Origin of the sequence: Solirubrobacter deserti, from assembly GCF_027587175.1 — a bacterium.
Lineage (GTDB): Bacteria > Actinomycetota > Thermoleophilia > Solirubrobacterales > Solirubrobacteraceae > Solirubrobacter > Solirubrobacter deserti.
The window spans coordinates 54,284-111,184 of sequence record NZ_JAPCID010000016.1 but is presented as its reverse complement, the minus strand read 5'-3'; the positions used below and the strand labels follow the sequence as shown (position 1 = coordinate 111,184).

The 56,901-nt window shown below is 73.0% G+C and carries 50 protein-coding genes and 1 pseudogene (2 of these 51 only partly in view); 26 read left to right on the top strand and 25 right to left on the bottom strand.

Annotation, left to right across the window (positions count from 1 at the left end):
• Positions 1 to 243, bottom strand: the 5' end (the start) of a protein-coding gene (locus OJ962_RS13520) for an RNA polymerase sigma factor (RefSeq protein WP_202958531.1). 273 nt of this gene lie to the left of the window's left edge; the window shows 243 of its 516 coding nt (coding positions 1–243); it begins with the start codon at positions 241 to 243; the stop codon falls past the left edge of the window.
• Between the two features lie 37 nt (positions 244 to 280).
• The gene (locus OJ962_RS13515; protein ID WP_202958530.1) at positions 281 to 796 is read right to left on the bottom strand and encodes a hypothetical protein; all 516 of its coding nucleotides are present in this window, start codon (positions 794 to 796) and stop codon (positions 281 to 283) included.
• Between the two features lie 49 nt (positions 797 to 845).
• Here OJ962_RS13515 and OJ962_RS13510 point away from each other — a divergent pair, with 49 nt between their 5' ends.
• Positions 846 to 1,187, top strand: a complete 342-nt coding sequence (locus OJ962_RS13510; RefSeq protein ID WP_202958529.1) for a VOC family protein — start codon at positions 846 to 848, stop codon at positions 1,185 to 1,187.
• Here OJ962_RS13510 and OJ962_RS13505 read toward each other — a convergent pair.
• Positions 1,181 to 2,014, bottom strand: coding sequence for a cyclase family protein (locus OJ962_RS13505; RefSeq protein ID WP_202958528.1), 834 nt, complete (start codon positions 2,012 to 2,014; stop codon positions 1,181 to 1,183). The genes OJ962_RS13510 and OJ962_RS13505 overlap by 7 nt on opposite strands.
• Before the next feature lie 127 nt (positions 2,015 to 2,141).
• Here OJ962_RS13505 and OJ962_RS13500 point away from each other — a divergent pair, with 127 nt between their 5' ends.
• Together OJ962_RS13500 and OJ962_RS13495 are read left to right on the top strand one after the other, a co-directional pair.
• Positions 2,142 to 3,248, top strand: coding sequence for an HtaA domain-containing protein (locus OJ962_RS13500; protein ID WP_202958527.1), 1,107 nt, complete (start codon positions 2,142 to 2,144; stop codon positions 3,246 to 3,248).
• A 146-nt stretch (positions 3,249 to 3,394) separates the two neighbouring features.
• A complete protein-coding gene (locus OJ962_RS13495; protein ID WP_202958526.1) occupies positions 3,395 to 5,695 on the top strand; it encodes a PASTA domain-containing protein in 2,301 nt (766 codons plus the stop codon).
• Here OJ962_RS13495 and OJ962_RS13490 read toward each other — a convergent pair.
• On the bottom strand, positions 5,692 to 6,066 hold the full coding sequence (locus tag OJ962_RS13490) for an arsenate reductase family protein (protein WP_202958525.1): 375 nt from the start codon (positions 6,064 to 6,066) through the stop codon (positions 5,692 to 5,694). The two genes, OJ962_RS13495 and OJ962_RS13490, sit on opposite strands and share 4 nt — an antisense overlap.
• A 133-nt stretch (positions 6,067 to 6,199) precedes the next feature.
• On the opposite strand from OJ962_RS13490, the gene OJ962_RS13485 reads away from it, so the two are divergent.
• The 3 genes from OJ962_RS13485 (at position 6,200) to OJ962_RS13475 (ending at position 13,483) form a co-directional block, all read left to right on the top strand.
• Positions 6,200 to 7,699: a S8 family peptidase gene (locus tag OJ962_RS13485; RefSeq protein ID WP_202958524.1), complete on the top strand. Its 1,500-nt coding sequence runs from the start codon at positions 6,200 to 6,202 to the stop codon at positions 7,697 to 7,699.
• A 61-nt stretch (positions 7,700 to 7,760) separates the two neighbouring features.
• Positions 7,761 to 8,231, top strand: a complete 471-nt coding sequence (locus tag OJ962_RS13480; protein ID WP_202958523.1) for a hypothetical protein — start codon at positions 7,761 to 7,763, stop codon at positions 8,229 to 8,231.
• 113 nt (positions 8,232 to 8,344) lie between these two features.
• A complete protein-coding gene (locus OJ962_RS13475) occupies positions 8,345 to 13,483 on the top strand; it encodes a hypothetical protein (protein ID WP_270006396.1) in 5,139 nt (1,712 codons plus the stop codon).
• 97 nt (positions 13,484 to 13,580) lie between these two features.
• Here the strand turns inward: OJ962_RS13475 and glgP are convergent, their stop codons facing one another.
• Both glgP and OJ962_RS13465 read right to left on the bottom strand, forming a co-directional pair.
• Complete coding sequence (glgP, locus tag OJ962_RS13470) at positions 13,581 to 15,710, bottom strand: alpha-glucan family phosphorylase (protein ID WP_202958521.1); 2,130 nt, start codon at positions 15,708 to 15,710, stop codon at positions 13,581 to 13,583.
• A 207-nt stretch (positions 15,711 to 15,917) separates the two neighbouring features.
• On the bottom strand, positions 15,918 to 16,409 hold the full coding sequence (locus OJ962_RS13465) for a methylated-DNA--[protein]-cysteine S-methyltransferase (protein WP_202958520.1): 492 nt from the start codon (positions 16,407 to 16,409) through the stop codon (positions 15,918 to 15,920).
• Positions 16,410 to 16,514: 105 nt separating this feature from the next.
• On the opposite strand from OJ962_RS13465, the gene infA reads away from it, so the two are divergent.
• Complete coding sequence (infA, locus tag OJ962_RS13460) at positions 16,515 to 16,733, top strand: translation initiation factor IF-1 (RefSeq protein WP_028061634.1); 219 nt, start codon at positions 16,515 to 16,517, stop codon at positions 16,731 to 16,733.
• A 15-nt stretch (positions 16,734 to 16,748) separates the two neighbouring features.
• On the opposite strand, the gene OJ962_RS13455 is transcribed toward infA, so the two are convergent.
• Together OJ962_RS13455 and OJ962_RS13450 are read right to left on the bottom strand one after the other, a co-directional pair.
• The gene (locus tag OJ962_RS13455) at positions 16,749 to 17,165 is read right to left on the bottom strand and encodes a hypothetical protein (protein ID WP_270006394.1); all 417 of its coding nucleotides are present in this window, start codon (positions 17,163 to 17,165) and stop codon (positions 16,749 to 16,751) included.
• Positions 17,166 to 17,241: 76 nt separating this feature from the next.
• Entirely contained in the window at positions 17,242 to 18,219 is a 978-nt protein-coding gene (locus OJ962_RS13450; protein ID WP_202958518.1) for a LacI family DNA-binding transcriptional regulator, read from the bottom strand.
• Positions 18,220 to 18,228: 9 nt separating this feature from the next.
• Between OJ962_RS13450 and OJ962_RS13445 the strand changes: the two genes are divergently transcribed.
• Both OJ962_RS13445 and OJ962_RS13440 read left to right on the top strand, forming a co-directional pair.
• A complete protein-coding gene (locus tag OJ962_RS13445) occupies positions 18,229 to 18,849 on the top strand; it encodes a class I SAM-dependent methyltransferase (RefSeq protein ID WP_202958517.1) in 621 nt (206 codons plus the stop codon).
• A gap of 66 nt (positions 18,850 to 18,915) precedes the next feature.
• Entirely contained in the window at positions 18,916 to 19,680 is a 765-nt protein-coding gene (locus OJ962_RS13440) for an isocitrate lyase/PEP mutase family protein (RefSeq protein WP_202958516.1), read from the top strand.
• Here OJ962_RS13440 and OJ962_RS13435 read toward each other — a convergent pair.
• Together OJ962_RS13435 and OJ962_RS34420 are read right to left on the bottom strand one after the other, a co-directional pair.
• Positions 19,677 to 20,234, bottom strand: coding sequence for a helix-turn-helix domain-containing protein (locus tag OJ962_RS13435; protein ID WP_202958515.1), 558 nt, complete (start codon positions 20,232 to 20,234; stop codon positions 19,677 to 19,679). The two genes, OJ962_RS13440 and OJ962_RS13435, sit on opposite strands and share 4 nt — an antisense overlap.
• 409 nt (positions 20,235 to 20,643) lie before the next feature.
• Positions 20,644 to 20,832, bottom strand: a pseudogene (locus tag OJ962_RS34420) (ATP-binding cassette domain-containing protein); the annotation flags it as partial.
• Positions 20,833 to 20,912: 80 nt separating this feature from the next.
• Here OJ962_RS34420 and OJ962_RS13425 point away from each other — a divergent pair.
• Complete coding sequence (locus OJ962_RS13425) at positions 20,913 to 22,106, top strand: M20/M25/M40 family metallo-hydrolase (RefSeq protein WP_202958513.1); 1,194 nt, start codon at positions 20,913 to 20,915, stop codon at positions 22,104 to 22,106.
• A 40-nt stretch (positions 22,107 to 22,146) separates the two neighbouring features.
• Here OJ962_RS13425 and OJ962_RS13420 read toward each other — a convergent pair whose 3' ends face one another.
• Positions 22,147 to 23,964, bottom strand: a complete 1,818-nt coding sequence (locus OJ962_RS13420) for a M3 family oligoendopeptidase (RefSeq protein WP_202958512.1) — start codon at positions 23,962 to 23,964, stop codon at positions 22,147 to 22,149.
• 10 nt (positions 23,965 to 23,974) lie between these two features.
• Positions 23,975 to 24,562, bottom strand: coding sequence for a TetR/AcrR family transcriptional regulator (locus tag OJ962_RS13415; RefSeq protein ID WP_202958511.1), 588 nt, complete (start codon positions 24,560 to 24,562; stop codon positions 23,975 to 23,977).
• A gap of 94 nt (positions 24,563 to 24,656) precedes the next feature.
• Here OJ962_RS13415 and OJ962_RS13410 point away from each other — a divergent pair, with 94 nt between their 5' ends.
• A complete protein-coding gene (locus tag OJ962_RS13410; protein ID WP_202958510.1) occupies positions 24,657 to 26,096 on the top strand; it encodes an MFS transporter in 1,440 nt (479 codons plus the stop codon).
• On the opposite strand, the gene OJ962_RS13405 is transcribed toward OJ962_RS13410, so the two are convergent.
• The 7 genes from OJ962_RS13405 to msrB form a co-directional block, all read right to left on the bottom strand.
• Positions 26,030 to 26,830: a phosphotransferase gene (locus OJ962_RS13405; RefSeq protein ID WP_202958509.1), complete on the bottom strand. Its 801-nt coding sequence runs from the start codon at positions 26,828 to 26,830 to the stop codon at positions 26,030 to 26,032. The genes OJ962_RS13410 and OJ962_RS13405 overlap by 67 nt on opposite strands.
• An 8-nt stretch (positions 26,831 to 26,838) precedes the next feature.
• Positions 26,839 to 27,192 carry a DoxX family protein gene (locus tag OJ962_RS13400; RefSeq protein ID WP_202958508.1) on the bottom strand — a complete coding sequence of 118 codons (354 nt, stop codon included), beginning with the start codon at positions 27,190 to 27,192 and terminating at the stop codon, positions 26,839 to 26,841.
• An 11-nt stretch (positions 27,193 to 27,203) separates the two neighbouring features.
• The gene (locus OJ962_RS13395; RefSeq protein WP_202958507.1) at positions 27,204 to 29,288 is read right to left on the bottom strand and encodes a WD40/YVTN/BNR-like repeat-containing protein; all 2,085 of its coding nucleotides are present in this window, start codon (positions 29,286 to 29,288) and stop codon (positions 27,204 to 27,206) included.
• Between the two features lie 140 nt (positions 29,289 to 29,428).
• Entirely contained in the window at positions 29,429 to 30,829 is a 1,401-nt protein-coding gene (locus OJ962_RS13390; protein WP_202958506.1) for a metallophosphoesterase family protein, read from the bottom strand.
• A complete protein-coding gene (locus tag OJ962_RS13385; RefSeq protein WP_202958505.1) occupies positions 30,826 to 33,231 on the bottom strand; it encodes an ABC transporter permease in 2,406 nt (801 codons plus the stop codon). Before OJ962_RS13385 ends, OJ962_RS13390 begins: the two co-directional genes overlap by 4 nt.
• A 37-nt stretch (positions 33,232 to 33,268) precedes the next feature.
• Positions 33,269 to 33,937: an ABC transporter ATP-binding protein gene (locus tag OJ962_RS13380; RefSeq protein WP_202958504.1), complete on the bottom strand. Its 669-nt coding sequence runs from the start codon at positions 33,935 to 33,937 to the stop codon at positions 33,269 to 33,271.
• A 47-nt stretch (positions 33,938 to 33,984) separates the two neighbouring features.
• Positions 33,985 to 34,383: a peptide-methionine (R)-S-oxide reductase MsrB gene (msrB, locus tag OJ962_RS13375; RefSeq protein WP_202958503.1), complete on the bottom strand. Its 399-nt coding sequence runs from the start codon at positions 34,381 to 34,383 to the stop codon at positions 33,985 to 33,987.
• Between the two features lie 211 nt (positions 34,384 to 34,594).
• On the opposite strand from msrB, the gene OJ962_RS13370 reads away from it, so the two are divergent.
• The 13 genes from OJ962_RS13370 to OJ962_RS13310 all read left to right on the top strand — a co-directional run bounded on the left by OJ962_RS13370 (position 34,595) and on the right by OJ962_RS13310 (position 50,870).
• Positions 34,595 to 34,984, top strand: a complete 390-nt coding sequence (locus OJ962_RS13370) for a hypothetical protein (RefSeq protein ID WP_202958502.1) — start codon at positions 34,595 to 34,597, stop codon at positions 34,982 to 34,984.
• Positions 34,985 to 35,187: 203 nt separating this feature from the next.
• Positions 35,188 to 37,158: a transketolase gene (gene tkt, locus OJ962_RS13365; RefSeq protein ID WP_270006393.1), complete on the top strand. Its 1,971-nt coding sequence runs from the start codon at positions 35,188 to 35,190 to the stop codon at positions 37,156 to 37,158.
• Positions 37,159 to 37,317: 159 nt separating this feature from the next.
• A complete protein-coding gene (locus tag OJ962_RS13360) occupies positions 37,318 to 39,351 on the top strand; it encodes an endonuclease/exonuclease/phosphatase family protein (RefSeq protein WP_202958501.1) in 2,034 nt (677 codons plus the stop codon).
• A gap of 98 nt (positions 39,352 to 39,449) precedes the next feature.
• Positions 39,450 to 41,003 (top strand): hypothetical protein, encoded by a 1,554-nt coding sequence (locus OJ962_RS13355; RefSeq protein WP_202958500.1) that lies wholly within the window; start codon positions 39,450 to 39,452, stop codon positions 41,001 to 41,003.
• Entirely contained in the window at positions 41,004 to 41,915 is a 912-nt protein-coding gene (gene gnd / locus OJ962_RS13350; protein ID WP_202958499.1) for a phosphogluconate dehydrogenase (NAD(+)-dependent, decarboxylating), read from the top strand.
• Between the two features lies 1 nt (position 41,916).
• On the top strand, positions 41,917 to 43,461 hold the full coding sequence (zwf, locus tag OJ962_RS13345) for a glucose-6-phosphate dehydrogenase (protein ID WP_202958498.1): 1,545 nt from the start codon (positions 41,917 to 41,919) through the stop codon (positions 43,459 to 43,461).
• The gene (locus OJ962_RS13340) at positions 43,461 to 44,510 is read left to right on the top strand and encodes a glucose-6-phosphate dehydrogenase assembly protein OpcA (protein WP_202958497.1); all 1,050 of its coding nucleotides are present in this window, start codon (positions 43,461 to 43,463) and stop codon (positions 44,508 to 44,510) included. Before zwf ends, OJ962_RS13340 begins: the two co-directional genes overlap by 1 nt.
• The gene (pgl, locus tag OJ962_RS13335) at positions 44,510 to 45,196 is read left to right on the top strand and encodes a 6-phosphogluconolactonase (protein WP_202958496.1); all 687 of its coding nucleotides are present in this window, start codon (positions 44,510 to 44,512) and stop codon (positions 45,194 to 45,196) included. Before OJ962_RS13340 ends, pgl begins: the two co-directional genes overlap by 1 nt.
• Positions 45,193 to 46,194, top strand: coding sequence for an ROK family protein (locus OJ962_RS13330; protein WP_202958495.1), 1,002 nt, complete (start codon positions 45,193 to 45,195; stop codon positions 46,192 to 46,194). The genes pgl and OJ962_RS13330 overlap by 4 nt, the downstream gene beginning before the upstream one ends.
• A 1-nt stretch (position 46,195) precedes the next feature.
• Complete coding sequence (gene rpiB / locus OJ962_RS13325; RefSeq protein ID WP_202958494.1) at positions 46,196 to 46,657, top strand: ribose 5-phosphate isomerase B; 462 nt, start codon at positions 46,196 to 46,198, stop codon at positions 46,655 to 46,657.
• Positions 46,658 to 46,668: 11 nt separating this feature from the next.
• Positions 46,669 to 46,839 (top strand): DUF1059 domain-containing protein, encoded by a 171-nt coding sequence (locus OJ962_RS13320; RefSeq protein WP_202958493.1) that lies wholly within the window; start codon positions 46,669 to 46,671, stop codon positions 46,837 to 46,839.
• Positions 46,836 to 47,450: a GNAT family N-acetyltransferase gene (locus OJ962_RS13315; RefSeq protein WP_202958492.1), complete on the top strand. Its 615-nt coding sequence runs from the start codon at positions 46,836 to 46,838 to the stop codon at positions 47,448 to 47,450. The genes OJ962_RS13320 and OJ962_RS13315 overlap by 4 nt, the downstream gene beginning before the upstream one ends.
• Before the next feature lie 60 nt (positions 47,451 to 47,510).
• The gene (locus OJ962_RS13310) at positions 47,511 to 50,870 is read left to right on the top strand and encodes a PQQ-dependent sugar dehydrogenase (protein WP_270006392.1); all 3,360 of its coding nucleotides are present in this window, start codon (positions 47,511 to 47,513) and stop codon (positions 50,868 to 50,870) included.
• On the opposite strand, the gene OJ962_RS13305 is transcribed toward OJ962_RS13310, so the two are convergent.
• Positions 50,824 to 51,783 (bottom strand): DMT family transporter, encoded by a 960-nt coding sequence (locus OJ962_RS13305; RefSeq protein WP_238932665.1) that lies wholly within the window; start codon positions 51,781 to 51,783, stop codon positions 50,824 to 50,826. The genes OJ962_RS13310 and OJ962_RS13305 overlap by 47 nt on opposite strands.
• Here OJ962_RS13305 and OJ962_RS13300 point away from each other — a divergent pair.
• Entirely contained in the window at positions 51,782 to 53,134 is a 1,353-nt protein-coding gene (locus OJ962_RS13300) for an aminotransferase-like domain-containing protein (RefSeq protein WP_202958489.1), read from the top strand. The genes OJ962_RS13305 and OJ962_RS13300 overlap by 2 nt on opposite strands.
• Here OJ962_RS13300 and OJ962_RS13295 read toward each other — a convergent pair.
• The 4 genes from OJ962_RS13295 to OJ962_RS13280 form a co-directional block, all read right to left on the bottom strand.
• Positions 53,131 to 54,027 (bottom strand): YihY/virulence factor BrkB family protein, encoded by an 897-nt coding sequence (locus OJ962_RS13295; protein ID WP_202958488.1) that lies wholly within the window; start codon positions 54,025 to 54,027, stop codon positions 53,131 to 53,133. The two genes, OJ962_RS13300 and OJ962_RS13295, sit on opposite strands and share 4 nt — an antisense overlap.
• A 142-nt stretch (positions 54,028 to 54,169) precedes the next feature.
• A complete protein-coding gene (locus tag OJ962_RS13290; RefSeq protein ID WP_202958487.1) occupies positions 54,170 to 54,832 on the bottom strand; it encodes a DUF899 domain-containing protein in 663 nt (220 codons plus the stop codon).
• Positions 54,822 to 55,256, bottom strand: coding sequence for an SRPBCC family protein (locus OJ962_RS13285; protein ID WP_202958486.1), 435 nt, complete (start codon positions 55,254 to 55,256; stop codon positions 54,822 to 54,824). The genes OJ962_RS13290 and OJ962_RS13285 overlap by 11 nt, the downstream gene beginning before the upstream one ends.
• The gene (locus OJ962_RS13280) at positions 55,253 to 55,564 is read right to left on the bottom strand and encodes an ArsR/SmtB family transcription factor (protein ID WP_202958485.1); all 312 of its coding nucleotides are present in this window, start codon (positions 55,562 to 55,564) and stop codon (positions 55,253 to 55,255) included. The genes OJ962_RS13285 and OJ962_RS13280 overlap by 4 nt, the downstream gene beginning before the upstream one ends.
• Positions 55,565 to 55,627: 63 nt before the next feature.
• Between OJ962_RS13280 and OJ962_RS13275 the strand changes: the two genes are divergently transcribed.
• Positions 55,628 to 56,503 (top strand): Rieske 2Fe-2S domain-containing protein, encoded by an 876-nt coding sequence (locus OJ962_RS13275; RefSeq protein WP_202958484.1) that lies wholly within the window; start codon positions 55,628 to 55,630, stop codon positions 56,501 to 56,503.
• Here OJ962_RS13275 and OJ962_RS13270 read toward each other — a convergent pair.
• Positions 56,500 to 56,901, bottom strand: partial view of an aldehyde dehydrogenase family protein gene (locus OJ962_RS13270; protein ID WP_202958483.1) — the final stretch only. The gene runs 951 nt beyond the window's last position; only the last 402 of its 1,353 coding nucleotides appear in the window; the start codon falls outside the window, past its right edge; it ends in the stop codon at positions 56,500 to 56,502. The genes OJ962_RS13275 and OJ962_RS13270 overlap by 4 nt on opposite strands.

Below are 56,901 nucleotides of genomic sequence, written 5' to 3'. Positions count from 1 at the left end.
CCGTGCGCGGTTGCGCACCACGTTCCCCGCCACCGCGTACAGCCACGGCAGCGCGTCGGCGGGCAGCTCCCGCCGCCGGCGCCAGGCGACCAGGAAGGTCTCGGCGAGCACGTCGTCGGCCTCGTCGGCGCTAAGACGCCGACGCGCATACGCGAGCACCGCGGGCCCGTGGACCTCGTAGAGCGCCGCGAACCGCTCGCGTTCACCGGCCGGTTGCGGCAGAGCGCGGATCACCGGGTTCATGCCCGTATCTGTCCGGACCCGCGCCGCGCTTACCGGCTCATTCGATCTCGGTGCTCAGCTCGGTCTCGGCGAAGCGGAAGTTCATCACCTGCCAGCGGCCCTCCTCGTCGCGGATCTGGGTCTTGAAGTACACGGGCTCGCCGCTGGTGCCGTCCATCGTGTAGGTGAAGACGGCGATCGTGCCGTTCTCGGTGCTGGAGTTGATGGCCTTGCCGTCGGGTGACTTCCTGGCCTTGGTGACCAGCGGCGCGACCTGGTCGACGAGCTCGGTCGTCTGCTGCTCGTTCGTGGCCGCGCGGAACGACGGGCCCGTGAGCGAGTAGACCTTCGCGCCGTCGCCGGCCTGGACCGCGGTGACGAGCTCGTCGGAGACCTTCTGCGCGTCCTCGGTGGATTCGTTGACGAGCAGGAACAGGCCCGCGATGAGCGCGATGAACGACACCACGACCACGCTCACCACGATCAGGATGATCCGGCCCGTGCGCCGCTTGGGCGGCTGCTGCGGCGGCGGCGGGTACATGGGCGCGGGGGCCGGCTCGGGCGCGCTGGACATGTCGTGACCGTACCGATGACTTTCCACCCGTGCGCCCGTCAAACGCACCATGATCACCGCTCTCTACGCGGGCGTCCCGGTGTCCGACCTGGACGCGAGCCTCGACTGGTACACGCGCTTCTTCGGCCGCGCTCCCGACCTGCGCGTCGGCGACGAGATCCTGTGGGACATCGGCCCGGGCGCGATCCTGTTCATCGAGCCCAACCCGGAGCAGGCGGGCGCGGGGCGGGTGACGCTCGGCGTGACCGGGCTCGACGCGCTGCTGGAGCGGATGCGTGCGGCCGGCCTCGAGCACGAGCCGGTCGCGACGTACTCGAACGGGGTCCGCCACGTCTGCGTGCCGGACCCCGACGGGAACGCGCTCGCGCTCGCCGAGTCCCCGGATCAGTAGGTCGCGAGCACGCGCGCGGGGCCGCCCGAGCCCTCCTGCCACGGGATCACGCCGACGACGGCGGTGGCGCCGACGGCCGGGAGCTTGTCCAGGTTGTTCAGGCACTCGATGCCGTAGTTGTCGGCACCGAGCCACTTCGAGTGCGCGACGAACACCGGGGCGGGACCGTGGTCGAGGCTGAGCGTGTCGACGCCGATCGCGGACGCGCGGCGGCCCTCGAGCAGCGCCTCGACCGCGTCCTCGCTGAAGCCGGGGAAGTGGAAGACGTTGCCGGGGTCGCGGCCGGTGAAGGCGGGCGTCCCGAGCTTGGCCGCCCAGCCCGAGTTCATGGCCACGAGCGCGCGGTCGGGGATGCGCCCGTGCTTGCGCTCCCACTTGCGCAGGTCGTCGGGCGTGACCTGGGCGTCGGGATCGCGCCGCGCCTTGGCGGTGATGTCGACGACGACGATCGGCACGACGAGCTCCGCGGGCTTGAGCTGCGTGACGAAGCGCCCGCCCTGGACGAAGTGCCCAGGCGCGTCCATGTGCGTGCTGGTGTGCTCGCCGAACGTCCACTCCTGCGCGTAGTAGCCGTCGCCCGGCAGCTGGGCGATCGTGCGCCGCGTGGCCTGCGGCGGCGTGTAGACGGGAAAGTCGGTCGTGAACTCGTGGGTGAGGTCGACGACCCGCCCGCGGTTGCGTCCCGGCTTGGGCTTCGGGGCCTGCGCGAGCGCGTCACCCGGCAGCAGCGCGGCCAGCGCGGCCGCACCGGTCCCGGCCAGCAATCCACGGCGGCTGACCGTCGCCCCGCTCTCCCGAACGGCCTCGATCGTTCCCGGCAAGCACATGCGCACCCTCCCTCGAAGACTCGCGTGAACGGCGAACGGTACACCGGGCCCGAGGCGACGTGCGCAAGCTCAGTTGACGCTTCGTGTTAGGGTGCCCTAACTCGCTCCCCGACCAAGGATTCGACTGATGGAAGGAACGGGTCGTCCGCGCTGGGGCGCGGCGCTCGCGCTGGCCGTGCTCGCTGTGCTGCTGTCGTCCCCGCAGGCGTCGGCCGAGCCCGTCACGTTCGGCGGCGGGACCGTCGACTGGGGCTTCGCCAACCGCTGGCGCTGCTACGTCGTCGGCAACGTCGCGCGCGGGCAGATCGAGGTCTCCGGCGGCGTCGAGAAGGTCGCGGGCACGCCGGCCACCGGGCCGTTGTGCACGGGGCGCAACGCGGGCTCGGAGGTGCTGCGCTTCCCGATCCGCGGCGGGTCCTACGACGCCGGGAAGCTGTCGCTCTCGCTGCGCGGCACGGTGCGCTTCTGGGGCCACGACCACCACCGGCCGGGGAACACGACGCCGCAGCTCGACACCCGCTTCACGAACCTGCGGATCGTCGCCGAAGGCGCCACCGGCACGCTGATGGCCGACACGACCGGCGCGACGCTCGAGAACCCGACGCCGATCACGCGCACGAACGTGCCGGTCGTGCGGATCGACCTCACGGCCCGCGACGCGACCCCGATCGACGGCGGCCTTGGTTGGAGCACGCTGCCGACCGCGCTCACCGCCGAGGGCGCGCAGGTGTTCGGCAGCTACCCGGAGGGCGAGCCGTTCGACCCGCTCACGATCGCCGCGCGCTTCGGGACCCCGCAGACCGACCCGGACTCGGCCGACCCCGCGCCGACCCCGACCCCCACGCCGAGCACGCCGGCCGCCCCCGCGCCGACGCCGGAGCCGGCAGCCGCACGGGTCGCCACCGTGGCGGCCGGCAAGCCGCGCCTGTCGAGCCGGCGCGTCGCGACGCTCGCGACGGTCGCGTGCCCGGCGGGCGCCGCCGCGGGCTGCTCGGTGCGCGTGCCCAAGACGCTGCGGCTGACGATCGCCGGCAAGCGCTACGCGGCCACGCTGTCGACGAAGACGCGGCTGGGCGCCGGGCGGGCCGGGACGGTCAAGCTCAAGCTCGGCTCCGCGGCGGCCAAGCGCCTGCGCGGACGCAGCACGAAGGTCAAGCTCGAGGTCACCACGACGATCGCCGGGAAGGCGACGAGCTCCACCGTCACGGTGACCCTGCAGGGGCGTACGCGATGAGTGGTGGCTGGCACCTCCCTTGATCGCGCTCGGGCCGGCCTCCGCCGCCCTTTGAGGCGCGCGGAGGCAGCGCCCGATCGGGTCCGCGCCCCAACTTCGATCGGAGGACCTCAAGTTGGGCCGGTCCGGGCCGATCCCCGGGCGGCATGCACGACACCAGGATCTCCTCGCCCGCGGTCGGCGAGCTCGAATGCCCGAAGTGCGGCACGGTCGCGGTCAACCGCGACTTCTGCGCCTGCGGTGAGTACCTGGGCTGGGAGCTGACGTTCGGCGACGGGGAGGAGCCCGTCGCCGCGCCCGCGACCTACCGTGCTCCGGCGCCCGCCGAGCCGCGCCGCGCGACGCTGTTGACGCTGCGCGATCCCGCGCGCCAGGACGACCCGAACGCGGCGGTCGCGGTGGGCGTCGTGCCGGGCGGGCACGTGTCCGTGCTGGCCACGGTCCGCAACCAGGGCGAGATCGTCGACACCTATGACCTGCGCGTCGACGGCCTGCCCGAGGGCTGGGCGACGATCTCGGCGCCGACCGTCTTCCTGAATCCGTGGGGCTCCGCCGGCGACTTCCAGCGCGAGCTGCAGATCACGCTGCACCCGCCGCGCGTGTCCGCCTCCGAGGCGCGCGCGTGGCCGGTGATGGTCGTCGCGCGCTCGCGCTCGCTCGGCACCGACGTGGCCTGGGCGCCCGCGACGCTCCACGTCGCGCCGTTCGAGGCCACGGCGATGCGCGTCGGCCCGGAGCGCCGCCGCGGGCGCCGGCACGCCGCGTTCGACGTCGCCGTCACCAACCACGGCAACAGCCCGCTGGAGATCACGATCGGCGCGCGCGACACCGAGGCGCGGTGCCCGGTGACCGTGTACCCGGAGCGGGTGCTGATCCCGGTCGGCGCGACCGCGGCCGGGATCGTGCGCGTCCACGTCCCCCGCCCGCTGCTGTGCGGCCGGCCCGTCGACCACCACATCGACGTGACCCACCGCGCGAGCGGCGCCGATGCCGACCCGGTCCCGCAGCGCGTGACGTTCCGCCAGCGGCCGTGGCTGCCCTGGTGGGTCCCGCCGGCCGTCGCGCTGGTCGCCGCGTTCGCGCTCGTCCTGGTGCTGCTCCAGCGCGACACCGACGTGCCCAAGCTCACGGGCGACACGCGGGCGGAGGCGCACGTGATCCTCGAGAAGCACGGTCTGCAGCTCGGCCGCACGCGCTACGCGACCGGCCCCAAGGACGTCCCGCTCGGCACGGTCATCGCCCAGCAGCCCGCGGGCGGCGCCGAGATGGAGCGCGGCGAAGAGGTGCACATCACGCTCGCGGCGCCGCCCGAGAAGGCCGCGGTCCCGCCCGTGAACGGCATGCCGCTCGCCCGGGCCGCCGACGCGCTCACCGACGCCGGCTTCGTGTACGACCCGCAGCCGTCGAGCGCGGGCAACGACTGGGTGGTCATCCGCCAGGACCCCACGCCCGGCACCAAGCGCGAGGTCGGCACGAAGGTCACGCTCGCCGTCGAGGACCGCACGCCCCAGGCCACTCCGACGCCGGTCCCGACCGTTCCCGCCGCGCCGGCACCCCAGGCCGAGCCGTCGCCGGCACCGGATGCGGGTGCGGCCAAGACCAAGGCGGGGTCCGCCAGGAAGGCCGAAGCGAAGGTGAAGGCCGCCGCGAGCGCCGCGCTGCCGGCGAGCCTCGTGTTCGCCGGGTCGACCAGCGGCCAGCTGTATCGCTCGACCGGCGCGAGGACGACCCGGCTGACCGCCGCCAAGTACCGGCTCGAGACGCCGACCAAGACCGACGACGGGTACGCGGCGGTGCACGTCGAGGACGGCGCGCGTCGGCTCGTGCGGATCTCCAGCGACGGCAAGACGGTCGAGCCGCTCGTGCACGGACGCATCCACCGGCCGCACTACTCCGCGCACCGCGGGCTGCTGGCGTTCGTCGCGCGTGACGCCAAGCGCGGCCCCGCCGACGCCGGCCGGCTCTGCGTGCTCGACCCGCAGGACGCGGGCGAGCCGACGTGCGCGCGTGGGCGTCCGGTCGGGCGGCCCGTCTGGTCGCCGGACGGGCGCTCGGTCCTCGCGCTCGGCGGCCGCTACCACGAGCTGGTCGTGTACACCGCGCGCGGCGGGGACGCGCAGCGCTGGCGCAAGCCGGTGTCGGCGTACCGCGCCGCGCACATCCAGTCGGCGGCGTGGGTCGGCGACGACCGCGTCGCGGTGCTCGTCGCCGACCGCCCCGGTGCGCCCGCGCACGTGCGCCTGCTCGCGCGCGCCGCCGACGGCCGGTTCACGGTCCTCAAGGACTTCCCGCGGCTGACGGGCTTCGAGCTCGCCGCCCACGGACACCGTCTGGCGCTGCGGCGCGGCACGCGCGCGGCCGACGACGGCAAGGTCGACCTCCTCGACCTCAAGCGCGAACGCCCGCGCGTGCGGACGCTCGCCCACGGCGTCAACCCGGCGTTCTAGGCCACCTTGCCGGCCGCGGCCCAGTCCGCCGCCCGGGAGCGCGGGCGGCCGATCATGACCGCCGTCCCATCGTCGAGGATGGGGCGCTGCAGCAGCGACGGGTGCTCGAGCAGCGTCGCCACGACCTGGTCGACGTCCCAGCCGTCCGCGTCGAGCCCGAGGTCCTTGTACTTCTTGTCGCGCCGGATCAGCGCGTCGACCGGGTCCCCCTGCAGGCGCTCCGCGAGCGAGCGCAGCTCGGCCTCGTCCAGGCGCTCCGCGACGAGCAGGTACTTGCGGATCCTCACCTCGTGCCCGGCCTCCTGCAGCGCATCCAGCGCGTGGACGGACGTCGGGCAGTGCGGGTTGTGGAGAAGGGTCAGCTCGGGCACGTGAAGATCGTAGGTCCGCGCACGGACACTGTCTTGTGCCGGGGCGCGTCGTCCGCTTAACCTGCGTCCCGGGAGCGGGACGGTTTGACGTCCTGAACAGTCAGGGGCCAAAGGGAGGCCGAAGTTGAGGTCAGTGGCACTGGCGCTGCTCGGGGCAGCGCTCGTGGTCGTTCCGTCGAGCGCGTACGCGCAGGAGCCGATCGACGGGCAGTACATCGTCGTGCTCAAGGACAACGCGAGCACCACGACCGTCAAGAAGAAGGCGCGCGACCGCGGGGGGCAGATCCAGCGCGAGAGCTTCGGTCGCGTGCTCAACGGATTCGCCGCCGAGCTCGACGGCAAGGCGCTCGCGGCCGTCAAGCAGGACCCGGCCGTCGCGTTCGTGGAGCAGGACCAGGTGATCAGTGTCGGCGCGACGCAGGCGAACGCGACGTGGGGGCTCGACCGCCTCGACCAGCGCGATCTGCCGCTCAGCACGACCTACACCTACGGCAACACCGGCCAGAACGTGAAGGCGTTCATCATCGACACCGGCATCCGGCTCACCCACGGCGACTTCGGCGGGCGCGCGACGAGCGGCTACGACGCCGTCGACGGCGGCAGCGCCGATGACTGCAACGGCCACGGCACGCACGTCGCGGGCACGGTCGGCGGCAGCACGTACGGCGTCGCGAAGAACGTGTCGCTGGTCGCGGTGCGCGTGCTCGACTGCAACGGCGACGGCACCACGTCCGGCGTGATCGCGGGCGTGAACTGGGTGACCAGCAATCGGGGCAGCGGGCCGGCGGTCGCCAACATGAGCCTCGGCGGCGGCATCTCCAACGCGCTCGACACCGCCGTTCGCAACTCGATCAACGCCGGCGTGACGTACGCGCTCGCGGCCGGCAACGAGAACGCCAACGCGTGCAATTCGTCGCCGGCGCGCACGGCCGAGGCGATCACGGTCGGCGCGACGACGCGCACCGACGCTCGCGCCTCGTTCTCCAACTACGGCAGCTGCGTCGACGTCTTCGCCCCAGGCAGCGGCATCACGTCCGCCTGGCACACGTCCAACACGGCGACGAGCACGATCAGCGGCACGTCGATGGCCTCGCCGCACGTCGCGGGTGCGGCCGCCGTCTTCCTGCAGGGCAACCCCACGGCGAGCCCCGCGGAGGTCGCGAGCGCGCTGATCGGCGCCGCGACGACCGGCAAGGTCTCCAGCCCGGGGACCGGCTCGCCGAACCGGCTGCTGCACGTCGCCGCGTCCGGCGGCGGCACGACGCCCACGCCCACGCCGACCCCGAGCCCGACGCCGACTCCCACTCCCACGCCGACGCCCGCGCCGTGCGGGAACCAGACCGCGACGGGCTCGCTCGCGCGCGCCGGCGCGTCCGTGATCGTCCCGAACGGCACCTACTACCAGTCGACGGTCGCCGGCACGCACCGCGCGTGCCTGACCGGCCCGGCGGGCACCGACTTCGACGTGTCGCTGCTCAAGTGGAACGGCTCCGGCTGGACGCAGGTCGCGGTGTCGGACTCGCCGCAGTCGGTGGAGGAGATCCGCTACTCCGGAACGCCCGGGTACTACTACTGGCGCGTCTCCTCCTACAGCGGCAGCGGCGCCTTCACGCTGACGTGGCAGCGGCCATGACGCACTGAACTGCGCATGAGGCGCGTCGGCGAGCCCGGACCTTGTCCTACGCTAGTGGGATATGGAGGGTTCAGTCGGCGCGCCTCCGCAGCGCGTATGTCCCAAGTGCGCTCGGATCTCGTGGGCGACCGGTCCGCAGTGCCCGTACTGCACGGCGAACTTCCGTCGCAGCGGGGGCGTGGCGCCGTGGATGCTCGTGGTGACGGCGCTCGTCGTGCTGGCCGGCGTCGGCCTGATGTTCTACATCACCGTCCAGGAGGTCGACGACCGCGTGAACTCGGTCCGCGGCGAGATCGACCGCAACTTCCAGCAGCTGCAGACCGACGTGCGCCGTGAGCTGGACGCACGCATCCCGGCCGGCGGCGTGGGCGCGGTGCCGACGCCGACGGTGACGCCGCTGCCGACCGAGACCCCGACGCCCGCACCCACCACCGAGGGCGAGCTCCCGCCGGAGCCGACGATCGAGGGCGAGACGACCCCCGACGCTTCGGTCACCCCGACGCCGACCGAACCCGAGATCATCGAACCCTGAGCGCGCCCACGCCGTGAATGCGGCGTGAACATCCCGTAAGTGGCCGTTGCCGCGGACCGCTGGGTCCGGTGGACTCTTCGCCGGTCCCCATCCACGGAGGGAATATGCGGTCGTTGTTCGGCGCCGTCATCGCGGCGCTCCTGATCCTGGCCTCACCGGCGCAGGCGGCGAAACCGCCCGCCTACGACACGTTCGAGCTCGTCAGCCGGTCCGGACCACCGCCCGGTCCGACGTCCGGCAGCCAGACGCCGGAGATCGCCGACGTCACGCCCGACGGCATGCGGCTGTTCACCACGCTCGGCGAGCGTGGCTTCAGCGCCTGGGACCTCAGCGACCCGGCCAAGCCGAAGTTCCAGCGCACGATCGGCATCGGCAACGGCGCCTACGTCACCTCGGTCAACGTCACGCCGGACGGGCGTCACCTGCTCGTCACCCAGAAGGCCAGCGGCACGCTGCAGGTCTCGCGCCTGTCGGTGTTCGACGCGCGCACGCTGGCGCCGCTGGTCACGTGGCCGCTCGCGGGCCAGCCCGACGGCGTCGCGATCTCCCCCGACGGCCAGTGGGCGCTGATCGCCATCGAGAACGAGCCCGCCGGCGTCCAGGGCGAGCTCGCGCGCGTGAGGCTGGAAGGAACCGACCCGGCGGACTGGGAGATCAACGGGATCGCGATCGACGCGACCGACCCCGCGCTGGCGAACCCGAACGACCTCCAGCCCGAGTTCATCGACATCCGGCCCGACAACACGGCCGTCGTCACGCTGCAGGAGAACAACGCGGTCGCGGTCGTCGACATCCCGGGCAACGCGATCACCGACATCTGGAGCGCCGGGCGCACCGACAACCAGCTCTCGGACCGCAACCGGACGCCCAACCGGATCGCGTTCACCGACCCGCTCACGGACCGCCAGGACGCCACGCTCGGCGCGCCGCGCGAGCCGGACGCCATCGGCTTGTTGCCCGGCGGCGAGCACGTGATCCTCGCCAACGAGGGCGAGGCCGGCCTGGGCGGGCGCTCGTTCACGATCCACGCCCTCGACGGCACGCTCGTGTACGACTCCAAGGAGCGCGTCGAGAAGTACCTCGCCGACCGCGGCCTGTATCCCGACGACCGCAGCACGTCGCACGGCGCCGAGTTCGAGGGCGTCGATGTCGGCACCTACGGGCGCACGACCGTCGCCGCGATCGGCGCCGAGCGCGGCGACGCGGTCGTGTTCGTCGACGTCACGGACCCCACGCAGCCCAAGCTCATGCAGGCGCTCCCGAGCGGCGGCGAGCCCGAGGGCATCCTCGCCGTCCCGCAGCGCAACCTGTTGCTCACCGTCGACGCGGGCAACCCGCGCGGCTTCACCGTCTTCCGCGCCGCGATGCGCCGCGACCTTCCGGACGGCCGCCGTCAGATCGCCGCCGCCGACGAGCCGCTCTACCGGCTCCACGGTCTGACCGCGGTCGACAGCACGCGCCTCGCGGTGCTGCACGGCGGCTCGCCGGGCGGCAACGCCGGCCCGGGCGCGATCCTCGAGGTCGCGCTGCGCCGCACCGGCGGCGAGGCGACCGGTGTCAAGACCACGCCGATCACGCTCGACGGTGCGCCCGTGAACCTCGACTACGGCGGAGACCTCGCCCGTGACCCGCGCACCGGCGGCTGGTGGGTCGCGTCGCCGCAGGGAGTGTTGCGCGTCGCCCCCGACGGGACGGCGGAGAAGGTCCACGACGCCGTGGCCACCGGGCTCGCGGTCACGCGCGACGGCGGCACGGTGTTCTTGGAGGCGCCGGAGCTCGCGTTGATCGCCTACGACGTCGCGGCGCGCACGACGCGCACGTTCGTCCGCCCGACCTCGCTCGCGCGGATCCTCGACCTCGCAACGGCGCCAGACGGCGCGCTCGTGGCGTTGACGGGTGAGGGCGACTTCTCCGAGCCGCGGATGTTCGACCGCAGCGTCTGGCGCGTGCCGGTCGCGGGTCTGGCGGACGGCGCGACGCTCGAGCCGCAGGTCGTGACCACCATCGGCGATCAGCCGCTGTTCGCCGACTTCGGGCTCGGCGACCAGACGCTCGCCGTGACGCCGTCAGGCGACGTGTGGGTGACGGGCGAGACGTCCATCCTGCGCAACCTCGGACGCCTGCTCCCGCCGGCGCGCCCAGGCGCCCCGGCCTCCGGGGCGATGCCGTCCGACCGCGGGCACGGCATCGGCCGGCAGGCGCGCGACATGGTCACGGGCCTGCTGGGTGACGGCCCGCGCGTGTACGCCACGGGCGACTACTTCAACACCTCCGGACTCTCGGGGCTGGTGCGCGACACGGGTTCGGTCGCGGTGGTGGACCCGCTCGTCGGGGCGCTGGCCGACGGCTGGCCGCGCGTGGACGGCACGGTCACCGCGATCGTCTCCGACGGCGCGGGCGGCGTGTACCTCTCCGGCTCGTTCACGCGCGTGGGCGAGACCGCCCGCGCCGGGCTGGCGCACATCCGTGCGGACGGCACGGTCTCCGGCTGGGCCCCGGCGGTCACCGGTGCGATCAGCGCGCTGGCGGTGCGCGGCGGCACGGTCTACCTGGGCGGTGCGTCCGGCGTCATCGCCGTGGGCGCGGACGGCGCGCCGGTCGCGGGCTTCACGCCCGTCGCCGTCACGGGCGGCGTGGTGCAGGCGCTCACGGTCGACGGCGACCGCCTGTACGTGGGCGGCCAGTTCACCCGCGCCGGCGACGCCACGCACACGCGCCTGGCGCGCGCCGACGCCGTTACGGGCGCCGTCGACCACACGTGGGCCCCGACCGCCGCCGGCGCCCTGATCGACGAGCTCGTCGTCTCCGGCACGCGGCTGTTCGTCGCCGGCAACGTCACGACGGTCAACGGCACGGCCCGCCGCGCGCTGGCCGCGATCCGCACCGACGACGCCGGCACGCTGGACACGGCGTTCATCCCCACGGTCGCCGCGAACTCGATCGTGCGCGGGCTCGCCGTCGGCGACGGCGTGGTCTACGTCTCCACCGCCACGACGGTCGCGGGCCTCGCCGGACCCGTCTACGCCGTGGACGCCACCACGGGCGCGACGGTTCCCGGCTTCGGCGTGCCGAGCGCGTCCACGGGCACGTCCGGCGGCCCGCTGCTGCTGGCCGGCGCGACGCTGTGGCACGCGTCCCCGGCGGGCCGGCTGACGGCGCTGGACGCGGATACCGGCCAGCTGCGCGGCGCCTATGCGACGGTCTCGGCTACGCAGCAGCCGCTGACGCTGGGCGGCCTCGCCGCTGCGGGCTCACGCGTCGTCGTCGGCGGCTCGTTCGACATGGCCGGGATCGCGACGCACGCGTTCGCGTTCGATGCCCGGACGGGCGAGATCGACCGCGGGTTCGCGCTCGCGGGCGTCGCCCCGCGGCTGCTCGCGCCGGCGGGCGGCTGGCTGTACTTCGTCGCGCAGGACGGGTCGGCGCTGCGCCGCGCCGACCCAGAGGACGGCGGCATCGACGAGAGCTTCGCACTCGAGGTCGCGGGCTCGATTCACGCACTCGCGGCCCGGGGCGACCAGCTGCTGGTCGGCGGTGAGTTCACGTTCCTGGACGGCGTCGGGCGCCTCAACCTCGCCGCGCTGGACGCGCGCACGGGCCGCGTGCAGCCCGGGCTCGTGGCCGAGACCGACGGGCGCGTGCTGCGTGTGTTCTCCGCGGGCGACCGCGTGTACGCCGTCTCGCGTGTGGCCGTCGACGAGGCCTACCGGCTCGAGCTCAGGGCCTATGACCGTGACGGTGCCGCGGTGCCCGGCTTCGAGGGCGAGCTGCCCGCGGGCTGGGACGCGGTCGACGTGCTGCGCGCGGACGCGGACGGCGCGCTGCTCGTGGCCGGCGGTGCCCTCAACGGCCGGTCCGGCGCTGTGGTGCGGCTCGACGCCGCCACCGGCAGGCGCTTGTCCGGGTTCGCGGTCACCACCGACGGCCACGTGACCGCGGTCGAGCGCCACGGCGGCGCGGTGTTCGTGGCCGGCCGCTTCACCAGCGTCGGCGGCGTCGAGCGGCGTGGCCTGGCGGCGGTCGACGCGGCCACGGGCGCAACGCTCGCGGGCTGGGACGCGCAGGCCGACGGCAACGCCTTCGCGCTGTACTCGCACGGCCCGAAGCTGTGGATCGGCGGCTGGTTCGTCCACCTCGGCGGCACCGCGACGGGCGCGCTCGGGTACGTGCAGGCCGAGGCGCCGGTGAACGTGGAGCCGCCCGCGATCGGCGCAACGGCGCGCGTGGGCGAGACGGTGAGCTGCTCCACGGGCACGTGGCGCAACTTCCCGGCATCGTACGTCTACTCGTGGTCCGTCGACGGGGCGTCCGTCCCGGGCGTGGCGACGGCGACCTACACGATCCCGGAGAGCGCGGCGGGCAAGGCACTCACGTGCTCGGTGACCGCCACCAACGACGCGGGGGCGGGCGAGCCGGCGGTGAGCGCGCCGGTGACCGTGCCGCTCCCGGCGCCGATCAACACGGCCGCGCCCGCGATCTCCGGTACGGCCAAGCGCGGCGAGGCGCTCACCTGCTCGACGGGCGAGTGGACGCGCACGCCGACGGCGTACGCGCGCCGGTGGCTGCGCGGCGGCGTGGCGATCGGCGGGGCGACGGGCGAGACGCACGTCGCGACGGCGGAGGACGTCGGGCGTGCGCTCACGTGCCAGGTGGTCGCGACCAACGCGGGTGGCGACAGCGCGCCGGCGGCGAGCGCGGCGGTGACGGTGCTGGCGCGCGAGCCCGAGGCGATCACGGCGCCGAGCGTGGCGGGCACGGCGGCCGCTGGCGCGGAGCTGCGGTGCGAGCCCGGCACGTGGAGCGACGACCCGACCGGCTTCGCCTACGTGTGGCTGGTCGAGGGCGCCGAGGCGGCGACGGGCGCGACCTGGACGGTGCCCGCGGGCAGCTCCGGCCGCACCGTGCGCTGCGGTGTGGTCGCGTCCAACGCGACCGGCTCGAGCGCGCAGGCGCTGAGCGCGCCGGTCACGGTGGCGTACACGCCGGGCGACAGGATCGTGCTGCCGGCGCCGACGACTCGCAAGCCCGTGCGGGCCAAGCTCGGCAAGGTCAGCGCGGGCCGGGTCAGTGTGGAGGTCACCTGCCCGGACGAGGGCGAGCGCTGCCGCGGGCGGATCGAGCTCAAGCAGGGCGCGCGTGTGGTGGGCCGTGCGACCTACAACGTGCGCGCCGGTGAAGCGCGCGTGGTGAAGGTCAAGGTGCCCAAGAGCGCCCGCAACAAGAAGCTCAAGCTGGTGCTGCGGGCGAGCTAGGACGCGGTGCGGGGGCGCTTCGGCCGGAGCGCCCCCGCGCTTGCGGCGCGCGAGTTGAGGTCGGATGATCGAGGTGGGGTGGAGGGAATGCCCGCCTTCACTTCCCGTAGACCTTCTTCTCGTAGTCCTCGAGCATGCGCCCGGCGCCGAACTCCGGGCCGAGCGTGCGCAGCGAGCGCCGGATCCGGGTCACCCAGTTCTTGGGGATGCCGTCTTCGCCGGCCGTGTAGAACTCGGGCGCGACCTCTTCCTCCAGCAGCCGGAAGAGCTCGTGCGCGTGGCGCGCGTCCTGGGCGCCGTGATCGGGGTCGACGTCGCCCGGCAGCGCCCAGCCGTTGTCGCCGTCGTAGCCCTCCGCCCACCAGCCGTCGAGCACCGACAGCTGCAGGCCGCCGTTCATCACGTTCTTCATGCCGGACGTGCCGGACGCCTCCAGCGGCGGGCGCGGGAGGTTGATCCAGACGTCGCAGCCGCGGACCAGATGGGCGGCCATGCGCAGGTCGTAGTCGTCCAGGTAGGCGACGCGGCCCGCGAAGCCCGGCGCGTGCTTCATCGAGAACAGGCCCTGGACGAGCGACTTGCCGGCGTCGTCGCGCGGGTGCGCCTTGCCCGCGAGCAGCACCTGGATCGGGCGGTCGCTGCCGACGACGCGGATCGCGCGCTCGACGTCCTGCAGCAGCAGGTTCAGGCGCTTGTAGGTCGCGAGGCGGCGGGCGAAGCCGACCGTCAGCACGTCCGGGTCGAACGCGGCCGCGGCTTCGGCGTACGGGCGCGACTCGTCCCGTGCCAGCCGGTCCACGACGGCGCGATGGCGCACGTACTCGATCAGCTCGGCGCGCTGCTGGGTGCGGACGGCCCACAGCTCCTGGGCCGGGATGTCCTCCACGGGCGCCCAGGTGGCGGGGTCGGTCGCGCGGTCGAGCCAGTCCTCCCCGAGATGCTGGTTCAGCAGCGCCCACATCGGGCGGCCGAGCCACGTGGGGATGTGGACGCCGTTGGTGACGTGGGTGATCGGCACGTCGTCGACGGCCTTGTCCGGCCACATCGCGTTCCACATCTCGCGCGCGACCTCGCCGTGGCGGCGGGCGACGCCGTTGGCGGCGCGGCTCGTGCGCAGCGCGAACTGGGTCACGCCGAACGGCTCGGCCTCCTCCTCGGGGTTGGTGCGTCCGAGGCGGATGACCTCCGAGGCGTTGACGCCGAGCGTGCCGGCCATGTGCTCGAGCACGCTCTCGACCTGATGGGCCGGGTAGGTGTCGTTGCCGGCCGGGACCGGCGTGTGGGTGGTGAAGACCGTCCGCTGACGCGCGACGTCGAGCGCGGGGCCGAGCGAGCCCTGGCCGCTGTACTCGCGCTTGGCCAGCTCCAGCGAGGCGAACGCCGCGTGGCCCTCGTTGAGGTGCACGATGCTCGGCTCGATCGCCATCGCCTCGAGCGCGCGCACGCCGCCGATGCCGAGCAGCATGTACTGGGCCAGGCGCGTGTCCTCGTCGCCGATGTACAAACGGCTCGTGATCCAGCGCGCGGACTCGTTGTTCTCCGGGCGCTCGGCGTCGAGCAGGTACAGCGGCACGCGGCCGACGTTCGTGCGCCAGATCTGCGCCACGACCTCCTCGGTGCCGATGTGGACGCAGATCGTGATCGGCTTGCCGGCGTCGTCGGTGACGAGCGCGGCGGGGAGGCGGTCCGGGTCGGTGTCGACCCAGTACTCGTGCTGCCAACCGCGGTTGTCGATGCGCTGGCGGAAGTAGCCGTGGCGGTACAGGAGGCCGACGGCGACCAGCGGCCACGCGCGGTCGGACGCCTCCTTGAGGATGTCGCCGGCGAGCGCGCCGAGCCCGCCCGAGTAAATCGGGAACGAGCCGTGGAAGCCGTACTCGGCGGAGAAGTACGCGATCGGGCGCTCGGTCGACGCGGGGCCGTCGTGGGGCGGGCGGTTGAGGTCGGCGTTCACGCGCTCCTCGACGGCCGCGACGCGGGCGAGGAGCTCGGGGTTCTGCGCCGCGGCGCTCAGGCCGGCGGTCGACGCCTCCTGCAGCTGCTTGACCGGGTTCTCGGCGACCTTCTCCCAGCGCTCCGGGTCCAGGTCGCGGAACACGTCGGGGCCGTCCGGGTCCCAAGCCCAGCGGTAGTTATAGGCGAGACGGGCGTAGACGCCCAACGGTTCTGGAAGGCGAGAAGCGAGCGCCTCGGCGGCTCGCTCCAGGTCGCGGCTGCCTGCTTGCACGTGGGCCAGCATAGGTCTTCAGGTTCCCTGAATGCCTGCCGATAAGCTTGACAGTGCTGATCGAGCGCCATCGCAGCGCTCTCGGCCGATGAAAGGAGGATCTATGAGGATCCTGTGCCTTCGCTGTCTTCGGCTGTGGCCGGAGGCGCGCGTTGCAGAGCGGGCAGGTTGCCCGCATTGCGGCGGCGCCCTCGACGCCACGCCTCGTTAGAACGCGACGCCGGGCGGCTCCGATAGCCGCCCGGCGCACACACTTTCGTGCGCGAGCAGCCGCTCTTTGGTGGCCAGCCCGCCGGCGTAGCCCGTGAGGCTGCCGTTGGCGCCGATCACCCGGTGGCAGGGGACGATGATCGAGATCGGGTTGCGGCCGTTGGCGCGGCCGACGGCTCTCGGGACCGAGCCGAGCTCCCGCGCGATCTCGCCGTAGGTCGTGGTCTCGCCGAACGGGATCTGCGTGAGGCGCTGCCAGACGGCCTGCTCGAACGCGGTGCCCTTCGGTGCGAGCGGGAGGTCAAAGCCGGTGCGCGTGCCGGCGAAGTACTCGTCGAGCTGCTCGCGGACGGCGTCGAAAGCGTCGTCGCTCGGCGGTTGCACGGCGACGTGACGCTTGTGCTCGGCCGTGTAGAGGGCGGTCACGTGACCGTCCTCGAGCGTCACGTGGAGCGGTCCGACCGGGCAGGGGAGAAGTGCGGCGTGCATGACCGGTGAAACGCCTGGGACGGTCGATCCGTGAGGGGTAGAATGGTGTATGTCCGCGCGAGCTGCGCTTCCGCACGTCCGCGCATTCCCCCACGAAAGGCGTCTATGGCAGTAGAGCAGAAGCTTGAGATCGACGGCGAGGTCACCGAGGCCCTGCCGAACCTGCTGTTCCGCGTGAAGCTCGAGAACGACCACGAGCTGCTCGCCCACCTGGCCGGCAAGATGCGCCGGTTCCGCATCCGCGTCCTTCCGGGCGACAAGGTCCGTGTCGAGGTCTCGCCCTACGACCTCAACCGCGGACGCATCGTCTACCGCTACAAGTAGGCAGGTAGGCGCGTCCTACGCGCCGCTCATCGCCGCGCCGAGGCCATTGGCCTTGGCGGCGACGAAGCGGACGCGCGGGAACTTCTCCGCGACCGGCGCGACAGCGCTGCTCCGGTCCACGCCGACCGTCACGACCACGTCGTAGTCGCGAGCGGCGAGCATGTGAATCACGCCGAGCTGCTCGGCGGTGGTCTTCACGACCTTCAGGTCGGCATCCGTCGCGGTCGCGACGGCATGCGCCTGCTTGAGCGCGGCCTTGTCGGTGGCGGCAGCGCCGGCGACCACGATCGCCCGCTGGGACCGATGGTCCTCGGGGCTCGCGATCGCAGTGCCCGCGACGAGCGCGAGCGCAATGCCCGCCGGAACGGCGAGGCGAATCTGGATCGTCTTGGTCATACGAATGAGCATAATACGTATGACGGCGGCTCGCAAGTGAAGAACTTGAGACGGTCAGCCCTCCGAGCGGTCGGTTTGTCAACCCCTGGTTGACAGAACGATCACTCGGGTGTCAGGGCGGCGCGGTCGACTCGCGGACCTTCAGCGCGACGGGCATGACCTGCTCGTCGGGCGGGCGGTCGCCCGCGAGGTCGCGGGCGAGGGCTTCGAACGCGATCGCGCCCAGGCCCTCGGCGTCGACCGCCACCGTCGTGAGCGGCGGCGCGAGCACGCGTGCGAAGTCGAGGTCGTCGAAGCCGATCACGGACAGGTCCTCCGGGATGCGCACGCCGCGGTCGCGGGCCGCGAGGTAGACGCCGCCGGCGAGGATGTCGTCGTCGCAGAAGACCGCGGTCACGCCCTCGTCGAGCATGTCGAGCGCGGCCTGCTTGGCGCCCTCGAAGGTGAACGGGGCCTTGACGGTGGGCGGCGGGCCGCCGAGGCGCTCCGCCATGCGCGCCGCGCGCAGGTCGAACGTCGGCGCGTCGAAGTTGGAGCTGACGTGGCCGATCCGGGTGTGCCCGAGCGCGAGCAGATGGTCGACGGCGAAGTCGACGCCCGCCTCGACGTCCAGGCGCACGACCGGCAGGCCGCGGCCGGGCATCATCTCGATCTGGATCGCGTGCTCGGACGTGCCGGGCGGCAGGTCGGACTCGAACAGCAGCAGCCCGTCGGCGGGCCCGGCCAGCAGCGCCTGCACCGACGCCGCCTCCCACGCGCGGTTGTTGCCGATGTCGACGAGCACGACCGTGTAGCCCGCTTCCTGCGCGGCGCGCTGGGCGCCGCGCAGCACGCGGCCGAAGAACGGGTTCGTGATGTCGGGGACCACGAGCGCGACGCTGCGCGCGACGCCGGTGCGGAGCGCGCGGGCCGCGACGTTCGGGCGGTAGCCGAGCTCGGCCGCCGCGGCGCGGACCGCTTCCTCGGTGCGCGCGGAGATCCGGCCCCGGGCCTTGCCGGAGAGCACGAGCGAGACCGTCGACTGCGAGACGCCTGCGCGGCGCGCGACGTCGACGCTGGTGACGCGGGGCGGAGCGGAGATGTCCGCCATCCTAGGGACGTGGACGACGACCTGGTCGAGGAAGTGGTCGGCGTGGCGGGGCGCGACCTCGCTGTGCTGCGCCCGCGCGACGCCGAAGCGCTCCTGAGCGAGGACGACTTCGCGCACGACGAGTTCCTGCCCTACTGGGCGGAGCTGTGGCCGAGCGCCACGGCGCTCGCGCGGGTGATCGGCGCCCGCGCCCTGCGGGGCAGGCGAACGCTGGAGCTCGGGTGCGGACTCGGGCTGGTGGGTCTGGCGGCGGCCGCGGCGGGCGCGCGCGTGACCGCGACCGACTGGGCGCCCGACTCGATCGCACTGCTCGAGCGCAACGCCGCGCGCAACGGGCTGACGCTCGAAGCGCTGTGCGTGGACTGGGCTTCGCCGGGCGTGCTCGTCGAGCGGGCGCCGTGGGAGCTCGTGCTCGCGTCGGACGTGCTCTACGAGGCGCGCAACGGGGTCGCGCTGGCGCCGCTGCTGCCCCGGCTGATCGACGCGCGCGGCGAGATCTGGCTCGCGGACCCCGGCCGGCGGGAGGCCGGCCCCTTCCTCGAACGCATCGGCGAGGTGTTCGACATCGAGACGCGCACGGCGCCGGAGATCCCCCAGGGCGCGATCCACCGCATGCGTCTCCGGCGATAGGCGGGGCGTCGCGCCGCCGCAGCGATCGTGAAGTCGTCCCTTTCCGGGGCGTGAAAGGCTTGAGGAATGACGCAGCGAGAGAAGGCCGAAGAGCTGCGCCGCCTGCACGCGGCGCCCGAGCCGCTGGTCCTGGTCAACGCCTGGGACGCCGTGAGTGCCCGGGTGGTCGCCGACGCCGGTGCGCGCGCGATCGCCACCGCGAGCTGGTCCGTGGCCGCCGCCCGCGGCTACGGCGACGGTGAGCAGATCCCGCTCGACGAGATGATCGACGCGGTGCGCATCGTCGCCCGCGCGGTCGAGCTGCCCGTGACCGCCGACCTGGAGCGCGGCTTCGGGGACGCCGGCGCGACCGTCGCCCGCGCGATCGAGGCCGGCGCCGTCGGCTGCAACCTCGAGGACTCCGACGGAAAGGGCGCGCTGGTACCGGTCCAAGCGCACGTCGCCGCGGTGCAGGCCGCCCGCGCCGCGGGTGAGTCCGCCGGCGTGCCGCTGGTGATCAACGCGCGCACCGACGTCTTTCTCGAAGGCCTCGAGTTCGACGAGGCCGTCGCGCGAGCCCGCGCCTACCTGGGCGCGGGCGCGGACGTGATCTTCATCCCCGGCGTGAGCGACGTCGCCACGCTCGAGCAACTCGTGATCAAGATCCGCGGCCCGATCAGCGTGTTCGGCGGCGCCGGCGGGCCGACGCTGGACGAGCTCGCGCGGCTGGGCATCCCACGCGTGAGCTACGGCCCGGGGCCGCTCGGCGTCGCGATGGCGGCGCTGGGCCGCGCCGCGAAGACGCTCCTGGGCGGGGGAGAGCCCCCCGCCGAGCTGGCCAACCGGCCCTAAGAGGTGACGATCAGCGCGCGGGTGCTGGTGCCGCCCGCGCGGCGCAGGCGGTGCGGAAGCGCGCCGTCGAAGCGCAGCGTGTCGCCCTCTTCGAGCGTCGTCAGCGAACCGGCGACGTCGACCTCGATCGAGCCGCGCGCGACGTAGATCGCGACCTCGCCGGGTTCGGTGGCGGCCTCGGCGGGCCAGCGCCGGTTCGCCGCCGTCCACTCGCGCAGGGTCGGGGCGGCGGGCTCGCCGGGGAGCTCGCGGAGGGTGGCGCCGTGGTGCTCGGCGACCGCGCCCTCGTCGCGGCGCACGACGCGGACCGCCTCGCCCTGGCGCGGCGGCGCCCAGAGGTGGGCGACCGAGACGTCCAGGGCGGCGGCGATGCGCTCGACCGAGCTCACGCTCGGCTTGGCGAGGCCGCGCTCGACCTGCGACAGGAACGGATGGGACAGACCAGCGAGCCGGCCGAGACCCTTGAGGGTCAGCCCGCGTTCGCGGCGCAGCGTTCGCACACGCGCGCCGAGGTCGGTCTCGAAACCGTTGGTGGAAGGGAAGCCGCTAAGCACCGTCTTCCAGACTAACGCGCGACGTCCCGAAAACTGTCAAGCGGGCCGTGCGGAAGTTTGATGACGTCTACGCGGCGCGGGAGATCTCGTCCGCGACGTCCTCGGCGGACTGCGCCAATGAGCGCAAAACAAGCACTTCGACGCTTCCAGCGTACCGGACCCGGCCGCCGGCCAGCAAAGTGACATCAGAGGCGAGGCGGTGGAGCGCGTCCAGGCGGCGCGTGGCCCACACGGCGGCGCCGCCGCGGGCGGTGTGGCGCACGACGAGCGAGCGCACCGCCGCGCGGGCCTCGCTGCTGAAGCCCGCGGATGGCTCGTCCACCAGCAACACGGACGGGTTGCCCGCGAGCGCCTGCGCGAGCAGCAGCGGCGAGGCGGCGGCGTCCGCGACCAGCACGACGTCCTGGGCCCGCGCCACGCCGCCGGTCGGCGCGAGCTCGCCGGAGAGCACCCGCAGCAGCACGCTCTTGCCTGCCCCGCACGGGCCGATCAGGCCGTGGACCTGGCCGGCGCCGACGCACAGATCGATCCCTGAGAGCACCGCCCGGTGGCCGAAGCGCAGTTCCAGTGCGGCGGCCTCGACAAGTGGCGCGGGCATGGGCCGATCATCCGTTCAGCACGGGTGGGTCGCCCTACCCGATGGTCCAGGCGAGGACGGACGTACTAGCCTCGCCGCGTATGACCATCGATGTGGACGCAATGGTCCGGGATGCTGCAGCGCTCGTCAGCGTGCCGAGCGTGACCGGAGACGAGCGCGCGGCGCTCGAACGGCTCGGCGAGCTGGCCGCCGCGCTCGGTCTCGAATGTGACCTGCACCGGCACGATCTCGCGGCGCTGCGTACGCATCCGGATCACCCCGGCGAGGAGGCGCCGCGCGACGAGCTGTGGGGCCTCACGGTCACCCTGCCCGGCACCCGGCCCGGCCGGATCGCGCTCAACGGCCACGTCGACGTCGTCTCGCCCGGCACCGAGCCGTGGCGGCTCGGCCCGTGGTCCGGCGCGGTCGAGGGTGGGCGGCTGCACGGCCGCGGCGCCGTCGACATGAAGGGCCCGGTCGTCGCCGCGCTGCACGCGCTCGCGGCGCTCAAGGACCAGGAGCGCCCCGAGGTCGTGCTGATGGCCGTCCCGTCCGAGGAGGACGGTGGGCTGGGCACGTTCGCCGAGCTCGAACGGGATGCGACCTTCGACGCCGCCCTGCTTCCCGAGCCGACCGGCCTGCGCGTGGTCTGCGCGCAAGCCGGCGCGCTCACCTTCAAGGGCGAGATCCGCGGCGTCGCCGCCCACGCCGCCGAGCGGCTCTCCGGCCACTCGGCCATCGACCGCTACGTCAAGGTCCACGCCGCCTTCGCCGCGCACGAGCGCGCCGTCAACACCGATGTCGCGCACCCGCTCATGCGCGAGCTCCCGCTGCCGTACCCGCTGCTCGTGGGCCAGCTGCACGCCGGCGAGTGGTCGAGCATGGTGCCGGACCGCCTCGTGTTCGAGGGGCGCCTCGGCGTTCCCGTCGGCGCCGATCTGCAGCAGGCCCGCGACGAGCTTCAGGCCGTGCTCGATCGCGCGCTCGACGACGGGCTTCCCCCCTGCCGGCTCACCTGGGAGGGCGGCGCGTTCGCGCCCGGCACCACCGACCCCGACCATCCGTGGGTCAAGACGGTGCAGGAGGCGCTCGCCGCGGAAACCGGCAGCGCCCCGCTCGCCGGCGTCCCGTGGGGCGCCGACATGAGGCTGTTCACCGCCCGCGGCATCCCCGCCGTGATGGTCGGCACGCGCGACATCGAGCTCGCGCACGCCGTGGACGAGTCCGTCGCGATCGACGAGCTCGCCACGGTGGCCCGCACGATCGTGCGGGCCGTCAATCGCGCCCCCGTTTAAGGTCGGATGATCGGGGTGGGGCGGAGGGGATGTCCTGCCTTCAAATTCGGCCAGCGTCTTTCGCGGCCTGCTCGGCCTGCTCGAGCTTGCGCTCGACGAGGTCCAGGCCCTTGTCCCAGAAGCCCGGGTCGGCGAGGTCGACGCCGACGATCTGACCCAGATCCTCGGGCGACTTGGAGCCGCCCGCGCGCAGCAGGTTCACGTAGTCGGCCTCGAAGCCCGCGCCCTCCTCCTCGTAGCGGCCGTAGACCGCCAGCGCGAGCAGCTGCCCGTACGCGTAGGCGTAGACGTAGCCGGGGGAGGCGACGAAGTGGGGGACGTAGGACCACCAGGAGCGGTAGTTCTCGGTGACCTCGACGGCGTCGCCCAGCAGCTCCTCCTGCGACTGCGCCCACAGCGCGCCGAAGTCGTCCACGGACAGCTCGCCCGTCTCGCGCCGGTGCGTGTGGATGAGGTGCTCGAAGCGGTTCATCGCCACCTGGCGGAAGACAGTCGCGATCGAGCCCTCGATCGACTCCGCCAGCAGCGACAGGCGGGACTCCGCGGAGGGAGAGGCCTCGAGCAGCCGCCCGAAGACCAGCGTCTCGCCGAACACCGAAGCGGTCTCCGCCAGCGTCAGCGGCGTCGCCATGTGGAACACGCCCTGCGACCCGCCCAGCACGGCGTGCACGCCGTGGCCCAGCTCGTGGGCGAGCGTCAGCACGTCACGGCGCAGGTGCGTGTAGTTGAGCAGCACGTACGGGTGCGCGCTCGGCACGCCGTAGGAGCAGAACGCGCCACCGCGCTTGCCCGGCCGCACCGGCCCGTCGATCCACGGCTGCGCGAAGAACTGCGACACGATCCCGCCGAGCTCGTCGGAGAAGGAGGAGTACGCGTCCTGGACGATCTCCTTCGCCTGCGGCCAGCCGATCTTCTCGTTGTCCTGTGTCACGGCCGCCATGCGATCGTAGTCGGCGAGCTTGTCGAGCCCGAGCAGCTGGGCCTTGAGCCGGTACCAGCGGCGCGGCACCTCATAGCGCGCGCGGACGGCCTCGATCAGCGCCTGCACGGACTCGTCGGAGGCCTCGTTGGACAGGTTGCGCGCCGCCAGCCAGTGCGGGTAGTTGCGCAGCCGGTCGTCGGTCATCTTGTCCGCGAGCAGCGTGTTGAACGCGTACGCCCGCGTGCGCAAGCCGGGCGCCAGCGCGCCCGTGACGCGCTCGGCGGTGTCGCGGCGCACCTCGCGATCGGGCGAGAACAGGCGCGAGAGCGCGGCGTCCAGCGGCACGTCGCCCTCGTCGGGCAGCTCGACCGTGATCGCCGCCGTCTGCTCCTCGAACAGCCGCACCCACGCCGACCGGCCGGACAGCTGCTTCTCGGCGAGGATGCGCTCCTCGGGCTCGCTCAGCAGGTGCGGCCGGTAGCGGCGCGCCGTCTTCAGATGGTGGCGCGCGAAGTCGAGCCCGTCGGTGGCGAGCAGCTCGTCCGCCTTCGCGTCGTCGAGCGCCGCCCACTCCAGGTGGAAGAACAGCAGCTTGGTCTCGATCGCGGTGCCCTTCTCCTCGACGCGCTGCAGCAGCGCGCCGTTCGCCGGGGACTGCGTGTCGGTGCTGAAGGCGAGGTGGGCGTAGGTGCCGGCACGCGCGGCGATCTCCTCGATCTCCGCCAGCTCCTGCATGGCGGCGATCAGGCCCGCGCCGTCGATCGACGACAGCTTCCCCGCGTAGGTCTCGGCGAACGTGTCCGCGCGCGCCTGCGCGTCGGCGAGCAGCGCGTCGACGCCCGCCTGCGGGTCTTCCCCGGCGCCGTTCAACAGGTCGGTGAGGTCCCACGCGACCTCTTGCAGCTCGGGGTCGCTCACGGTATCGGGGGCGCTCATGCCCCCAAGGCTACGACGGCAGTGGCCCGGAAGCGTTCGTGGCGCGCAGGCCGTCGATGATGATCGCCAGGTGGCGGCGCCACGCGGCCTGGCACATGTGAGGCTTGACGGTGGCCATGCCGATGCCGCAGGTGAACATCGGGATGTCGTCCAGGACGATGTCCGGGCGCAGATCGCCCGAATCCTTCGCCCGCTGCACGAGCTGCATGTACGCGTCGTTCATCTCGGCCATCAGGTCGGTGTCGAACGGCATCTCGGCCTGGCCGATGATCTCGGTGAACGCGCGGTCGGAGGCGAGGACCTCGACGCCAGCCCACAGCGCCGTCGTGAACGCCTCCCACGGGTCGTCGATCTCGAGCGCGCGGCGCGCGGACGCGAGCACCTGCTCGAACAGCGAGACCGCGAGCGCCGAGACGAGCGCCTCCTTGGTCGGGAAGTGGCGGTACACGGTCCCGACGCCGACGCCGGCCTTGCGGGCCACATCGTCCATCTGCGCGTCTCGCCCGTGCTCGGCGAAGACGGCTCGGGCGCCCTCCAGCACCCGCTCGCGGTTGCGGCGCGCGTCGGCGCGGAGCGGGCGTTCGGTGGGGATGGACATGGGTCGACTGTAGGGCTTGACAAACGGAACTTCAACTCCGTATCTTGCGAAGCGAAACCGGAACTCCACCTCCATTTCCTCCCCAGGGGTCATCATGTCTTCCACCTCCACGGACCGGCGCTGGCTCGCGCTCGTCCTCCTCGCCGCCGCACAATTCGTGGTGGTCCTCGACGCGTCGATCGTCAACGTCGCGCTCCCGTCGATCGGTCAGTCGCTCAGCTTCAGCCCGGACGATCTGTCCTGGGTGGTCAACGCCTACACGCTCGCCTTCGGCGGCTTCCTGCTGCTCGGCGGCCGGCTCGCCGACCTGCTCGGCCGGCGGCGCCTGTTCATCCTCGGCCTGATCCTGTTCGCCGGCGCTTCACTCGCGGGCGGCTTCGCCCAGAGCGACATCCAATTGATCATCGCCCGCGCCGTCCAGGGCCTCGGCGCCGCGCTGCTCTCCCCGGCCGCGCTCTCGCTCGTCACCGTGCTGTTCAAGGAAGGCGCTGAACGCAACAAGGCGATGGGCGTCTGGGGCGCGGTAGCGGGCTCCGGCGGCGCCGCCGGCGTGCTGCTCGGCGGCATGCTCACCGAGTGGGCCGGCTGGGAGTGGGTGCTGTTCGTCAACGTGCCGATCGGCGTCGCCGCGGCGCTGCTCGCCCCGCGCCTGCTGCCCGAGTCGCGCGAGGAAGGGCACCGCCACTTCGACGTCGCGGGCGCCATCACCGTCACCGCCGGCCTGTCGCTGCTCGTCTACTCGCTCGTGAACGCGAACGAGGCGGGCTGGACGTCGACCGAGACGCTCGTGCTGCTCGGCGTCGCGCTCGTCATCCTCGCCGTGTTCGTCGTCCTCGAGCTGCGCAACCGCGCGCCGCTGGTCCCGTTCCCGGGCATCTTCCGGCTGCGGACCGTGCGCGGCGTGAACCTCACCGGCCTGCTGGTCGCGGCCGCGCTGTTCTCGATGTTCTTCTTCATCTCGCTCTACCTGCAGCAGGTGCTCGGCTTCGACGCGCTGGAGACCGGGCTCGGCTACCTGCCGCTGGCCGGCGGCATCATCGTCTCGGCGGGCATCGCCTCGACGCTGGTCACCCGGCTCGGCGTCCGGCCGGTGCTGGTCGCGGGCCTGCTGCTGACGGCGATCGGCCTGCTGTGGTTCTCGCAGATCTCGGTCGGCGGCAGCTACCTCGCCGACATCCTCGGGCCGTCGCTGGTCAGCGCGTTCGGGCTCGGGTTCGCGTTCGTGCCGATGACGATCGCCGCGGTGGCGGGCGTCGAGCCGCACGAGGCGGGCCTGGCCTCCGGCATGATCAACACGAGCCAGCAGATCGGCGGCGCGCTCGGCCTCGCCGTGCTGGCCTCGATCGGCAACTCGCGCCGCGACTCGGTGCTGGAGGCCGGCAGCGCGCTCCCCAACGCGATGACCGAGGGCTTCCAGCTCGCGCTCACCGTCGGGGCCGGGATGGCCATCGTCGGCGCGCTGGCGGCCTACTTCCTGGTGTCGCCGTCCACGCCCGCCGAGCCGGACGGCAACGCCGTGCCCGTCATGACCTGACGCCACACGGCGAGCTGTAGCGAGCGCGCCTCGATCCACAGCTTCAGCTCCCCCGGATCGAGGCCCATGCGGGAGGCGGCGTAGGCCGCCTCCTGGCGCTCGCGGCCGTAGCGGCCGGCCAGCAGGCAGGCCGCGTCCCACCCGACCGGGCCGAGGCACGTGTCCTCCCAGTCGTTCCACAGCGGTCCACCCAGCACGTTGCCGAGGTGGGCGTCGCCGTGGAGCGGCTGGACCGGGGAGCGCAGCTCCGACAGGACCGGGATCAGCTCCTGGAAGCGCAGCAGCAACGCGGTCGCCGCGTCGGGCGCGATGCGCTCCTCCGCCGCGAGCCGGGCGAGCAGCGCCTCGGCCTCGGTGACCGTGCCCAGCAGTGGGAGCGAGCCGCGGTAGGAGCGCAGCGCCTCGTGGCAGTGCGCGAGCGCCTCGCCGGCCCGCGCCGCGTCGACCTCGGCCGGCGGCGCGTAGCGCCAGAACGAGAGCACCCGGCCCTCATGCTCGTGCGGGCCCGGCGGCAGCTCTCCGCTCGGTGCGACCACGGGCGCGCCCGCGCGCGCCAGATGCCCCGCGACGCTCAGCTCGCGCGCCTGCCAGGCCGGGCCCGGGCGCACGGCCGCGATCGTCCCGGCCACGCGCGCCACCACCGGCGCAGGGCGAAGGTGGACGAGCACGTTCAGTTGATCGCGCAGGATGACGGGCTCCTCCACGCGCAATCCGTGCGCGCGCGCCACTGCCACCGCCGCGCTTAGCGCAGCGCGGTCTTCCACACCAAGGCGATCATCGCACCCTGCAGCGGCAGGCGTGCGTACAGCAACGACTTCGGGATGCGCCGGAAGCGCTCCGGGTGCACGGCCATCTCGACGTTGGCCGGGAACACGCCGACGAGCGTGGCGATCAGCCACCAGCCCGCGGCGCGCCGGGTCTTGGGGTGCAGCACGCCCGCGCCGCCGGCCAGCTCCGCGACGCCGCTCGCGAGCACGAGCTCACGGTGGGCCGGGAGGTAGCGCGGCATGATCGCCTCGTACAACCGGGGCCTGGCGAAGTGCAGGAGCCCGGTGGTGATGAACGAGGCGCCGAGCACGGCGCGGGCGAGCGACATGCGTACTGAGGCTAACGCGGCCCCCTGAGTGCGCTGGATCCGGCGCCCTGACGGCCCGAGTCACCGGCCCAGCGGGCGACGAACGATGCGCGGCCGCGCAGGCGGAAGCTCGCCGTGAAGCGGCCCCCGTTCGCGCCCGCGGTCACGACCTGCTCGGTCCAGCGGCTGCCGGTGCGCGCCGAGACGACGATCGGCTCGCCGCCCTGTGCGCCGTTCAGCCGTCCCGTCACGGTGACGGTGCGACCGCTGCGGCGGGCGCGGTTGAGCGTGATCGTCGAGCGCGTGCCGAAGTCTCCGCCGCTCGCCGTCGTGAACAGGCTGCGGAAGACGCCGGCGTTGACCGCGGGGGTGGAGGTGAGCGCGTACGAGCGCGAGGCGCTCGGGCTGATCACGCCCTCCGTGCCCGGGAACTGGCCGGCCGAGATGCGCTGCGGGCGCCAGTGCCGGCCGCCGTCGCTGGTGCGCAGGACGTACGCGACGCCGACGTCCGCCGGGTACCCGCTGAGCGTCAGGTAGCCGTGCGTGGAGGAGCCGAACGCGAGCGCGAGGCCACGGCTGGTGCCGACCGCGGCCAGCTCCCGCCAGCGCCGGCCGCCGTTCGTGGTCCGCCACACGCGGCCGTCCGTGGTCAGCGCGTAGCCGCCGTTGGCGGACGTCATGTCGAGGTCGGCGAGGCGACCGGGGCGCCGGACCGTCGTCCACCGCCGACCGCCGTTGGTCGAGCGGATCGCGGCGTTGCGTCCGTAGGCGAAGATCGTGCTGCCGGCACGGTCGAACGTCGTCACCCGCGTGCGGTTCTCGACGGCGCTGAACTGTCCGCCGCCCGTAGCCCGGCGGACGCCGCGCGGGCCGGCGAGCAGGACCGTGTCGCCGCGCGTGATCACGGCCAGCGGGGCGCTCGTCGTGCCCGGGTCGATCGGTGACCAGCTCGCGCCGCCATTGCTGGTGCGGAACAGCCCGCCGCGGAAGTCGAGCGCGTAGCCCTCGTTCTCGCTGCTGAAGGACGTGTCGCGCAGGTTGGACGAGGTGGCGACGTTGATGGCGCGCCACGTGACGCCGTTGTCGGTCGTGCGGGCGAGCTGGCCGCCCGAGCCGAGCGCGAGCGCGATGTTCGGGGCGGGGCCGAGCCGCAGGCCGAGGCCGAACGAGCCCGCGATGTCACCGCCGACCGGCGTGTAGTTGCGGCCCGCGTCGTTGGAGACGGCGGTCGCGCCGCCCACGCCCGCGGCGACGGCGCGGGCCGGATTGGCGAAGCCCGCGGCGTAGAGCGGGGCGGTGGCGGCCGTGATCGGCTCGGTCGTGTCGCCGCCGTTCTCGGTTCTGAGGAGGCGGTCACCGCGGTCGGTGGTGAGCAGGCACAGGTCGAGCGTCGCGCAGCTCACGCCGGTGATGGTCGCGGCGACGGGCTTGGCCTGCCAGCTCTGGCCCGCATCGGTCGAGCGCAGCAGCGTGTCGGGGCCGAAGGCGTAGAACGTGGTCGCGTCGATCGCCTCCAGGCGCCGGACGCTGCCGCCCGCGACGTCGGGCTCCGGCGTCCACGACGCGCCCGCGTCGGTGGTGCGCAACGCCGTGTTCGTGCCCGAGAGGAAGACGATGCCCGCGTCGGGGGAGGTGAAGATGGCGTCCGCGGGCGTGGCGTTGCCGCCGCCCGCGCTGCCGGGCGTGCCGGGGATCGCGGTGACGCGGCTGAAGCTCTCGCCGCCGTCGGTGGTCCTGAGGACGTTGCCGTTGCGCAGCAGGATGTAGCCGAGCTGCGGGGTGACGAAGTACGTCGCCGCGACGGGCTCCGGGCAGTCGATCTCGGTCAGCACGTAGAAGCGGCGGAACGTGCGGCCGCCGTCGTCGGAGCGGCGCAGTACGCAACCGTCACCGCCGAGGATCGTCACGACGTCCGGCGTGACGGCCTGGATGCGGTTGAGGTCGAGCGACGTGCCGGTCGGGAGACCGGTCCAGGTCGCGCCGCCGTCATCGGTCCTGAGGGCGGTGCCGTCGTCGCCGATCGCGTACCCCCGACCCTGGGCGAAGTCGATCGCCCTGATTGTGTTGCCCTGCGGCGTCGGGTTGCCCCACTGCCAGCCCGACTGGCTCACCTGCACGGCGGCGTGGCCTGCGGCAGGGCATGCCGCGGCCAGGCTCAGGGCAGCGCAAGTGCCCAGAAAAGCCCTGGAAATCACGTACTTCTCCTCTCGCTGTGATGCTTGCCGGTGAAGCGGCTGCGAGCGGAATTGGTTGCGGGTTATGAAACGTTCACGAACAGGCGGACGTTGCGGTCTTGCCTCTCGCCGGCGAAACGTTGGGGGCGCCCGCCCTGGGCGTCCAGGAACGCGAGCTCGCGGCTGATGCCGGCGAGGCCCCGGCCGTCGTGGTCGACCATCCACGTCTCCAGCGCGGCGCCGTCCGCCGTCTCCCGCAGGCGGAACATGCGCGATTGCTGGGGGAAGTCGGCGAGCGAGCTCGTGCTGACCAGCCAGTAGCGGCCGCGCGGGGTGACGCGGTTGCGGTGGCTGTTGCCGGAGATCGCGGCGACGACGTTGGGGTGGCGGTCGAGGATCTGGAGGGCTTCGGGCGTGAGCGGGTTGTGGGAGAAGACGATCGCGTGGCGATCCGTGTCCAGCTGCTCGTCCAGCCGCTGCAGCTGGTCGGGGTTGATGCGGGCGCGGCTGGTGCCGTCGCGGTTGACGGTGTCGACGGTGATCGCGCGGACGCGGTCGGTGAGGTCGACCGTGTAGTCGAAGCGCTCGCGGCGGAACGCCCGCTCCCACTCACCGGAGCCGACCAGCCGGCGCGTGTCGTCGGCGGGGACGTCGACGCTCGGGAGGAAGAACTGGTTGCCGAGCAGGGCGGCGGTCGCGCGCTGGGCGTCGATCTCCGCGCGCGGGAGCTGGTCGAGCAGCTCGGGGTCGAGCGCGGTGATGAGCTCGTCGCCGGTGGCGTAGGCGTTGATCTGCTCGGTCGGTTGGACCTCGCCCTGGGCGAGCACGTCGTGGTTGCCGACGAGCGGGTACAGCGGCGCCTTCAGGCCCTCGGCGGTGAACGCGCGCTGGGCCTGCGCGAGCGCGCCGGGGTGCGCGGGCGCGTCGAAGTCGGGGCGGTAGTAGAACGGGTCGGCGGAGTCGGGCTGCTGCACGCCGCGATAGCCCGGGCCGCCGCTGTCGGGGTTCACGCGCCCGCCCTCGAGCGTGGCGAGCGCGAGCTCGAGCTCGTTGCGCTGCGCGTTGTCGGTGATGTCGCCCGTGAGGAAGACGGCGTCGGGTCGTTGCGCATTGAGCGCGCGGATCGCGGCGTCCAGCGTCTGGGCGCTGAACGCCTCCTGCGGGCGGAACGTAGACGTGAACGGGGTGCCGATGCGGTCCAGGAACGGCACCCGCGCCGGCGACTCCTCGTCGCGCACGTGTGTGTCCGTCAGCTGGCCGAACGTGACGAGGGTCTCGCCGAGCCGTGACGGCGTGCCGCGGTCCGTGAGCGGCTCGGCCGGTCCGGCGTCGAGGAAGCCGTCGCGGTCGGGGTCGACGAGCGTCGACCGCAGGGTCGAGTCGCCGCCGGCCGCGGGCGGCGAGTCGTCACCGCACGCGGCGAAGGCAAGGGCCGCGAGGACGGTCGCGGCGAACGCGCGGCGGGCGGCGCGGGGCGCGGTCATTCTTCGCGCAACCCCGCGATGATCGGCTCGCTCATCACGCGGCGCGCGACGAACGCGGTCGCCAGCACGGAGAGCGCGAGCAGGCCGCCGATGACCAGCGCGATCTCACCCGCGGACGCGCCGAGCGGGAGGGAGGCGAAGCTCGCGGCCAGGCGCGAGACGAGCGGGCCGAAGACGGTGAGCTCGAGCACGACGCCCGCGATCGCGGCCGGGACGGCGACGGCGACGGCGACGCCCGCGAGCACGAGGCCGATGGTCGTCGCGTCGGCGCCGGTGGCGCGCAGCAGCGCGACGGCGCCGCGCCGTTCGCGCGCGGTGACCGTGAGCGCCTGGATGAGCGCGTACAGGCACACGAGGCCGACCGCCAGGCCGACGCCGCGCAGCACCGCGGCGAGCACGGCCAGGAACGCGGCGTTGTCGGTCTGCGCGGCGCCGACGGGCTGGAGGCTGGCGCCGAGGTTCACCAGCTCCCGCGTCACGGTCGCCGGGTCCGTGTTGGGCTCCAGGCGCACGACGACCTGGGGCGTCAGGTCCGGCCGCGTCTCGAGCAGCTTGTCAGGCTGGATCCACGCGATGCGGCCGTCGTTCTCGAGCGCGCGCACGATGCCTGCGACCTTGAAGCGCACCTCGCCCCCGTCGGGAATCTGGGCGGCGAGCGTGCTCCCGGGGCGCAGGCCGAGCGCGTCCGCCATGCCGAGGCCGACCTCCACCTCGTTCGCGTTCGCGATCCGGCGGCCCTCGGCGAGCGGCGGGTTCTCGAAGCGGGTGTGGTCGCCGGGATAGGCGACGAGCCGGATCGGCTCGCCGAGGCGGAACGAGTCGGCGGCGTCGATCGAGTAGCGCTCGCCGACGTCGGCCACGCCCGGCAGCGCGCGGGCGGCGTCGAGCTGCGACGAGTCGAGCTGCACCGCGAGCTGGTAGCGCTTGCCGACCGTCCCGGGGTCCTCGCGCAGGCGCTCGAGCAGGCTGGCGAGCGCGAGCATGAGCGTGACGACGCCCGCGCAGACGGCGATCGTCGCGACGGCGGCGAACCAGCGGGCGCGCGCGGCGGTGGCGAACCGCACCCCGAGGCCGAAGAGCGAGCCGCCGCCGTGGGGGCCGGAGTCGCTCGACGTCGGCCGCCCGGTGGGGGCGCCGACGCCGTGGGGGCCGGCCGCGCGCGACCCCCGAAGCGCGGAACCGGCTTCGCCGAAAGAGGGGGATGTTCCGCGCGTACGGGGGCCGCGCGCGGCCGGCTGGAGCGCCGTGGCGGACGCTCTCGTGCGGCGGCGCGGTCGCTTCGCGAGGTCGCCGCCGCGCAGGATCTCGACCGGTGGGCGGCGCGCGGCGCGCCACGCGGGCCAGGTGGCGGCGGCGACGACGAGCGCGACGACGGCGGCCGCCGCCAGAGTTAGCGGGCCGAGCAGCGTGGCGCCCGGGCCGAGCTCGTTGAGCGCGGCGATCAGCTCCGCCGCGGGGCGCGCGACGAGCAGCGCGCCGATCGCGATCCCCGCGAGCGCGGCCGGGAGCGCGACCAGCGCGGACTCGACCGCCTGCTGCGCGGCGATCCGCCCGGGGCCGAAGCCGAGCGCGCGCTGGACGCCGAGCCCGGTCAGGCGGCGCTGGACGTCGGCGTGCGCGCTGGCGGCGAGCATCGTGCCGGCGGCCAGCAGCGCGACGAGCGAGAACGCGATCAGCAGCGAGATCACGATCCCCGCCGCCTGCGAGAGCAGGATCTCGACGCCCGTGCGGGTGATGAACTGGAGCTTGCCGAGGCCGAACGTGACCGAGCGCGCCTGGGCGAGCGTGACGTCGGCCTTATCGGGGTCGCTGAGCCATAGCAGCGCGACGTTGGGCGCGACGCGCCGGTGCTGCGCGCGCGTGACGTAGACGCGCGCGGTGCTGGCGAGCGGGAACGCGACGTTGTCGGGCGAGACCGCGATGCCGCTGATGCGGAGCGTGCCGTGCTCCTCGACGAACAGGTCGTCCCCGACCCGCAGGTCCCATTCGCGCGCCACGCCGCGTTCGACCACGACCTCGCCGGTGCTGCCGTCGCGGATGTCGCGGCCCTCGACGACCTTGTAGCCGCGGCGCCCGTTGAAGACCGTGGTCACGGCGCCCTTGCCCGTCGAGTTGAGCCCGGCGCTGAGGTCCTCGTTGAGGTCCTCGAACCGGTAGGAGCGGGCCTCGAGGTTCGGCAGAGCGGACACGCGTGCGTCGATCCGGCGCCGCGGCTGCTCGTCGAAGCGCGCGATCACGTCGGGCAGCTGCGCCTGCTCGGCGGAGCGCTGGAAGCCGGTCGCGAGCGAGTAGCCGACGGTCACGCTCGTGCCCACCACGAGCGACGCCGCGAGCACGCCGAGCGCGGCCAGCAGCGTGCGGCCGCGACGGGCACGGAGTGCCGCGAGGGCGTCGCGGATCACGCGCGCCGCCTCGCGCGGCCGACGTCCCGGCGCGCGGTCACGGAATGAGGCGCCCGTCCCGGAGCGTGAGGACGCGGTCGGCGATGTCCGCGGCGGCCGACTCGTGCGTGACCATCACCACGGCCCGGCCCTCCTCGGCCCCGGCGCGCAGCAGGCGCAGCACCTCGGCGCCGGCGCGCGTGTCCAGGTTGCCGGTCGGCTCGTCGGCCAGCAGCACCGGCGGGTCGTTCACCAGCGCTCGCGCGATCGCGAAGCGCTGCTGCTCACCGCCGCTCAGCTGGTGCGGGAGCGACCGCGCCACCCCGCGCAGCCCGAGCCGGTCGATCAACGCCTGCCCGCGCTCCGCGGCGTCCGGCGCCGCGCCCCGGACCCGGCCGGCGAGCAGCACGTTGGCTTCGCCGCTGAGCTCCGGCAGCAGGTGGAAGAACTGGAAGATGAACCCGATGTGCGTTCTACGCAGGCGCGAGAGCGCGCGTTCGCTCACGCCCGTGACCGGCTCGCCCGCGACCGTGATCGTGCCCGCGTCCGGCCGGTCGAGCCCGCCGACGAGGTTGAGCATCGTCGACTTGCCCGTGCCGGAGCGGCCGAGGATCGCCACCACCTCGCCGGGCTGGACGTGCAGGGCGGCGCCGTCCAGCACCCGCCGGGCGGCGCGGCCTTCCCCGAAGGTCTTCACCACGCCGGTGGCGGCGATCACGGCGGCCATCTACCCACCGTAGGCCGCTCTATAAAGCCGCGCTCAGGCGGGTGCGCCTACTTTGCGTCGAGGTCCAGCGCGGCGCTGTTGATGCAGTAGCGCAGTCCGCCCGCCTCGCGCGGGCCGTCCGGGAACACGTGGCCGAGGTGCCCGCCGCAGCGCTTGCAGACGACCTCGGTCCGGATCATGCCGTGCGAGACATCCTGCTTGGTCTCCACGTTCTCGGCGAACGCGGGCTCCGTGAAGCTCGGCCAACCCGAGCCCGACTCGAACTTCGTGTCGCTGGAGAACAGTTCCGCGCCGCAGCCGGCACAGCGGTACATGCCGTCGTCGTGGCAGTCCCAGTACTTGCCCGTGAAGGCCCGCTCGGTGCCGGCCTGGCGCAGCACCGCGTACTGCTCCGGCGTCAGCTCCTCACGCCACTGCGCGTCAGTCTTCTCGATCTCCGTGGCCATGCCTTCAAGGGTACGGCGAGCCGGCCGCGGCGACGCGTGGCGGCGGCTTCAAGCAGGGCCTGGCTCTGCGCCTCGGCGTACATCGTCATCAACTGGGGGTGCATGGGAGCCATCTTCAAGCTCCGACGCGACCCCCACATCGGGCGTTCGGAGCGCGCTCGCGCGCCACACCCCTTAGGGCCGTCGGCCCCCTCCCTTACGCTTCGAAGGCATGACGCATCAGGCGCAGGTGCAAGCCATCCTGGCCGGCGCGAGAGCGGAGCGGACCGCCCTGCTCGAGCAGCTCTCCCCGGCTCTGCGGGCGTCGCTGCCGGTCGACGCGACCGGGATCACGCAGGCGCTCGACCACCTCGGCGAGGCGGCCGGGATCGACACCCACGCCGAGCAGGTCAGCGCACACCGGACCAACGCCGCCGTCCTGCACGGCCGCGTCTTCGGTCGCGCGCCGCTGTCGGCCGACACGATCAACGCCGCGTTCGTCGACGGCGCGCACGTGCGGGCCGGCACGCTCAACCACCTCGCCGACGCGGTGGGCGGCGAGGCGCTCGTGATCGACGTCGGCCGGATGCTCGAGCGCCCCATCCGCCCGACGCCGACATAGCGGCCGCGTACGCCGCGCAGGAGCAGGCCGCCGTCGTGATCGCGAAGCACTTGGACGAGGCGTCGCGCTAGCTTCTCGGGTCCGAAAAGGAAGGCGGGGCATCCCCTCCGCCCCACCCCGATCATCCGACCTTACTTTCCGAACTCCACTGGAGGCCAGCGTTGTCCGTCGCAGAAGATCGGACCACCCTCGACGAGCTCTGCGTGAACACGATCCGCACCCTCTCGATGGATGCGGTGCAGAAGGCCAACTCCGGCCACCCCGGCACGCCGATGGCGCTCGCGCCGCTCGCGTACGTGCTCTACACGCGGGTGATGGAGCACAACCCCAAGAACGACAAGTGGGCCGATCGTGACCGCTTCGTGCTGTCCTGCGGCCACGCCTCGATGCTCCTGTACTCGATGCTGTACCTGACCGGGTACGGCCTCACACTGGACGACCTCAAGAACTTCCGCCAGCTCGGCTCGCCGACCGCCGGCCACCCGGAGTACGGCCACGCTGCGGGCATCGAGACCACGACCGGGCCGCTCGGCCAGGGCATCTCGACCGCCGTCGGCATGGCGCTCGCCGAGCGCATGCTGGCCGAGCGCTACAACCGCGAGGGTCACGAGATCGTCGATCACTACACGTACGTGATCGCGTCCGACGGCGACCTGCAGGAGGGCATCGCCTCCGAGGCGTCCTCGCTCGCCGGCCACCTCGGCCTCGGCCGGCTGATCTCCTTCTGGGACGACAACCACATCTCGATCGAGGGCGACACCGCGATCTCCTTCACCGAGGACGTCGCCGCCCGCTACGAGGCGTACGGCTGGCACGTCCAGAACCTCGGCGAGGACATCGGCCTGGACCGGATCGAGGAGGCGCTCGCCAACGCCCGCGACGTCACCGACAAGCCGTCGCTGATCGTCGTCCGCACGCACATCGCGCCCGGCTCGCCGAACAAGCAGGACACGCACGAGGCGCACGGCGCGCCGCTCGGCGAGGAGGAGATCAAGCTCACCAAGCAGGCCTACAACTGGCCGTCGGAGGAGCCGTTCTTCGTTCCGGAGGAGGCGCTCAACCACTTCCGCGAGTGCGAGACCAAGGGCGAGGAGCTCGAGTCGGCCTGGAAGGAGCGCTTCGAGGCCTACCGCGCCGCGCACCCCGAGCTGGCCGAGCAGTTCGAGCGCCAGCTCGCGCGCAAGCTGCCGGAGAACTGGGACGCCGAGGTGCCGACCAAGGGCCCGGACGCCGGTATGATCGCCACCCGCAAGGCGTCCCAGGACATCATCCAGTGGGCGGCCGCGCAGGTGCCGGAGATGATCGGCGGCTCCGCCGACCTCGCGCCCTCGACCCTCACCCTGATCAAGGACGCGGACTCCGTGCAGGCCGGGTCCTACGGCGGCCGCAACCTGCACTTCGGCATCCGCGAGCACGGCATGGGCGCGATCGTCAACGGCCTGACGCTCTCCGGCTTCCGCGCGTACGGCGCCGGCTTCTTCATCTTCAGCGACTACATGAAGGCGTCGCTGCGCCTGGCGGCGATCATGCGCATCCCGTCGACGTTCGTGTTCACGCACGACTCGATCGGCGTCGGCGAGGACGGCCCGACCCACCAGCCGATCGAGCAGCTCGCGGCGCTGCGCGCGACGCCGAACATCAACGTCGTGCGGCCCGCGGGCTACAACGAGACCGCGCTGGCCTGGCGCTTCGCGCTGTCCGCCACCGAGACGCCGACGGCGCTCGCGCTCTCCCGCCAGGGCGTGCCCGTGTGGGACCCGGCCGGTGTCCCACGGGACGCGATCGAGCGCGGCGCGTACGTGCTGCGCGACAGCGAGGGCGAGCCGGACCTGATCCTGATGGCGTCCGGCACCGAGGTCCACATCGCGCACGACGCGCTCAAGATCCTGGACGGCGAGGGCGTCAAGGTGCGCCTGGTGTCGATGCCGTGCCTGGACCGCTTCGAGGTGCAGGACCAGGCCTACCGCGACTCGGTGCTCCCGCCGTCGGTGACGGCGCGCGTGGCCGTCGAGGCCGCCTCGCCGCTCGGCTGGCACCGCTGGGTCGGTGACCGCGGCGCGGTCGTGGCCATGACCACGTTCGGCGCCTCCGCGCCGGCCGGCGCGCTCTACAAGCACTTCGGCTTCACCGGCGAGAACGTCGCCGACGTCGCCCGCGGGGTGCTGGCAAAGTAAGCGGGGCAGGGGAGCGAGCCGTAAGGGCGAGTTCCCCCAGCGAGTGCGAGCGCACAGCGCGAGTCACTCGCCGTTCACATCGCTCGGGGTCGCGGGGCCTAGCCTCGCGACCCGAACGTCCGGCAAGGGGTTGCCGGGTCAACACGAGCGGGAGACTCGATGAAGAAGCTTGTCCTGGCCGGCGCGGTCGCGCTGGCCGCCGCCGCGGCGCCGAGCGCGCAGGCCGCGTCGCTGAACGTCGCGACCTACAACATCCACCACGCCGAGGGCGTGGACGGGACGCTCAGCATCCCGCGGATCGCGAACGAGATCCGCAAGACCAAGGCTGACGTGATCGGCCTGCAGGAGGTCGACCGCCACTGGGGCGCGCGGTCGGAGTTCGTCGACCAGGCCGAGCGGCTCGCCAAGCGCCTGGACATGAAGGTCGTGTACGCACCGAACCTCGACCTTGAGCCGCTGAACCCGGGCCAGCCGCGCCGCCAGTACGGCACGGCGATCCTGTCCTCCTACGACATCGTCAGCTCGCGCAACACGCTGCTGCCGCGTCCCAACAACGGTGAGCAGCGCGGGCTGCTGGAGGCCGTGATCAAGGTCGGCAAGGCGCGCGTGCGCGTCGCCAACACGCACCTGCAGCACAACAGCGACGTGGAGCGCACGGCGCAGGTCAACCGCATCCTCGAACTGCTCGAGCCGGCCGAGGAGCCGACCGTGCTCCTGGGCGACCTCAACGCCCTGCCGACCGCGCCCGAGCTCGCGCCGCTGTACACGCGCTTCGACGACGCCTGGACGCTCGGCGGCGTCGGCGAGGGCTTCACCTACCCGGCCGAGGCGCCGGACCGCCGGATCGACTACGTCTTCGTCTCGCCGGACGTGGACGTCAAGAAGGCCCAGGTGCACCCGACGCCCGCCTCCGACCACCTGCCCGTGAGCGCGAAGCTCCAGGTCAAGCCGGAGAAGGGCGTGCTGGCCAAGACGACGCTGCGCGCGACGCGCGCGACGGAGGCCAAGCTCACGTTCACGGCCTCCGCGCCGGACACCGACTGGGCGCGCAACGGCCGTGAGGCCGCGGTCGTGTCGGTGCTGGTCGACGGCGTCAAGACGCAGGACGTCGTCCTGCACCAGGGCGCGCGCCAGTTCGCCTACGAGGTCGCGCTCGGCCGCGTGCAGTCCGGCAACCACCAGATCCGGATCGTGCTCAACGACCGCATGTCGCCGCCCGCGGTGGGCCCGGTGAACGTGAGCAACCTCAAGCCGAGCCTCAGCCCGGTCGGCGACCTCGTCGCCCGCCACGCGCCGATCCTCTACGGCCGCGACATCCCGGAGGTCGCCGGCCGCTGGGAGAACGCGCGCACCGACGTGCCGCTGCTCTCCTACCACACGATCACGCCGCACGCCGACGGCACGCGCACGATCGAGTACACGGTCATCTGGTCCAACGAGGACGGCGGCACCAACTCGCCCGCGCTGATGGCGCGCTGGGGCCGCACGACCGACATCGAATGGCTCTACCGCGTGAAGGTCGACGCGGCCGGCAACGCCATCGCGGGTGAGTTCCACGGCCTCAACCACGTCACCACGCCGTTCACCGGCCTCAAGGAGGGCGACCACCCGCTCCTGGAGGTCAACAGCTCCAACAACAACATGACCCAGGTCACGAACCTGGCGGAGACGTCCGGCTACCGCTTCTTCCTGGACACCAGCCGCACGCTGCCCGCCGGCCGCACGCGCGAGGCCGCGATGGACGCCGAGCCCTGGACCTACCAGGTCATGGCCAAGGAGATGCTGCGCGAGGGCCGCCTCGAGGCGACGTCGAACCCGGCGACGGTCGAGGTCTCCGACCAGCGCAACTACCTGTGGCTCGAGCTGGAGAAGACCGGCGCGCCGGTCACGCTGGCGGCCAAGGTCGACGGCGTCTGGTACCGCGCCGACCACCTCCAGCCCGGCTGGTCGATCGAGCGTGACGGCAGCGCCGCCACGACGATCGAGCTCCCGGCCGGCACGACCGAGGCCGACGTCGAGGAGATCAAGGCCATCCTCGTCCCGACCGCGACCCGCACCGAGGCGGTGTTCCGCGCCGTCAACCGCGGGTTCTTCCTCGGCGAGGACTACCTGCCGCTGCCGTCCTTCGTGCAGTGGCGCGGCACCGTGAACCTCACGGCGGCCGCACCCGAAGCCACCGTCTGGCAGCGCTGATCCTTCCCGGCTGCGCGTCCGCGACACGTCGCGGACGCGCAGTTCGCTAGCGTCCGGAACGCAAGTCCTGGAGCCGCCACGGGAAGGAACTGGAAGCCATGAGTGACGTCACGACGATCGAGGCCGACGTCCCCGAGCGCTACGCCGATGCGGTTCAGACCCGGCTCAGACGAGCCGCCGACGAGGACATCGTCGGCCGGCTCTGGCGCAGGGACGGGACGCTGTGGGCGCCCGAGGGCACGCCCGAGGTCACGAACCGGCTCGGCTGGCTGGACATCGCCGAGCGCTCCCGCGAGGAGCTCGCCGATTACGAGCAGCTGCGCGACGAGCTACTGCGCGAGAACTTCACGGACGCGATCGTGCTCGGCATGGGCGGCTCCAGCCTCGCCCCCGAGGTCTTCCGCCAGTCCTTCCGGCCCGCCGAGAACGGGCTCAGGCTGCACGTGCTGGACTCCACGCACCCGGACGAGGTCGCCAAGTACCTCGACAAGCTCGACCTGAGCAAGACGCTCGCGATCGTGTCGAGCAAGTCGGGCGGGACGATCGAGCCGATGTCGATGTACAAGGCGTTCGCCGCGCGGATGCCCGCCCCGAACTTCGTCGCCGTGACCGACCCCGGCACGAGCCTGGAGACGCTGGCCAACACGAAGGGCTTCCGGCGCGTGTTCCACGGCGACCCGGACATCGGCGGCCGCTACAGCGCGCTGAGCGCGTTCGGCCTCGTTCCCGCGGTGGTGGCGGGCTATGACGTCGCCGCCGTGCTCGACGGCGCGATCACCGCGGGCGAGGAGTGCCGCTCGGAGTCCGGCGGCAACGGCGGGCTGTGGCTCGGCGCCGCGCTCGGCGAGCTCGCCCGGGCCGGCCGCAACAAGCTCACGTTCGTCGCCGACGACCCGCTGAGCTCCTACGGCGTCTGGGCCGAGCAGCTCGTCGCCGAGTCCACCGGCAAGCACGGCACGGGCATCCTGCCGATCGCGGACGAGCCGCTGCTCGCGCCGGAGGCCTACGGCGACGACCGCGTGTTCCTGCACGTCGCCGTCGAGGGCGGCGGCAACGCGGGCAAGCTGCGCGCGCTCAAGGACGCCGGCCACCCGGTCATCACGCTGCACGCGCTCGGCGCGACCGACCTCGGCCGGATCTTCTACCTGAGCGAGTTCGCGGTGGCCGTCGCCGGCTGGGTGCTGGAGATCAACCCGTTCGACCAGCCCAACGTCCAGGAAGCCAAGGACAACACCAGCCGGGTCCTCAAGGAGGGTTCCGGCGGTCTGGAACCGGGAACGCTGGGCGAGCTGACCGAGGGTCTCGAACCGCCGGCGTACTACGCGATCATGGGCTACCTGCCGTACTCCGAAGAGACCGAGGCCGCCGTCGCGCGCGTGCGGCAGCGGCTCATCGAGCAGCACAAGGTGGCGACGACGTGGGGCTACGGCCCGCGCTTCCTCCACTCGACGGGCCAGTTCCACAAGGGCGGCCCGAAGACCGGACGGTTCCTGCAGATCGTCGACGAGCCCCAGCAGGACCTCGAGGTCCCGGACGAGCCGTTCACGTTCGCGTCGCTGATCCGGGCCCAGGCCGACGGCGACCTCGAGACCCTTCGCAACCACGGCCTGCCGGCCGTGCGCATCGACGTCAAGGACCTCAAGGAGCTGTAGATGCAGATCGGATTCGTCGGCCTCGGCAAGATGGGCGGCAACATGGTCCATCGGATCGAGCGCGACTCGGACCATGAGGTCGTCGCCTTCGACCCGAACCCGGAGGCCGTCGCCGCCGCCGAGAGCCACGGCGCCGTGGGCGCGTCGTCGCTTGAGGAGCTCGTGTCCAAGCTCGACGCGCCGCGCCTGGTGTGGCTGATGGTGCCCTCCGGCAAGATCACCGAGGACACGATCACCAAGCTCGCCGACCTGCTCGAGGAAGGCGACACGATCGTCGACGGCGGCAACACGAACTGGCACGACGACCAGCGCCGCGCGAACGAGCTCGAGCCGCGCGGGATCCGCTACGCCGACGTCGGCACGTCCGGCGGCGTCTGGGGCCTGGACCTCGGCTACTGCATGATGGCCGGCGGTCCCGAGGAGTCGATCCAGCGCCTGTCGCCGATCCTCGACGTGCTCGCGCCGCCGGACGGCTGGCGCCACTTCGGCCCCGCCGGCGCCGGCCACTTCGTGAAGATGGTCCACAACGGCGTCGAGTACGGGATGATGCAGGCCTACGCCGAGGGCTTCGACCTCATGCACCAGTCGCCCTTCCCGATCGAGCTCAAGGAGGTCGCGGGGCTGTGGAACCGCGGCTCGGTCGTGCGCTCATGGCTGTGCGAGCTCGCCGAGAAGGCCTTCGAGGAGGAAGGCAACGACCTCAGCCGCCTGGTCGGCTACGTCGACGACTCCGGCGAGGGCCGCTGGATGATGAACGACGGCATCGAGATGGCCGTCCCGACGCCCGCGCTCGCCGCCTCCCTCTACGCGCGCTTCTACTCGCGCAAGGAGGGCGACTACGCGGCCCGCGTGCTGGCCGCGCTGCGCAACCAGTTCGGCGGCCACGCGGTCAAGAAGGTCGAGGAGACCTGATATGGCGGTGGACGTCAGACCCGACCCGCAGGCCATCGGCGAGAACCCGCTGATCGAGGGTCTCGAGCGCCTGCCCGTGCCGGCGACGACGCTGACGATCTTCGGCGCGACGGGCGACCTCGCCCACCGCAAGCTGCTGCCCGCGCTCTACAACCTCGCCCACGAGGGCGCGCTGCCCGAGCGCTTCAACCTGATCGGCGTCTCGCGCCGCGAGATGCCCGACGACGAGTTCCGCGAGGTGATGCGGGCCGCGATCGAGAAGTACTCGCGCCGCGAGACCGACCCGACGGTGCTCGAAGGGCTGCTCGGCCGCGTCCGCTACGTCGGCTTCGACTTCGCCGACGTGGAGAGCTACGCGAAGCTGCGCGCGGTCATCGAGGCGCTCGACGAGGAGGGCGGCGGCAAGCTCAACCGCGCGTTCTACCTCTCGACGGCGCCCGAGTTCTTCCCGGTGATCGTCAAGGCGCTGCGCGAGGCCGAGCTCAACTACGACCCCGACGTCGACGTCCGCTGCATCATCGAGAAGCCGTTCGGCACCGACCTCGAGTCGGCGCTGGAGCTCCAGCGCGTCGTCGAGCACGTCTTCCGCGAGCAGCAGGTCTACCGCATCGATCACTACCTGGGCAAGGAGACCGTCCAGAACGTGATGGCGTTCCGGTTCGCGAACTTCATGTTCGAGCCGGTCTGGAACCGCAACTACATCGAGAACATCCAGATCACCGCCGCCGAGGACATCGGCATCGGGACGCGCGCGGGCTACTACGACCAGGCGGGCGCCCTGCGCGACCTCGTCCAGAACCACATGCTCCAGCTGCTCACGCTCGTGTGCATGGAGCCGCCGGCGTCGTTCGAGGCCGACAAGGTGCGCGACGAGAAGGTCAAGGTGCTGCAGTCGATCACGCCGCCGACGGCCGAGGAGGTGCGCCAGTGCACCGTGCGGGCGCAGTACCTCGCGGGGACCGAGGGCGGCGAGGACGTGGGCGGGTACCTCGAGGAAGAGGGCGTGCCCGACGACTCGCGCACGGAGACGTACGCGGCGCTCAAGCTCGAAGTGCACAACTGGCGCTGGGCGGGCGTCCCGATCTACCTGCGCACGGGCAAGCGGCTGACGCGCAAGGTCACCGAGATCGCGGTCCAGCTCAAGCCGGTCCCGCACCTCGCGTTCCAGTCGCACGGGTCGGTCGGCGTCAAGCCCAACCAGCTCGTGCTGACGATGCAGCCCAACGAGGGCGTGTCACTGTCGCTGGGCGCGAAGATCCCGGGCTCGAGCATGCGCATCCGGCCGGTGAACATGGAGTTCCTGTACGGCTCGGCGTTCATGTCGCAGTCGCCGGAGGCCTACGAGCGCCTGATCCTGGACGCGATGCGCGGCGAGGCGACGCTCTTCACCCGCAACGACGAGGTGATCGCCCAGTGGTCGATCATCGACCCGATCCTGCAGGCGTGGGCGGCCGACGACGAGCCGCTGCACACCTATGAGTCGGGCACGGGCGGGCCGGCGGCCGCGGATGAGCTGATCGCTCCCCACCGCTGGAGGGGGCTCTAGTGGAAGACCTGTGGCGCGAGGACGACACGACGCCCGGCCGGATCGAGGCGGCGCTGCGGCGCATGTTCGCCGAGCGCCACAAGGAGGAGCGCGCGTACGTCCCGGCGCGCGTGATGAACATGGTCGTGATCGCCGACCGTGAGTTCCGCGGCGAGATCGAGAACCGGCTGCAGCGGGTCGGGCGCTTCCACCCGTCGCGGTTGGTCTTCGTGCTCGTCGACCCGGGTCGCACGCGCCTGGCGGCGTCGGTGCGCGTCGGCACCGTGGACGCGCAGAAGGCGGGCTCGATCAGCGTGGGCCGCGAGCGCGTGTCGCTGCTCGTCGGCGAAAAGCACCTCAAGAAGCTCGACACGATCGTCGACCCGCTCGTCGTCACCGACCTGGCGACGATGGTGTGGTCGCCGCACGGCTACCCGGAGGCGGTCGACGAGCTGCGGTCGCTGGCGCAGGTGGTGTTGATCGACTCCCAGGACGAGCAGGGCGTCGAGCGCGCGCTGCTGCGCGCCGACAGCCTCACCGACGACACCTACGTGGTGGACCTCGCCTGGCTGCGCTCGACGCCGTGGCGCGAGCGGATCGCGGCCGCGTTCGACTCGCCGCGCCGGCGGCCCGACCTGAAGGCGATCAGCGCCGTGCACGTGCGCCACCGCGAGGACTCGCTCGCGTCCGGGCTGCTGTTCTGCGGCTGGCTCGCGTCCCGGTTGGGGTGGGAGCCGGGCGCGGTGACGCAGGGCCGCGGCCGGTGGACGGGGACCGCGCACACGCGCCGGCAGGACATCAAGCTCACGCTCGAGCCGGTGGAGATGAGCTCGCCCGGGCTCGCGGGCGTGACGATCGAGCTCGCGAGCGGGCAGACGGTGTCGCTCGACCGCGCGCCCGGCGGACTGCGCGCGTCGCGCCGCGAACGCGACGGCGTCGAGCGCGCGTGGACGGTCATGGGGGCCTCGCGCGGCGAGGGCGGGATCCTCGGTGAGGGCGTCCGGCAAGCACTGCTGCGCGATCCCACCTATCGTCCGGCCCTCAAATCGGCCGAAGCAATGGTGGTCTAGTGGAATTCCGAGTGGAGGAGAACCCGGCGGAGGTGGTGGCCGCCCTGTTGGCGGAGGCCGCGTCCGCGGGTGGGGACGTCGTGCTCACGGGCGGGTCCACGCCCAAGCTCGCGTACGAGATCGCGTCGCGCGCGGGAGCGGATTGGAGCAACGCGACCGTCTGGTTCAGCGACGAGCGCTGCGTGCCGCCCGAGAGCGGGCTGTCGAACTTCCGGATGGCGAACGAGGCGCTGCTGGGCCGGCTGGACCGCGGCGTGCGGCCGACCGTCATGCGGATGGAAGGCGAGCTCGGGCCGGATGCGGGCAGCGCCTCGTATGAGGCGTCCGTGCGCGAGCGGATGGGCGCGGACCCGCGCTGGGACCTGCTGCTGCTCGGGCTCGGGCCTGACGCCCATTGCGCCTCGCTGTTCCCCGGCAAGCCGGAGGTGGAGGAGCGCTCGCGGCTCGTCACCGGCGTCGAGCTGGCCGGGATGGAGCCGCAGGTGCCGCGCATCTCGCTGACGCTGCCGGCTTTGAACAGCGCTCGGATGACCGTGTTTCTCGTGACGGGAGCCGACAAGGCGCAGGCGGTTGCGCGCGCCTTTGGTAAGACACCCGACTTCAGCTCGCCCGCGGCGTCCGTGCGCCCGAGCGCGGGGGAGCTGCTCGTCGTACTGGATCCGGCTGCGGCCAAGGAGCTCGAATGAGCGATCAGTTCATCGGTGTGGATGTCGGGGGGACCAAGATCGCGGTCTCCGTGTTGGAGAACGGCGTCCTCTCGGAGTCCGTGGTCACGCCCACCAACCAGGCCTCCCAGGAGGCGCTGGTCGAGCAGATCGCGACCGCCATCGAGGCGGCCGTGACGCCCGGGACGCGCGGGGTCGGCATCGGCATGCCGTCGATCATCGAGTTCAAGACCGGCAAGATCCTCGCGTCGGTCAACATCCCGTTGCACGACATCCCGCTGCGCTCGCTGCTCACCGATCGCCTGGGCGTACCGGTCTACGTCGAGAACGACGCGGGCTGCGCGGCGCTGGCCGAGGCGTTCGACGACGGCCGGATCGTGGTCGACTCGCTCGTGATGTTGACCATCGGCACGGGCGTCGGCGGCGGTTGGGTGCTCAACGGCAAGCTCTACCGCGGCGCCACCACGAGCGCCGCCGAGGTCGGGCACACGATCATCGGCCGCGACGTCGACTTCGGCAACCACGTGCCGGGCGACCCGTTCCCGCAGCGGGGGTCGCTGGAGACGCTGGCTTCCGGGCGGGCGCTGGACCGGCTCGCCGACTACGCCGCGATCCAGTACCCCGACTCCCACCTGGGCAAGGTGACCGCCAAGAAGGGCAACGTCGACGGCCACGACGTCGTCGCGGGTGCTGAAGCGGGTGACGACGCGTGCCTGTGGTGCCTGCGCGTGCTCGGCGAGCGGATCGGCATCGGGATCGCGAACGCCATCAACACGTTCGACCCGCTGGAGGTCGTGCTCGGCGGCGGCGTCTCGCGCGCGGGCGCGCTGCTGCTGGAGCCGGCGCGCGACGCGGCCTTCCGCCACGTCGTGCCGGGCCTGGGCCTGAACACGACGATCCGGATCGCGCGCCACGGGCCGCGCGCCGGCGTGCTGGGCGCGGCGTTGATCGCCGCGCAGGAGTACGCCGAGGACACGGGCCGCAACCTGCAGGGCGCCATCTCGGGGGAGGGCGGCTGAGTTGAAGATCGCATGCGCGTTCGACCACGCGGGGTTCCCGCTCAAGCCCATGGTGCTGGAGGCCGTCGAGGCGGCGGGGCACGAGGTGACCGACCTCGGCACCTGGTCGACCGATCCCGTCGACTACCCCGACACGGCGCGGCTGGCCGCCGAGGCCGTGCGCACCGGCGCCGCCGACCGCGCCGTGCTCGTGTGCGGGTCGGGCGCGGGCGTGGCGGTCGCGGCGTGCAAGTTCCCGGGCGTGCGGGCCGTCGTGGCCCACGACACCTACACCGCGCACCAGTCCGTCGAGCACGACGACTGCAACATCCTGTGCCTCGGCGGCCGCGTGATCGGTCCCGCGCTCGCCGCGGACATCATCAAGGCGTATCTGGCCGCGGGCTTCACCGGGGAGGACCGCCATCAGCGGCGCCTGGCGAAGATCGACGGCATCGAGCGTGAGTTCCTGCGGGACGACATCTAGGGGGATCTGGTTTGCGCACCATCGAGTGCAACATCTGTGGTGAGACGTTGTCGGCGGCTGACGACGAGGAGCTGGCGCGCCAGCTCAAGGATCACCTGACCGAGGAGCACGACGAGACGCCCGACGACGACGAGGTCCACCAGACCGTCGACCGCGAGGCGTACGACGCGATGGATTCTTGACGCCGCACGAGCGCGACCCGCTCGTCGTCCACGGCCCGCGGTTGCAGTTGCGCTACCCGCGGGCCGAGGACGCGGCGCGGCTGTTCGAGCTCGCCTCGGACCCGCAGGTGACGCGCTGGTTCTCGTGGGGGCCGTACACGGAGGTCGCGCAGGCGTCGGCGTGGATCGACGCCCAGCCGGCCAGGCGCGAGGCGGGCGAGATCATGGACTTCCTCGTCGTGGGGGAGCAAGGCGCGCTGGGCGTGACCGGGTTGACGGAGATCGCGCGGCGTGACCGGCGGGCGACGGTCGGGTCCTGGCTCGGGCAGCCGTACTGGGGGTCGGGCGTGAACTTCGAGGCAAAGGCCATGGTGGCCGCGCTGGCGTTCCAGCGGCTCGGGATGGAGCGGCTGACGGCGTGGGCGAACACGCGCAACGGGCGCTCGCAGCGGGCGCTGGAGCGCGTCGGGTTCCGGCGCGAGGGCGTGCTGCGCGCGTGGCACCGGCACGGTGAAGAGATGCACGACGTGGTCGTGTTCGCACTGGTGCGCGGCGTCTGGGAGCGCAGCGCGCTGGCCGAGGTGCCCGTGCGCATCGAGGGCACGCCGCCGCCCGCGTTCATCGTGAGCTGAGGCCCAGTCACTGGACGAATGTTCCCTGCGCGGTGAGCGCCTTGAGGTACGTTCCAGGCGATGCGGTGGCCGCTCGCTCTCGTGCTGATGTTCGCCGCGCTGGTCGGGCACGCGGGGTCCGCGAGCGCCGTCGATCTGCCCGAGGGGTTCAGGGCGACGACGGTCTGGACCGGCGTCGGCCTTCCGACGGTGATCCGCTTCGCTCCCGACGGCCGCGTCCTGGTGGCGAACAAGCGCGGGGTCATCTACGTCTACGACTCGCTCGAGGACCGGACGCCGACGGAGTTCGCGGACCTCAGCGAGAAGGTGCACGACTACTGGGACCGGGGCCTGCTCGGCATGGCGCTCGACCCCGCGAGCGCCGACGTCTACGTGCTCTACCCGTACGACAAAGCCCCCGACAGCGACCTGCAGCCGCGCTGGGGGGACACGTGCCCGTCACCGCCCGGGCCGACCGAGGACGGCTGCGTCGTCAGCGGCCGGCTCTCGCGGCTGGCGCCGGACGGCTCGGAGACCGTGCTGATCGAGGACTGGTGCCAGCAGTTCCCGAGCCACTCGGTCGGCTGGCTCGAGTTCGGGCCGGACGGGCAGCTGTACGCCTCGGCCGGCGACGGCGCGTCGTTCCTGTGGGGCGACTACGGCCAGAACGGCAACCCGTGCGGCGACCCGCCGGGGAAGGTGCTCGACGCCGCGACCTCGCTCGGCGGCTCCCTGCGCTCACAGTCGTTCCGGCGCATGCCCGGTCTCGACGTCTCGCTCAACGGCTCGATCGTGCGCGTCGACCCGCGGACCGGCGACGCGTCGGCGGACAACCCCGCCGCCGGCGACCCGGACGAGAACCGGCGCCGGATCATCGCGTACGGGCTGCGCAACCCGTTCCGCTTCACGTTCCGGCCGGGTACGCGCGAGCTCTGGGTGGGCGAGGTCGGGGCGGACTTCGTCGAGGAGATCAATCGCGTCGAGGACCGGCCCGAGGTGCCCAACTTCGGCTGGCCGTGCTTCGACGGCGAGCACCGGCACTGGTCCTTCGGCACGCTCGGGAACGCCGCGTGCGAGAGCCTGTACGCGGAGGGCGGAGCCCGCTCGTCGTACTTCCTGTACGACCACGACCAGCCGGTCGTGCCCGGCGACGGCTGCCCCGTGGGGCAGGGGTCGGTCTCCGGCGTGGCCTTCTACACGGGCGCCGCGTTCCCGGCCCGCTACAGCGACGCGTTGTTCTTCAGCGACTACACGCGCGGCTGCATCTGGGTCGCGTACGAGGGCGCCGACGGCCTGCCCGACATGGGCACGCTCGAGCCGTTCGCCACCGGCGCCGAGTTCCCGGTCACGCTGACGCAGGGCCCGGACGGCGCGCTCTACTACGGCGATCTCAAACGCGGGTCGATCGTCCGGATCGAGGCGCACGTCAACCGGCCGACCGCGCGGCTGACGGCGACGCCCACGGAGGGCATCGTGCCGCTGGAGGTGCGGTTCGACGCGTCCGCCTCGAGCGATCCCGAGGGGCGAGCCCTCATCTACGAGTGGGATCTCGACGGCGACGGCGCCTATGACGACTCCACGGAGGCCGCGCCCTCTCGAACGTACACCACGCCGGGCAACGTGACCGCCGGCGTGCGCGTCACCGACGCCACGGGGCAGACGGACACGGCCTCGCAGACGATCACGGTCGGGGCTCCGCCGACGGTCAAGATCACGGCGCCGGACGCGTGGACGGTCGGCGAGGAGGTGCAGTTCTCCGGCGTCGCCTACGACAGCTCTGGGGCGGAGCTCCCGGCCTCGGCGCTGACGTGGTCGCTGGCGATCCGTCACTGCGCGCGCACGGACGCGTCGCAGTGCCACACCCACCCCGTGCAGACGTACACGGACACCGCGTCCGCCGCCTTCGTCGCGCCCGATCACGAGTATCCGTCGCACCTGGAGCTGTCGTTGACCGCGCGGGACGCCGCCGGGCTCACGACGACCAGGGTCGCGCGGCTGGACCCGCGCACGGTCGACCTGACCATGACGAGCGATCCGCCCGGGCTGGCCGTGGTGCTGGGCGACGAGCGGGCGGTGACGCCGTTCACCCGCACGGTGCTCGCGCGGTCGCGGAACTCGGTCGGCGCGGCCGCGTCCCAGGCGCTCGGGGACGGCACGTACACGTTCGCGGGCTGGAGCGACGGCGTCTCGCCGACGGGAACGCTGACCGCTCCCGCGTCGGGTGCGGCGACCTACACCGCGCGCTTCACCCGGCCGCCGCGGAGCAGCCTCGCCGGCGCCGAGGTCGTCGGCGCCCACGTCGCCACCGCCGCGCCCGGGCACGGTGCGATCTACGCGATGACCGCCGCGGCGACGCACACGGCCCACTCGCTGCGGCTCTTCCTCGACGGCGCGAGCACGGCCTCACGGGTGGTACTGGGCCTGTATGCGGACGCGGACGGCCGCCCCGGCACGCTGCTCGCGAGCGGCACGGTCGCCGCGCCGGCCGCGGACGCCTGGAACACCGCGTGGTTGGACGCCGGGGTCCCGATCGAAGCGGCCCGCACCTACTGGCTGGCGGTGCACCACCCGCCGGCGTCGGCGGGCGTGCTGGCGTGGCGGGACCGCGCCGCCGCGGCGGGGCCGGGCGAGGTGGCGGCCGTCGCGCTGCCCGCGCTGCCCGCGTCGTGGTTGCCGCCCGTGAGCGGCACGGACGGTCACGTGTCCGGCGGGGTGTGGGCCGACCGCGAGCCGGAGCCGGAGCCCGAGCCGACGCCGGAACCCGAGCCCCAGCCGACCCCCGAGCCCGAGCCCGAGACGACGCCGGAGCCCGAGCTGACGCCCACCCCGACGCCCGAGCCGTGCGCGCCGCCGGCCGTGCGCTCGGCGTCCGGCGAGTGCACGGGCGTCGCTCCGTGCGCCGCGCCGTGCGGCGCACCGCCGGGTATCGTCGCGCCGCCCGATCTCGGCGGGTTCCCCGCGGAGCCGCGGCTGCTGGGCGCGTGGGGCTTCGACGACCGGGCCGGGCGCGACTGCGTGGCCGGACGCCACGGCAAGGCGTTCCGCATGGATCGACGCCACCACCTCAGCATGCGCCCGCCGCAGCTCACCGCGCTCACGCTCGAGGCGTGGGTCTACGTCACGCGCGCCGGCTGGATCGCGCGCCGCGGCAGCGCCTTCGGGCTCTCCAGCACCGGCGTCCACGTCGGGGCGCGCAGTGCCCGCGCCTCGGTGCCCAAGCGCCGCTGGACGCACGTCGCCATGACCTACGACGGCGCGTCCCTTCGCGTCTACCGCAACGGCCGGCTCGCCGGCAGCACACGCCACACCGGCGGCATCCCGCGCGCCGGCCAGGCCCGGCGCCTCGGGGGGTCCACCGGGCGGCCCGACGACGCCCGCCTCTACGACGGCGCGCTCACGGCTGCGCGGGTCGCTCGCGACCTGCGAGCCGCCGTGCGCTGACGGGCGCCCGACCCTCCTGCGCCGACGCCCGCGTGCGCTGGGTCGCCAGCACGCAGGCGACGACCGCGAGCGCGGCGACGACCATCGCGGCCGTGACATGCTCGTTGAGCAGCAGCGCGGACCAGATCAGCGTGAGCACGGGCTGGACGAGCTGGGTCTGGCCGATCTTGGCCACGCCGCCGAGTGCGAGGCCGCGGTACCAGGCGAAGAAGCCGAGGAACATGCTCACGGCGCTGACGTAGGCGAAGCCGAGCCAGGCCTCCGCATCGGCGTGGATCGGCTCGCGGGCCGCGAGCGCGACGGGGACGATCAGGAACGGCGCGGTGACGAGCAGCGCCCAGCTGATCGTCTGCGGGCCGCCGTAGGTGCGCGAGAGCGCGCCGCCCTCCGCGTACCCGAGCCCCGCCGACGCGACCGCGGCGAGCACGAGCAAGTCCGCGGCCGCGATGCCGCTCACGCCCTGGGTGGCGGCGAACGCCAGCACGGCGACGAGGCCGGCGGTGGCGGACAGCCAGAACGCCTTGGACGGGCGCTCGTTCGCGCGCAGGACGGCGAACACGGCGGTCGCGGCGGGGAGCAGGCCGACGACGACGCTCGCGTGCGCGGACTCCAGGTGCTTGAGCGCGAGCGACGTGAACAGCGGGAAGCCGATCACCACGCCCAGGCCGACGATCAGGAAGCGGGGGAGGTCCTTGCGCGCGGGCCGCGGCGCGCGCGTGGCCAGTAGGAACGCGGCGGCGAGCGCGGCGGCGACCAGCGCGCGGCCCAGGCCGACGAACGTCGCGTCCAGATCCTCGACGGCGACGCGCGTCGCCGGCAGGCTGAACGAGAACGCGAGCACGCCCACGAACCCCCAGACGACGCCGCGTTGCGTTATCGACGTTGTGCCAGTAGCGTTACTGCCGTTACTCATGCTTGACGATAACGCAGCGGGAGCCGTCATCGCAACCCTCGAGGCCGAAGTGGCCTCGGCGGCGCCGGGCGCGCGGCTGCCGTCGGTGCGCGAGCTGATGGCCCGCCACCGCGCCGGGCCGGCGACGGTGCAGCGCGCGATCAGCGCGCTGGTGGCGCGCGGGCTCGTGGAGGCGCGGCCGGGGCGCGGGACGTTCGTGGCGCCGCGGGGCGAGCCGGTCGTCCCCGACCCGGCGTGGCAGGCGGTGCCGCTGGGCGCGCGCTCGATCGACGCCGACGCGCTGGAGACGCTGCTGCGCCCGCCGCCCGCCGGCGCGCTCGTGCTGTCCTCGGGCTACCTGCCGACCGAGCTGCAGCCGACGGCGCTGCTCGGCGGTGCACTGGCGCGCGCGGCGCGCCGCCCGGGCGCGTGGGACCGCCTGCCGCTGGCGGGCCTGACGGGCTTGCGCGCGCACTTCGCGGCCGAGGTCGGTGCGAGCAGCGGCGACGTGCTGATCACGCCGGGCGGCCAGGCCGCGCTGGCGGCGTGCTTCCGCGGCCTGGCCGCGCCGGGAGCGCCGATCGTCGTCGAGTCGCCGACCTACCTCGGCGCGCTGGTCACCGCCCGGGCCCAGGGCCTCGTGCCGGTGCCCGTGCCCGCCGACCGCGACGGCGTCCGCCCGGATCTCCTCGCCGACGCGCTCGCCTCGTCCGGCGCCCGCGTCGTGTACCTGCAACCGGTGTTCGCGAACCCGCACGGCGCGACACTGGCCGCCGAGCGTCGCGCCGACGTGTTGGCCGCCGTGCGCGCCGCGGGCGCCTTCATCATCGAGGACGACGCGTTCCGCGACTTCGCGCTCCAGCAAGACGCGCCGAGCCCCCTGTTCAAAGATGACGTGGACGGGCATGTCGTGCACATCCGCTCGCTCACGAAGGCGTCGGCGCCCGGCATGCGGATCGCGGCCGTCACCGCGCGCGGACCGGCGGCGGCGCGACTTCGGGCGGCGCGGATCGTCGAGGACCTGTTCGTCACCGGGCCGCTGCAGGAGGCGGCGCTGGAGTTGGTCGGTGCGCCGGCGTGGCGGGCGCACCTGCGCAGGCTGCGCAAAGTCCTGCGCGAGCGGCGAGACGCGCTCGCGGCGGCGCTCCCCGTGCCGGTCGACGTGCCGGCGGGCGGGATGAACCTGTGGGTGCCGCTCGAACCCGGCACCGACGACCGCGAGCTGACCGCGCGGGCGGCGGCGAGCGGCGTGATCGTCTCGCCCGGCCGGCCGTTCTTCGCCGCCGAGCCGCCCGGTCCGTTCGTGCGGCTCACGTTCGCCGCGGAGCCGCCGGAGCGGCTCGCCGAGGGCGTGGCCCGGCTGCTGGGCTAGCGGCCTTCCGTGCGGGCCGCTTCGTGCTGCGCGGTCTCCGGGCTGTGTCCGGAGCGGCTGAGCGGGTGCGAGTGGTCGTCGGCGTAGCGGCCCGCGGCGTTGACCTCCGCGCCCAGCAGGAGCGCGGCGCTCGTGAGCCACAGCCAGACGGCGAGGATGATCGCGGTCGCGAACGTGCCGTAGGTGGCGTTGTAGGTGCCGAACGCGGCGACGAACCGGAACAGGCCGATCGAGGCCACCAGCCACACCGCGACCGCGACGCACGCACCCGCGGAGATCCATTTCCACCGCGGGTCGTCGACGGTCGGCGCCGAGTAGTACATCCACGCGAAGCCGGTCATGGCGAGCACGGCGGCGAGCGGCAGGCGCGCGAACCGCCAGGCCGAGGCCGCCGTGTCGCCGAGCCCGAACACCTCCGCCGTCTCCTCGGCCAGGGTGCCGCCGAGGAACACGGCGATGACGGCGCCCACAGCGAGCAGGATGCCGACGCCGGCCGCGAACAGCGCCCAGGCGCGACGGCGGAACGGGTTGCGGTCGTCGCGCGCCTCGACGACCACGTTCAACGCGACCGTCGCGGCGAGATACGCCGAGGAGGCGATGAAGAGCGCGAACACGACGGCGACCGCGAGCGCGGCGGCGGAGGCGCCACGCGCTTCGATGGCGTGGCGCCCGGCGGCGGTGACGGCGCCGACCACGTCGGGATCGGCGCCGCGGTCCACCAGGAACCGGCGCGCGTCGTCGACCGTCCCGGCGGTCCCGAGCAGGCCGAGCAGCGCGACGCCGAGCAGGATCACCTGGAACAGGGCGAGGAGCGCGTGGTAGGTGAGCGCCGCGGCGTGGTGGAACATGTTCTGCTCCCAGAACCGCCGCAACGCCGACCCGAGCACGTGCACGAGTCGCTCTCTACCCAGCGCCCGGAGATACTCGACCTAACCCGGCTTCTGAGCCGGCGCAGCGCGTGGGTGACCATCGCACTGCTCGCGAGCGCGAGCGGGACGAGCTCCTCGACGGGCACCCCGCCGACGTGGGCGAGCGTCACGACACCGCGGCGGCGAACTCGTCCGGGCGCTTGAACCAGTAGCCCTCGGCCTCGTTGCGGCCGAGCGGCGCGCGGTCCAGCCAGTGGTAGATGCCCCACACGGCGTCCAGGCCGCGCTCGTAGGCCGAGTAGGTGTGGAAGACCTTGCCGTCGCGCAGCGCGAACGCGCTCATCCCCGGCAGCTCCTCGTAGGGGTCTTCGATGGGCCGGAAGTTGTACTCGCGCAGTGGACGTTCCGCGGTCGAGGACACGCCGAAGTCGAAGTTGAAGTCCGACCCGTGCGAGGACGCCCACGGGAACGTCCAGCCCATCCGCTCGCGGTAGGCGAGCAGCTTCTCCAGCGGCGCGCGCGAGACGGCGGTCCACGTCACGTCGTGGTTCTCGAGGTAGACGCGCGGCAGCTCCATGTGGTGCGCGATCGACGTGCAGCTCGCACAGCCCTGGTCCCAGTCGGGGCCGAACATGAAGTGGTAGACGATCAGCTGCGAGCGGCCGTCGAACAGCTCGGCGAGCGTGCGCGGCCCGTGCTCGGTGTCGAACACGTAGTCGGCCGTCACCTCCTCCCACGGCAGCGCGGCGCGTTCGCGCGCGAGCTCGTCGCTGAGGCGGGTGAGCTCCTTCTCGCGCGCGAGCAGCTTCAGGCGGGCTTCAGAGGGCATGTGCGACTCCTTCCAGCTTGTCCAGCACGGAGTTCCAGCCGGCGTCGACCGACTGCTCGTTCAGCGGCCCTTCGGCCGTGATGTTGCGGTGCTCGAGGACCACCTCGGTGCCGCCCGGGACGTCGCGGAGGGTCACGGTCAGCACCGTCTCCTCGGCGTTGGGGGCGAACTTGAAGATCAGGACGATGCGCTCGTCCGGCACGAGCTCGGAGATGACGCTGTCGAACATGTGCGCCTCGCCGGACGGCGTGAGCATCTCCACGCGATGGACGCCGCCGACGCGCTCGTCGACCGTCGCGGTCGAGACGATCGAGTCCTCCGGCGCCAGCCAGCGCGCCACCAGCTCGGGGTCCAGGAAGGCGCGGTAGACCTTCACCCGCGGCGCCCGCACGACCCGCGCCACCTGCACGGCGAAGCGGCTCATTCCTCCACCAGCTTCTGCAGGCGATCGAGGGCGTCCTCCCAGAAGCGCTCGTACGTGCGCACCCAGGCGCTCGCGTCGGCGAGCGGGGCGGCGCGCAGCGCGCAGATGGTCGTCCGGCCCTCGGCGCGCCGCTCGACCAGCCCGGCGCCCTCGAGCACCTTCAGGTGCTTGGAGACGCCGGCGACCGACATCTCGAACGGCGCCGCCAGGTCGCCCACGGTGCGCTCCCCGGCGGTGAGCGCGTCGAGCATCGCCCGGCGCGGCTCGCTGGAGAGCGCGTGGAAGACCGCGTCCAGATCCTCAACCATGTGGTTGAGAGTAGCACATTGTCAACCAGTCGGTTGAAGATTCGAAATGGGTAGCGCTCGGACATGAGCACCCAGCCCGCCGCCCGCCCGCGCCTGCACCGTCTCGTCGAGCGCCTGGGGGAGGTGGCCGCCCTCGACGGCCCGGCTGAGGCCGTGGCCAAGTGGGCCCGCGGGGCGATCCCGAAGGGTCCGGTCAAGGACGCGCTGAGCGGCGTGCCGATCGGGCACGCGGCGCATCCGCTGATGATCGTCGTGCCGATCGGGACCTGGAGCTCGGCGACGCTGCTCGACTTCGTCGGCGGGCAGCAGTCGCGGCCGGCGGCCAGGCGGCTCATCGCGGCCGGTCTGCTGGCGTCGCTGCCGACCGCGGCGAGCGGGCTCAACGACTGGTCCGACACCACGCCCGCGAGTGACAGCGTCCGCCGTGTCGGCGCGGTGCACGCGCTGGCCAACGTCGCGGCGCTCGGCCTGTTCGGCGCGTCACTGGCGGCCCGCCGCGCGGGCAGCCACGGCCGCGGCGTCGCGCTCAGCCTGGCGGGGATGGGCGCCGTCACCGTCGGCGGTCACCTCGGCGGCCATCTCTCCTACGCCGAGGGCGTCGGCGTGGACAACACGGTCTTCGCGTCGGGCCCGGAGGAGTGGACCGCCGTGCTCGACGACGCGGCGCTGCTCGAGGGCGAGCTGCGCGGCGTCGAGGTCGAAGGCCGAGCGATCGTGCTCGCGCGTCGCAACGGCCGCATCCACGCGCTCGACGACCGCTGCGCGCATCGCAGCGGCTCGCTCGCGGATGGCGAGCTCAAGGGCGAATGCGTCGTGTGCCCGCTGCACGCGAGCGAGTTCCGGCTCGAGGACGGCGCCGTGGAGCGCGGCCCGTCCGCCTACCCGCAGCCGGTGTTCGACGTGCGGGTGACGGACGGCTGGATCGAGGTGAAGGCCTAGGGCGCGATGCCCATGTGCACGACCTTCGTGCGCGTGAGCTCGTCGAGCAGCTCGGGGCCGTAGCCGAACCCGCTGCCGCTGAGCCGGGCCGGCTCGGCGGCGCCGCCCGGCGCACCGCCGAAGACCGCGTTGATCTTCACGGTGCCGACCTGCAGCTCGCGTGCGGCGCGCTGGGCGTGCGCGGGGTTCTTGGTGAGCACCGTGGCGGCGAGCCCGTACTCGGTGCGGTCGGCGAGCTCGAGCGCGGTGTCGAAGCTGTCGACGACCTGCACCGCCGCGACCGGGCCGAACGTCTCGTCGCGCAGGAGCGGCGCGTCGCGGTCGCCGCCGACGAGCACGGTGGGCGGGTAGAAGAAGCCGGGACCGTCGGGGACGGCGCCGCCGCGGACGAGCCGCGC

Excerpts from the sequence above, each read along its gene's own strand:
- OJ962_RS13515 (WP_202958530.1), bottom strand. The coding sequence starts at position 796 with ATGTCCAGCGCGCCCGAGCCGGCCCCCGCGCCCATGTACCCGCCGCCG.
- OJ962_RS13510 (WP_202958529.1), top strand. The coding sequence starts at position 846 with ATGATCACCGCTCTCTACGCGGGCGTCCCGGTGTCCGACCTGGACGCG.
- OJ962_RS13505 (WP_202958528.1), bottom strand. The coding sequence starts at position 2,014 with ATGTGCTTGCCGGGAACGATCGAGGCCGTTCGGGAGAGCGGGGCGACG.
- OJ962_RS13500 (WP_202958527.1), top strand. The coding sequence starts at position 2,142 with ATGGAAGGAACGGGTCGTCCGCGCTGGGGCGCGGCGCTCGCGCTGGCC.
- OJ962_RS13495 (WP_202958526.1), top strand. The coding sequence starts at position 3,395 with ATGCACGACACCAGGATCTCCTCGCCCGCGGTCGGCGAGCTCGAATGC.
- OJ962_RS13480 (WP_202958523.1), top strand. The coding sequence starts at position 7,761 with ATGGAGGGTTCAGTCGGCGCGCCTCCGCAGCGCGTATGTCCCAAGTGC.
- OJ962_RS13465 (WP_202958520.1), bottom strand. The coding sequence starts at position 16,409 with ATGCACGCCGCACTTCTCCCCTGCCCGGTCGGACCGCTCCACGTGACG.
- infA (WP_028061634.1), top strand. The coding sequence starts at position 16,515 with ATGGCAGTAGAGCAGAAGCTTGAGATCGACGGCGAGGTCACCGAGGCC.
- OJ962_RS13450 (WP_202958518.1), bottom strand. The coding sequence starts at position 18,219 with ATGGCGGACATCTCCGCTCCGCCCCGCGTCACCAGCGTCGACGTCGCG.
- OJ962_RS13440 (WP_202958516.1), top strand. The coding sequence starts at position 18,916 with ATGACGCAGCGAGAGAAGGCCGAAGAGCTGCGCCGCCTGCACGCGGCG.
- OJ962_RS13425 (WP_202958513.1), top strand. The coding sequence starts at position 20,913 with ATGACCATCGATGTGGACGCAATGGTCCGGGATGCTGCAGCGCTCGTC.
- OJ962_RS13420 (WP_202958512.1), bottom strand. The coding sequence starts at position 23,964 with ATGAGCGCCCCCGATACCGTGAGCGACCCCGAGCTGCAAGAGGTCGCG.
- OJ962_RS13415 (WP_202958511.1), bottom strand. The coding sequence starts at position 24,562 with ATGTCCATCCCCACCGAACGCCCGCTCCGCGCCGACGCGCGCCGCAAC.
- OJ962_RS13410 (WP_202958510.1), top strand. The coding sequence starts at position 24,657 with ATGTCTTCCACCTCCACGGACCGGCGCTGGCTCGCGCTCGTCCTCCTC.
- OJ962_RS13400 (WP_202958508.1), bottom strand. The coding sequence starts at position 27,192 with ATGTCGCTCGCCCGCGCCGTGCTCGGCGCCTCGTTCATCACCACCGGG.
- OJ962_RS13390 (WP_202958506.1), bottom strand. The coding sequence starts at position 30,829 with ATGACCGCGCCCCGCGCCGCCCGCCGCGCGTTCGCCGCGACCGTCCTC.
- OJ962_RS13380 (WP_202958504.1), bottom strand. The coding sequence starts at position 33,937 with ATGGCCGCCGTGATCGCCGCCACCGGCGTGGTGAAGACCTTCGGGGAA.
- msrB (WP_202958503.1), bottom strand. The coding sequence starts at position 34,383 with ATGGCCACGGAGATCGAGAAGACTGACGCGCAGTGGCGTGAGGAGCTG.
- OJ962_RS13370 (WP_202958502.1), top strand. The coding sequence starts at position 34,595 with ATGACGCATCAGGCGCAGGTGCAAGCCATCCTGGCCGGCGCGAGAGCG.
- OJ962_RS13360 (WP_202958501.1), top strand. The coding sequence starts at position 37,318 with ATGAAGAAGCTTGTCCTGGCCGGCGCGGTCGCGCTGGCCGCCGCCGCG.
- OJ962_RS13355 (WP_202958500.1), top strand. The coding sequence starts at position 39,450 with ATGAGTGACGTCACGACGATCGAGGCCGACGTCCCCGAGCGCTACGCC.
- gnd (WP_202958499.1), top strand. The coding sequence starts at position 41,004 with ATGCAGATCGGATTCGTCGGCCTCGGCAAGATGGGCGGCAACATGGTC.
- zwf (WP_202958498.1), top strand. The coding sequence starts at position 41,917 with ATGGCGGTGGACGTCAGACCCGACCCGCAGGCCATCGGCGAGAACCCG.
- OJ962_RS13330 (WP_202958495.1), top strand. The coding sequence starts at position 45,193 with ATGAGCGATCAGTTCATCGGTGTGGATGTCGGGGGGACCAAGATCGCG.
- OJ962_RS13310 (WP_270006392.1), top strand. The coding sequence starts at position 47,511 with ATGCGGTGGCCGCTCGCTCTCGTGCTGATGTTCGCCGCGCTGGTCGGG.
- OJ962_RS13300 (WP_202958489.1), top strand. The coding sequence starts at position 51,782 with ATGCTTGACGATAACGCAGCGGGAGCCGTCATCGCAACCCTCGAGGCC.
- OJ962_RS13305 (WP_238932665.1), bottom strand. The coding sequence starts at position 51,783 with ATGAGTAACGGCAGTAACGCTACTGGCACAACGTCGATAACGCAACGC.
- OJ962_RS13290 (WP_202958487.1), bottom strand. The coding sequence starts at position 54,832 with ATGCCCTCTGAAGCCCGCCTGAAGCTGCTCGCGCGCGAGAAGGAGCTC.
- OJ962_RS13285 (WP_202958486.1), bottom strand. The coding sequence starts at position 55,256 with ATGAGCCGCTTCGCCGTGCAGGTGGCGCGGGTCGTGCGGGCGCCGCGG.
- OJ962_RS13280 (WP_202958485.1), bottom strand. The coding sequence starts at position 55,564 with ATGGTTGAGGATCTGGACGCGGTCTTCCACGCGCTCTCCAGCGAGCCG.
- OJ962_RS13275 (WP_202958484.1), top strand. The coding sequence starts at position 55,628 with ATGAGCACCCAGCCCGCCGCCCGCCCGCGCCTGCACCGTCTCGTCGAG.